We start from the raw sequence: 54,949 nt of genomic DNA on the forward strand, positions 1-54,949 counted from the left end.
CACGGTACCGGCCAGGACCGTGCACTGCTGCTCGACAAGGCCGATGGCGCCGCGGTACTCGTCGTACGGAACGTCGCGGGCGTCCCTGCCACGAAACAACACCTGCCCGCGATCCGGCTCGTAGAACCGCTCGATGACACTGAACACAGTGGACTTACCGGCTCCTGACGGCCCGATCAGCGACACGTGTCCACGCTCGGGCAGGCTCAGCGACAGTCCACGTAGGAGCGGTCGCGCGGGCTCGTAGCCGAACCACACGTCCCGCAGCTCCAGCAGATGCGGCGATCGGTTCTCCGGCACCGCCGCGGCCGCGCGGACGGTTACGGGTTCGCGCGGCAGTGCGAGCACCTCGTTGACCCGCTGCAGCGCGCCGGCACCCTGCTGCACGGCGGTGACCGCTTGAAAGATCGCCCCCACGGGCGTCGTCAGGTAGGTGAGGTACAGCATGAAGGCGACAAGTTCGCCGACCGTGCTGGCGCCACCGGCCACCCGCGCGCCACCTATCAGCAGGATGATCAGGTAGGACCCGGTGAGCGCCAGGTCGTTGACCGATCCGGCGCCGGCGTCCAGCCGCGCCATCCGCAGGCGGGCCGCACAGATCCGGCTCGCGTGCCTGAAGATCCGGCCGCTCTCCGCCGGCTCCGCACGGTTGGCGCGTACCGAACGGATGGCGGACAAGGCGCGCTCCAGGTCGGCCGTCAGTTCGCCATCCGCTCGCTGTGCGTCGGCGGACGCGAGCCGGATCCGCTCGACGACGGCCAGCAACACCGGCACCGCCACGCCGATCAGCACGGCGACCACGACAAAGAGCGTCCAGTCCAGCCACAGCATCACCGCTACGAGGCCGGCCAGCCCGATGGTGCCCGACGCCGCGTTGGTGACGCTCTCCGCGATGAGCATGCGGATCGCGGCGGGATCGGTGGTGATTCGTGAGATCAGGTCACCACCGCGGTACCGGTCGTAGACAGCGATCCGCAGCCGCAACACGTGATCGATCAGCGTCTGTCGCAGCTTGAGGGTCATGGCTTCGCTGGCCCGCGCCTGCGCGTACCGGGCCACCCCGAGCGCGACCGCCTGAAGGAGAAAAAGCACCACGAGCGCACCGACGGGACGGAAGGGAAAAGCGCCATCGGCGGTCGCGTCGACCGTGTGCCGTACCAGCAGCGGCTGCGCCAGCCCGGCGCCGGTCGCCGCGACGCCGAGCGCGACCGCCAGCGCGAGCCACCGGTAGTGGCCACTCAGCAGGCGCATCATGTCGCGCCAGCCGGCCCGGTCCAGCGCGCTGGTCACCGCTAGGCCACCGTGAAGAAGGTGCGAAAGTAGTCGGCCGGAAACTCCTCCCCGACCGGCTCCCCGTCGACCTCCACCCAGGCGTGCGCCGAGAAGGGCGGCAGCCGCCTCGTGCCGACGCACCACGCCGCCCACGTCCCCCGTGCCCGGCACAGCAGCACCACCGCGAGCGATCGGGGCAGGCAGCCCTCGCGTGCGGCGCAGACGAGGCTCACCGCCATCACCGCCTGCCGGGCGTCGAGCACCTGCTCGCGGGTGGCGGGGCGGGCGCCCCGACGCAAGCGGGTCAGAAGCCGCCGGATCTGTCGGGGTGGACGCCGTGCCAGTACCCGAGCCGCCGTCACCGCCGCGTGCGCCGCAAGCCGCGTGGGCAGCGGAACCGACCGGGGGTTGTGATAGATCGCTTCGGGCATGGACATGGCGGCGCCTACCGGTCCATCAGGCCGGCGGTGCACAGCTCCGTGACCAGATGGGTCACGTCCTGCTCCGCGCTGCCTCGATCGATGTCGTACTCCCGGCTGAGCGCCGTCGCGGCCGCGGCCGCGTCGCCGCCCTCCGCGATCGTGCGGACGACGACCGCACCCGTCTCGTTGAGGGTAAAGAAGGCGCCGCTGTCCTCGTCCAGCAGAGCCGCACCGTACTCCGTCTCGGTGATCAGTACGCCGTTGCGCAGCTTCAACCCCATGACTCCTCCTCAGGACGCGAGAGCCGTCCGGTCGGTGACGCGTTCGATCGAGCGCAGCCAGACCTCGGCCGCGATCGTCTGGTGCAGCACCCCGATCTGCAGGTGCTTCGGCAAAGGGCGCGCGCACAGCTCGCGTACCGCCCGCGCGTCGATGAGGCCGAGCCGGGCCAGGGCCGAGTCGTCCCACAGAGCGAAGAGCGCGTCGCGGTGCACCCGCAACCCCATCTCCTCCTCGACCATCGCGTTGGCCTTCGTGGCGCGCAGCCGGCTGCTCTCCGGTACCACGCCGAGCATCGCCTCGCTGATCAGCGGCTTGTACCGCCACGGCGTCACCCGCTGCTCGGGCCGCACCGACAGCGCCGCCGTCACGACGGCGTCGTCGTAGTACGGCGCCGCGTACCGCACTCCGCGCTCGGCGGCGAGCTGCTGAAGCTGGCGGGTCATCCGGGACAGCAACCCGATGGCGGCGAGTTCGCGGTGCTGGCCGCGATGTGGGCTGAGCGGTGCCGCCCCGCCGATCTCGGCCCGGAGCAGCGTGCGCACGGCGTCGACGGCGTCGCGGGTGGTCCATGGCGGAAGTCGTGGCTCGCTGCCCCAGTCGAGCATGGGTTCGGTGATTGGCGGCGGCGCCATCGTCAGGTGCGCGTCGACACCGCGCAACCAGTCGCCGTACGAGTTCGTGGACGCGAGTTGCCGCAGCACCTGGCCGGCCGGCCACCGATATTTGGCGACGAACCCGCGAATCATCCGGCGCGCGAGAAGCGGTCGCCGGCGCGCGAGCGTGTGCAGGTACGCGGTGGAGCCGTGCAGAAGCTCGTCGCCGCCGATACCCGTGAGGTGCGCGCTCGATCCCCGGTCGGCGGCGCGCGTGACCACCGCGAGCCAGCGGTTCCGGTCGACGGTGGTGAAGCAGGGCTCGTCCCACAGGTCGGCCATCTCGTCGACACCGGCGTAGCTGAGCGGCATCTCCTCGCCGGGCACGACATGGTGCTCGATGCCGAGAGCGGCAACCGTACGGGTGGCCCATTCGACGTCGTCGGCCATGGCGTCGCGCACGTCGACGGTGAAGGCGAGCACCTCGGCGTCGGCGAGCCGCGCCGCGATCGCACACACCGCTGTGGAGTCGACGCCGCCAAGGTCACACGAGACGAGCCGCTGGCCGCGGGTGCGAACGCCGACCGCCTCGGTGAGGGCGGTGGCCAACTCCCGCGCACCGTCGGCGAGTGGCACGGTCGGGTCCGGCGGAGACCACCACCGCGCCGAGCGGACCACGCGGTCCTCGCGGATCTCGACATCGTGTCCGCCCGGAATCTCGGTCACGCCGCGCCACAACGGCTGGCCGGTGACCGGCGGCATGGTCTGCGGGTCCAGCAGGTGCGCCGCCACCCGTGCCGGATCGAGATCGGCACCGGTCAGCGCGGCGACCACGTCGGCGCGGTCTGCGATGAGGGTCACCGGTCCCGCCGAACCGACGAAGACCCGGCGCAGTGCGCTCACCGTGCCCCGGACGTACAGCTTCCCCCCGACCGAGCCGACCAGGTGATAGCTGCCTGGCCATCGCGGGCGGCCCGTGCCGCGCAGGTGATCGAGCCCGCCGTCCAGAGCCAGGCGGGCGGCGACCCGCTCGACATCTTCGCTGCGAGTGATGTGCTCACCAATGACAGCGAGGGCGGCCGTGCCGGCGGTGGCGACGGCAATATCCCGGTCGGCCCATCGGCCAAGTATCCATGAACGCCCGGATGGGTGGCGGACACAACGAGTGGCGTACGGCTTGATTGATCTGGCGACGGGGTCCGCGTCCGCTTTATCGGGCAGGACAATGAACCAACTGGCAAGCAGGGAGAGATTCGCAATTGGCGGCATTGACTCTCCTCAGTATCGAGCGGGCGAATGGGGAACCGGGCGGGCAGCGACCTGCCCGCCCGGCTCACCGGCGCATCAGAGCAGCTGCTTGCCGCCCAGCAGGTCCTTCGGACCCCTGTTGCCGATCCCGGTCTCGGTGCGGAAGTCACCCTGCTTCGTGAGTGTGGGACGCTCGTACTTGCGCATTTTGTGCTCCTCCCAGCAGTGGTTGATGAGACGGAAACGAATGCGCCGGGGATCAACCATCCGGCACCGAATCCCCTGCGGCACCAATGGATGTGCGCGTTTAAAATCCGTCCCCTGGAGACGGTAGGTGGGATACCCACGAACAACAACCGCCATCAACCAGATTCACGGTTGTGGGTGAATTCGCCAACACCACTTGCGACATCGCTCAATCTATTGTTTTCGATTAGAGCATCGAGACGAGGACCACCGCCACAGCGGTCACGAAGGCGGCGGTGCCGTAGCAGGCAGCGGCGATCGCGGTGCCGTGCCGCTGAAGCTGGAGGCCGTCGCGAACCGTATGGCGCAGGCGGTGTGCGGCGTGCATGAGCCCGAGCCCACATAGGACGATCACGGCGAGCCGAGCCAGCGGGTTGCGCAGCAGCGTGTAGATCTCGGCACTGGACGGCGGATCGAGCCAACCCAGTGGAAACGCGATGCCGAAGAGGAACAGGAACACCGGCACCGCGAGCGCGGTCACCACTCCGCCGGCACTGAAGAGCAGCCAGAGGAAGGGCTCCGCGGAGGTGCGGTCGCGACTCATGAGAGCACCAGCAACAGGATCACCGCCGAGACCGCGAACCACGCCACGTACAGCGCTCCGGCGAGGACCAGGCCGGGCACCCGGTGGCCACGCACCTTCAGCACCATGGCCTGCGGCGTCACCATGAACCAGGTGATCGTGTGCAGGACCGCCAGGGCGAGCGCCAGCGCGTTGATCGCGACCATCCACGGCCGGGCCGACCAGTCGAGGAAGCGCTCGTACTCGCCGGGACCGGCGCCGACCGCCCGCACCAGCAGGAGCAGGTAGACCACGAACCACACGACGGCGACGCTCGTCAGCTCACGCAACACGAACAGCAGGTAGGTGCGGCGAGAGGTCCACCAGAGAAGCGGAACCCGCTGCCTGTGCAGCCGCTGCCAGAGCCCCGTGGTCATCGGACCCACCGGGGCAGCAGGAATGCCTTCACCGCCTCGTTCGCGGCGATGAGCTTGGCGCGCTGGATGGCGCCGGCCGGATCGACGCCCTTCGGACAGGCCCGGGTGCACTCCCCCACGAACGTGCATCCCCAGACGCCCTCGTCGTCCGACAGCACATCGAGGCGCTCCTCCTGGCCCTCGTCGCGAGAGTCCAGGTTGTACCGCTGGGCGAGGGCGATCGCGGCCGGGCCGATGAACTTCGAGTCCAGGCCGTAGACCGGGCACGCCGAATAGCACAGCATGCAGTTGATGCACATGCTGTATCGCTTGTAGTCGTCCATTTCGGACGGTGTCTGCAGCAGCTCCGTGTGCGGGTCGTCGTCGCTCTCGTCCCGGATGATCCATGGCTGCACGGCACCGAGCTTCTGCATGAAGTCGGTCATCTCGATGACCAGGTCGCGGATCACCGGGAAGTTGCGCAGCGGCTCGACGGTGATCGGTCCGGGCGCGTGGTCGACGAGGAACGTGCCGCAGCTCAGCTTCGGGTCGCCGTTCACCGTCATGCCGCAGCTGCCGCAGATACCCATCCGGCAGGACCAGCGGTACGACAGGGTCGGGTCGATCTCCTCCTTGACGTAGTTGAGCGCGTCGAGGACCGCCCAGTCGTCGCGCAGCGGCACGGCGTACTCCTGGAAGGTCGGCTCGGCCTCGGTCTCCGGCCGGTAGCGGAAGACGCGCAGCGTGATCTCCTTCAACGGCTTCACCTCCCGTACACCCGCTCACCGGGCGGCCAACGGGTGACGGTGACCGGCTGGTACTCGATCCGGCAGCCGCCGTCGGCCTCGCGGTATGCCATCGAGTGCGCCAGGAACCGCACGTCGTCACGCGCCGGGAAGTCGGTGCGCTGATGCGCGCCGCGCGACTCCTCGCGGCGCAGCGCGCTGTGCACAATGGACTCGGCTATGTCGAGCATCGCCGCCAATTCGAGTGCCCCGACGAGCTGTGTGTTGAACGTCCGGCTGCGGTCGCCGACGCCCGCCACCGCGGCACGCTCCTGAAGCTCACGTAGCGTGTCGACGGCTTTGGCGAGCGTGTCGCTGTCGCGGTAGATGCCGGCCGCGCCCTCCAGGGTGTGCTGCATCGCGGTCCGGATCGCCGCGACGGACTCGCTGCCGTCGCTGGCCAGCAGCCTTTCCAGCCGGCGGGTCTCGTCGGCGGCCTGCGCGGTCACCGCGGCGCCGATCGGTGGTGCTTCCATCGCATACGCCGCCGCGGCGGCACCGGCCCGGGCGCCGAAGACGAGGATCTCCGGCAGCGAGTTGGAGCCGAGCCGGTTGGCGCCGTTGATGCTGACGCAGGCGGTCTCACCGGCGGCGAAGAGCCCATCCAGCGGCGCCGCCGCGAGCACGTCGGTGTGGACCCCACCCATCATGTAATGCACCACTGGGCGCACGGGCACCAGGTCACGCACCGGGTCGATGCGCTCGTAGTCGCGGCACAGCTCGCGCACCATGGGCAGCTTGGCTTCGATCTTCTCGGCCCCGAGGTGGCGCAGGTCAAGGTGCACCACCGGCCCGTACTGGGTGTCGATGGTCCGCCCCTTGGCGGCCTCGTGGACGAACGCCTGGGAGAGGCGGTCGCGCGGTCCCAGTTCCATGCTGCGCAGTACCGGCTCGGGTGTGGGCGTGCCCAGGTCGTAGTCCTGCAGGTACCGGTAGCCGTCCTTGTTGAGCAACCAGCCGCCCTCGGCGCGCGCCGCCTCGGTGATGAGGATGCCGGTGAACGGCAGGCCGGTGGGGTGGTACTGGACGAACTCCATGTCCTTCAGCGGCGCGCCGGCCCGATAGGCGAGCGCCATCCCGTCTCCGGTGCAGATGTTGGCGTTCGTGGTGAACGGAAAGACCCGCCCACCCCCGCCGGTGGCGAGCACAACGGCCTTGGCGGCGATCGTCTCGATCCGACCGGTCATCAGCTCGATCGCCACCACCCCGCAGACCCGCCCGTCGTCGACGAGCAGCCGGGTGGCGTACCACTCGTCGTACCGGGTCACCGGGCGGTACTTCAGGGACGTCTGGAACAGCGTGTGCAGCAGGTGGAAACCGGTCTTGTCAGCGGCGAACCACGTGCGCATCTTCTTCATGCCGCCGAACGCCCGAACGGCGACATGCCCGTCCGGCGTCCGGCTCCACGGACAGCCCCAGTGCTCCAGGCGCAGCAGCTCGGCCCGGGCCTCGTGGACGAAAAGCTCCACCGCGTCCTGGTCGCACAGCCAGTCGCCGCCGGAGACCGTGTCGTACGCGTGCTCGTCGAAGCTGTCCTCGGCGGCGATGGCGGCCGCGGCCCCGCCCTCGGCGGACACGGTGTGGCTGCGCATCGGGTAGACCTTGCTGACCACGGCGACGGACAGCCTGGGGTCGGCCTCGGCCACCGCGATCGCGGCGCGCAGGCCGGCACCACCCCCGCCCACGATGACGACGTCGTGCGCTGAGGCAGCGTCAGGAGCCGTCATGGAGCGAGCCGCACTCGTCGAGGATGACCCTTCCATCGTGGCGGACCGAACGCGTCTGCACGCTGCCGTCGTGGAACTCGTGCTTGATCATGCGGCAGCCGCAGGCGTAGTACTCGTCGGTGAAGACGAGCCCGTAGTCGTCCGAGTCCCGATAGTGGTCTCCCTCGACCATCCGGCCGCAGGGTGCGAGTTCACTCGTGAAGTGGATACGTTGACCAACCATCGCCCACTCCCTCTTCTCGACGGAGGACGCAACCTTGACGGAGGACGATCCTGTCAATATCGTCCCACTGTCTGAGCGAGGCGGGAACCCTTTCATTCCAGATCTTGAAACTTCATTCCAGATCTTGATACGAAAAGTGTCAGATCGGCCGCAACTCCAGGTACGAGATCGACGGCATGGGCAGGTCGAGGGTCACCTCAACGCCGCCGCCACGTACGGTCACGTCGCGGTCCGGCTCCAGCAGCGGTATCTGATCGGCCTCGCCGAGGACCGCCCACTGATCGTCGTCCGGCCACTCTTCGCCGCCGAGCGCGCGCCAGGTCTCGGCCACGTTTCCGTGGGTCGCGTCGACGCGCAGGTGCCGCAGCGTGTACCGCTCGACGGGCAGACCGGTGATCGTCACCGTCACATCGCGGTCCAAAGTGGAGTCGCCACTGGCCTTGCCGTGGTCGAGCGTGCCGTTCCACAGCAGAACGCCCACCGTGCCATCGGCTCTTCGGGCGGCCCAGCACTCGACCAGGCCGTCCGCGCCGTCGCCGCGCGACACGGCGGGCAACTCGACGTCGCCGAGTCGTTCGGCGAGCGCGAGCGCCCAGTACTTGGGCTTGGCCAGGTTTCCCACGGTGAGCAGGCCGAACCCGCCATGCAGGAGGCGCTCCGGCCGGCCCAGCTCCTCGAAGTGGTCGGAGGCGACCCAGGGGGCCAGCCCGTCGACCCGCCCGGCCACCGACCGCATGCCGCGCAGCAGGAACGTGGCCGCGAACACGGTGTCGTTGATGGTGCTGCCGTGGCTGGCGGTGACGCCCCACTCCGTCCACAAGAGAGGGAGATCGGGCCGGCCGGCCGCGGCCGCCAGCGGGCGCAGGTCGAGCGGCGGACTGCCGTACGTGTGGGTGGAGAGGAAGTCCAGCGGAGCCGCCGTCGCGAGCTGGTCGTCGATCCAGCCGACAGCCGCCGACGCCGGACCACCCACCTGGATTCCACTGTCGACCAACTTGACCGCGCGCGCCGACACCTCGTACAGGCGCCAGAACTCGTCCGGCGTGCCGGACCAGAACACGGAAAGGTTCGCCTCGTTCCACACCTCGAACGGCCAGTGGTCGCGCACCTCGGCAAGCCCGTACCGCTCGACCAGGTGGGCGGTTAGCGCCCCGACCAGCTCGCCCCAGCGGTCCCAGTCGCTGGGCGGTGAGATGCACCCCCGGTAGGCGAAGACCGTCTTGTCCGGGTCTCGGGCCAGGTCGCGGGGCATGAAGGACAGCTCCACGACCGGTCGCATGCCCAGATCCATCACCGTGTCGTAGACCCGGTCGACGCCGCTGAAGTCGAACCGGGATACGCCGTCGACGTTGCGATAGACGCCCAGGTCGTCGCAGAGGATGCCGTGCGCCCGCACCGACTCGACGCCAAGCTCGTCGCGCACGCGGCGCAGCGCGGCTCGCAGATCCGCACCGATCGGCTGGCCGCCGGTCAGGTCGGCGCACAGCAGGTGGCTCAGGTGCTCGGAGCCGACGACCCGCCGCCACGGCCGGTGCAGCGGGCCCGCGTCTCCGCCGGCGTCGACCGTCACGTCGACCGTGGCCGGTCCGTCCACTGTGGGCCGCGCCGGCACCGGCGCGCTGAGCGGGCCCATCGCGTTGACCGTGGCCAGCGGGGCGACCGCGTACCAGTACTCCTTTCCCGGCTCGGCCGTCGTGTCGGCGTAGGCGCCGTGCGGTACCGCCAGCACGTCACCACCGCCGTGGTCGACCAGCTCGAAGGGCCCGTCCTCGGCGGGTGCCCGGTGTACGGCGTAGCCGATCGCGCCGGGCACCGGATCCCAGGTGAGCGTGACCTGGCCACGGCCGCTGGCAGCGGACAGGCAGGCCGGAACGGGAAGGTCAGCTGCGGCCACCGGCCCGCCGGCGCGGTCCTGGACCCCGCCGGCGCCCATCAGCTCCGCCCACCGCTGCCGAGCCCGGTCGATGTGTGTATCAGTCCCGCCAGCTAGCTCAGTCACAGGGAGAACTCCTCGACGGCGATCACCGGGCGCAGTAGCCGTTCTCCCCCACCGCGGGTGAACGCGTCGCGCAACACGTCACCGCCGAGCAGGTTGCCCAGAGAGGCCATCACCATGCCCTGGTCCAGTGCCAGGTACCGCTTGGCCACCGTGCCGCTGCGCACCGCCACCGAGTCGTAGTAGCCACCCGGCCCGTAGACGTCGAACTGTGCGCGCAGCCGGGTCAGCTCGGCCACCGCCTCGGCCGGCGCGTACCGGGCGGCCAGGAACACCGCGTGCGGGGTGACGACGCCGTCGCCGTACGAGGTGGGCTCGGGCTGGGGTGCCCGGCCGGGGCAGTCACCGAACCCGTAGTCCACAGTGGTGCGTTCGCGGTCACTGGTGTATCCCGGCCCGTCCAGGCCCATGGCGTCCACGCCGTACTCCCGGTACTCGGCGAACGGGTCAGCCGCTGGCGAGAACCCCCAGTGCCCGTACCCCGCCTCGTTCATGCCGTGCTCGATCTGGCCGCGCACGTACACCGGATGGTTGCGCCCCCAGCTCTTCGGTCCCCACCGCTCCTCGGGGACGAACAGGTTGGGCATCATCGCCTCGAACATGTCGCCGCCCCAGCTCGGCACGAACTGCAGCCCCCGGTACCGGTAGGCGCCCTCGAAGACGGGCACGCCGAAGTAGGTGCGCTCCTGCCCGACCGGCAGCATCTCCTGCCACGACCAGTCACAGGTCGCGGGGAACGTGCGCCAAGGCCCGAAGTAGTGCGCCTGCGGCACCTGGCCGAGCGCGATCGCGACGTACCCGATCATGCGGGTCTCGCTGTTGAAAGCGCCGTAGTGGTGGCACGTGTAGTACACGTCCGGACCCCGGCCGGGATAGTTGCCGGCGGTCGAGCAGCCTTCCGGCGGCTCCACCCAGAACCCGCCACGCATCAGACCGGCTGGGAAGTCGGCACCGCGGGCGGCGGGGTCGTAGTAGAAAGCGAAGTCCATGCCGGACAGCAGGGCGTTGGCTTGTGCCCGCAGCCGCGGGATCGCGTTGCGCGTCACCATCAGCGCGGCCGCCAGCCACGCATTGTCCACACTGGAGACGAAGGGCTGCACCGGCGCGCCAGAGGTGGGCCAGACGCGGATCAGCTCGTACGTCGCCGGGTCGTACCAGTTGTAGTACTGGCCGGAGTCGGTGTGGCGCGGCAGCCGGGCGAGACCGTCGAGCGCCCTGCGGACCCGCTCGGTCTGCTCGCGCTCGCCGATCACGTTGAGGCGGCGGGCGGCGATCGCGGACCAGATGTACGAGCCGATATTGGTGGGCGACGTGTATCGGGCACGGGTGGCCGGGTCGAGCTCGCCACCGATGTTGTCCGCCGGCAGCCCCGTACTGGGCACCACCATGGCCGCCATCGACCGCCAGGTGTCGGCGGACCAGGCTCGGACCGGCGCGCCGCTCAGCGGGTTCCGTTCGCCGGCCCGCGCGGCGGTGCCGGCAGCACCGGTACCGGTCAGCGTTAGTGTGATCACCGCCGCGAGGGCGATGCGTCGGGAGTACCTCATCTGCTTACCTCCGGGGCGGCCTCAATCACTTGAGGCCCGTGGTGGCGATGCCGCGGACAAAGTGCCGCTGCAGCACCGCGAAGATGACCAGGATGGGCAGGATGATCGTCACTGACCCGGCCAGCAAAAGGCCGTACTGGGTCTGGTTCTGCCCCACGCTGTAGAGCGCGAGGGCGACGGGCAGGGTGTACTTGTCTTCGGTGGTGGCCACCACCAGCGGCCACAGGAAGTTGTTCCAGGAACCCAGGAACGTCAGGATGCCGACCGTGGCGAGCGCCGGTCCGGTCAGCGGCAGCACGATACGCCAGTAGATGCGCCACTCGCCGGCTCCGTCGACGCGAGCGGATTCGAGCAGGTCGTCGGGGATGGACAGGATGAACTGGCGCATCAGGAAGACGTTGACCGCCAGGGCGAGGTTGGGCAGCACCAGACCGGCGAACGTGTTGACCAGACCGAGGTTGCTGACCAGTACGAACTGCGGCACGAAGGTCGCCATCGGCGGAACCATCAGGTTGCCCAGTACCAGCACGAACAGCGCTCGCCGGCCCAGAAAACGCAGCTTGGCCAGCGCGTATCCGGTGGCCGAGCAGATCAGCAGGTTTCCCACGGTCACCAGCACCGCGACGATGACCGAGTTGGTGAAGTACAACGGAAAGTCGAGCCGTTCGAACAGCTCGCGGTAGTTGGCCAGGGTCGGGTCGGCCGGCAGCCACGTCGGCGGCGTGCGGCGTACCTCGCCCTCACCCTTGAACGACGACAGCACCATCCACACGAACGGCGCGATCATGATCGCTAGGCCGGCGATCAGCACGGTGTGCAACACGATCGCGGCGTTTCGGTCCCGTCGACGCTTCATCGGCTCACCCGACCTCGTCCGAGCGCAGCAGCCGGAACCACAGGATCGACAGCAGTACGACGGCGAGGAACAGCACATAGCTCATCGCCGACGCGTAGCCGTAGTTGCCGAACGAGAACTGGCTGTAGACGCTGTACGCCACCGTCGTCGTGCTGCCGAGCGGCCCACCGCGGGTCATCACGAACGGCTCCTCGAAGACCTGGAGCAGCCCGATCGAGCCGATCACGGTGACGAACAGCAGGGTCGGGCGCAGCGATGGCACCGTCACGTGCCAGAACTGCGCCCACCTACTGGCGCCGTCGATGCGGGCGGCCTCGTACAGCTCGCCCGGTATCGCCTGGAGACCGGCCAGGAAAATCACCATCTGGAAGCCGATGCCACGCCAGACGATCATCATGATCACCGCCGGCAGTGCGGTGCTGGTATTGGCCAACCAGTTCGGTCCTTCGATGCCGACCAACCCGAGCACGCTGTTGAGCAGTCCGGTGTCGGGTTGCAGCAGAAACCGCCACACCACCGAGATCGCCACGATGCTGGTGACCACCGGCAGGTAGTACCCGACCCGGAAGATCGCCCGGAACCTCACCAGCCCCGAGTTGAGGCCGAGGGCCGCGGCCATGCCGAGCACCACGGTCAGCGGCAACCCGAGCAGCACCACGACGAGCGTGTTGCCGGCCGCCTTGACGAACTGCTCGTCCTGAAACAGCCGGACGTAGTTGTCGAATCCAAGGAAGGTCACGGCGAGCGGGCTGCGCACGTCCGCGCTGCGAATGTCGGTGAAGCTCATCGCCAGCGAGGCCAGCACCGGCCCGACGAGAAACACCGCGAACAGCGCCGCGAACGGTAGCGCGAAGCTCCATCCCACAGCGGACCGGCGCAGCCGCATGTCAGATCCCGGTGCCGATGGTGGCGGCCTTCTGCTGTATCGCCTTCGCCGCGTCGGCAGCTGTCTCGTCGGTCTTGACCAGCCGCTCGATCTCCGCGTCGAAGGCGGCCGCGACCTGGTCCCAGGTGCCGATCGCCGGCGGCGACTTGGCGTCGGACAGCTGATCGCCGAACGCGGCCAGCATCGGGTCACCGGTGAGCGCCGGGTCGTCCCAGCCCGCCTTCACCGCCGGCAGGTCGCTGGTCGCCTGGTACCACTTGACCTGTGTCTGCGGCTGGGACAGCCAGGAGACGAACTTCCAGGCACCGTCGCGGTTCTTGGCGTCCTTGAACACGGCCAGGTCGCCGCCGCCGACGAACGAGGTCGCCGCCTTCCTGCTCGGCATGTGCCAGACGTCGTACTTACCGGCACCGCCCTGGCCCTCGAGGATGCCGATGTGCCATGGCCCAGAGATGAAGGCGCCGATCGAGCCCTTGACGAAGTCCGGTTCCAGCTGGCCCTGCGGCAGGTCTTTCGGCGCCAGACCCGCGTCGAAGAACGACTCGTAGTAGCCAAGCGCATCGCTCACCTGCGGACTGTCGAAGGAGAACGCGTCCGCGTTGGTCACTTCGCCGCCGTTCTGCCAGACGAACGGCATCACGGTCTGCCAGGAGCCGGTGCCGCCCGGCTGGAGCGACACGCCCCACGTCGCGCCGCCCTTCTGCTTGAACGCGGAGATCGCGGCGGTGAGCTCCTCCCAGGTCTTCGGCGGGGCGGTGACACCGGCTTTGGCCGCGACATCCTTGTTCACATAGAACAGTCGCGTCTCGACATACCAGGGCACGCCGTACGCCTTGCCGTCGACAACCGCCGTATCCCAGGCGCCGGGGAAGAAGTCGCCTTCTTTCACCAGGTCGGTGGGGAGCTGGTCCAAGCCACCGGTGCGCGCGAACTCACCCATCCAGGTGGTGCCGATCAGGCTCAGGTCGGGCGTCTGCCCGCCGGCTATCGCGGTGGCTATCTTGTCGTGCGCGCCGTCCCACGGGATCGGCGTCACCTTCACTGTCGCGTCTGGATTTTCCTTCATGAAGTCCGCGGCGAACGCGGCTAGCTTCTCGCCCTCGGTGCCCATCGCCCACACGGTGATCTCACCGCTGGCCTTGCCCTCGCTGATCGGTTGTGCCGCGTCGTCCGTGCCGTTGTCGCCGGAGTCCCGGCCGCAGCCGCTGAGTGCCACGGCCGCCACGACGGCCAGTACCGCCGTCGGGCGTGCCCACGTCCTCATCGCGTCTCCTCAGGTTTTGTGATCGTGCACGCCGCAGCTCGATCGGACGATCAGTTGTGTCGCAAGGGTTTCCCGGCGTACCGGCCCCGCGTTACCCGCGATGCGTTCCTGCAACCATCGGGCAGCCGTGGCACCGAGCTCACGCATCGGCTGGCGGACCGTGGTCAATCCCGCGTACCGCGCGGCCATCACGTCGTCCCAGCCGGTAATCACGACGTCTTCCGGCACGGACAGATCCAGCTCCTTGGCCGCCTCCAGCGCACCTAGCGCCGTTTCGTCGTTGCCGCACACCAGTACCTCGGGCCGGGCCGGCCTGCGCAGCGCCCGGGCCGCCGCTCGCCGTCCCGATTCGACGTCGAAGTCGCAGCGCAGCGGGGCACGCGGTGAACGGCGGCCCGCGGCCCGGAGCGCGGCGCGGAACGCCTCGTATCGGGCGTGGACGTCGGGCGACCCGGCGGGATCACCCAGGAACCCGAATCTCTCGTACCCGTGCTCGACAAGGTGCCCGACGAGGTCGTGCGCACTGTCCACATTGTCGGCGTTCAACGTGTCGCAGGAGCCGACCGCCGGCCGCGCGAGCAGTACGACCGGGATGCCGATCTCCGTGACCTGCGCGATGACCGTATCGGCCACCGTACGGCTGATCACCACCATCCCGTCGACCCGCCGAGCCAGGTCCATGACCTTGCCCGCTGGGTCCGGCCGGCCGTGCGTCGACAGGATCAGCACGCTGCTGCCCAGCTCCGCCGCGACCTCTTCGTAGCCGAGGACCACCTCGGCGTAGTACGGGCCGGACAGGTCCGGGAAGACGATGCCGTTGGCGGCGTGCCGGCCCTCCGCCAGCGACTGACCCAACCTGCTGGGCCGGAACTTCAGCTCCTTGACGGCGATCAGCACTCGCTTGCGCGTCGACTCCGCCACCGTGTCCGAGCCGTTGAGGGCCCGCGACACCGTCGCGATCGACACTCCGGCCTGGGCGGCAACCTGATAGATCGTCGCGGGCTGCCGGTTGTTTGACACCGCCGCCTCCAGGGCTCTGACGGGTCCAGATCACTAAAAGCGCTTACATATGACGTAAGCGCTTACATGGTCTGGAAGCGCTTTCAATAGACAGCAGTCTGTTCCGGTCGCACCATCCTGTCAACCCCGTCGATGCCACGCCGAGTCCGGAGGACCCACGACCACAGTGCGACGTCTGTCCACAATGTATGACCAACCAGGGGCGCTGCCTTCCGGTGGAACGGCGTCGAGTTCGACGCCGACACATCCACACTCACGCACAGCGACGCCACCGCCACCGCATGGCTCGTCACGAGCCTCACTGCGGGCGCCGGCACCATCGATCCCGGCCCAAACCAGGCGATTGTCGCCCAAACAGGCGTTTAGTGTCTGTACACAGTGGACTCGATGCGTTCTCCCTGCTCAACGTTGCCGGGTTACAGATAGGCTTCGATGGGTATTCAAGGATGGAAGATTTGCTATAGGGTGGCCCCCCATTGGGTCGGCAACCACCTAGGAGATCAGTCAAAATGGGCATCGGCACGGCAATCCGGCACCGGATGGGGCGGTTCGAGGAGCCGGCGGCAGAGCTCTACCGTTCCTTCTTCATCGACCTGGAAGCGCTGGTCAAGCAGCTTTCGCACGTCGGCGAACCCAAGCGCATCCTGGAGATCGGTTGCGGTGACGGTGCACTCGGCCAGCGCCTGACCCAGACCTTCAAGCAAGCCGACTACCTCGGCATCGACCCCGCCGAGACCGCCGGACGGGGCTTCCGCGGCGACACCGCCCGCGCGGAGTTCCGCTCCATGACATCGTCGGACCTGCGAGCCGAGGCACCCGACGCGTTCGACCTCGTCGTGATCGTCGACGTGCTACACCACGTGCCGGCACACATGCGTCGTGACCTGCTAAACGACGCCGCAACGCTGACCGCGCCGGGCGGCCGGATCGTCGTCAAGGAGTGGCTCTGGGGTCGGCTCATCGCCGGCCGGCTCGGCTACTGGGCCGACCGGTACATCACCGGCGACAAAGACGTCGACTTCATGACCGAGCCGCAACTGCAGAAGACACTCGCCGACTCGCTGCCCGAGTTCACCGTCTGCGAGACGAGCTCGGTGCGTCCGTGGCGGGAAAACATCCTGCTCACCCTGCGCCGGAAGACCGACGACTAGAGAGCCTTCAGGATCGGGTTTTGAGCTACCGCGATGCCCGTCGCGGTCCATGCCCGTTGCTCCCGCGGCCTCACCCTCTGCGACTACACAACCAGTCCGCCGGCCCGGCACCGCCGCCGGCTGTGGATCGACGGACCCGCACCGCGATAGGTCTCTAGTCAGAGTTTGGTCGCGAGTTCGGCCATGCTGTCCATGAGCACGTCGGCCTTGGCTAGGCGCGTGCGCTTGCCGGGCTTGTTCGCGTACCCGATCGCCGCGACGCCGGCCGCCCGCGCGGCGTCGATGTCGCTGGTGGAGTCGCCGACCATGACGCACGCGTCCGGATCGGCGGCCAACTCGTCCAGGGCGGCGAGCACCGGCGCAGGGTTCGGCTTCATCCGCCCGGGGTCGGCAAACGCACGACCGACCACCGGATACACATAATCGTCGAGGCGCCGGGCCGCCAGGTAGGCGCGGACCGCAGCAGCCGAGTTGTTCGACACGATCGCGACCCGCCGGCCGGCCCGATGAGCGGCGACGATCACCTCCCGGGCGTACGGGGTCGGCTCCGCGCTGCCAATCGCGGTGAGTTCGGCAGCCGTCAACGCCTCCTCGATCCGGCGGGTGAGGCCGGGCCGCCGGACGGTGGCCGTGTAGCGGACGACTTCGAGCGGATCGGTCTCGGTCAGGAGCGCCTCGGGAATGCCAACGCCTTCGTCGACGAGCACGCGGCGCAGGTCAGCGGCGACGCCCGACGCGGCGTGGTTGGCGAACACGGAACAGACCGGCCCGTCGAAGTCGAGCAGGATGTATCGGGCGCGCGCCACGACGGCAGCAAGGTCAGCCATCATGTTCAGACGCCAAAGCCATTCTCGGTCAGTCGCTGATCGTTACGATGCGACGCCGCCGGAACAGCCTCACAGCCGCCATTAAGGCTCTCGATAAGCACTCGCCTTCAGCGGTCGGCCAAGAGTAGGCCGTTTGCTGGTCCATGGCAGGAGGTTGATCAGGTCTGTCCTGCTGCTATACAGGCCGTCATCGGCGGTGACCGTGGTGAGGACGGTGTACTTGCCGGGCCGCTTGTAACGGTGCGTGATCAGCGGCGAGGTTTGGGTGATTGTTTTGCCGTCGCCGAAGCTGAACGTGTAGGAGGTGATGGGCAGCCAGCCCGGCTGCGATGTGGAGGCGTCGACGGTGACCGTAGAAGTCGTGATGTTTGCGGTGACGATCGTCAACGCCGTCGGGGCTCGGACGGTCTCGATCGGTCCCCGGTCGGCATAGGTGACCGGACCCGCGCCGGTGTTCGGCACCGAGGGATCGTCGGCTCGGGCCTTGCCGCTCCGGTCGGTGGCCTGGTAACCCGGGGCTTCGGAGTTGGCCGAGTCCTGGTGGTCCTTGGAGAGTCCGGCCTCTTTGTCGTTTGCGGCCTGGCCGGATGCGGTGCGGAACGCCGCCAGGCCCATCGGCGTGCCGTTCCAGGAGTAGACACTGGGCGAGTTCGCCTGGGAGTGGTAGGCATCGTTGTAGTCCGCCACGGTGTCGCCGATGGCGTCGTCGTAGATACCGAGCTCGACGCCGTCGGTCGGGCCACCCTGGCAGTAGGTCTGGCCGAGGTGCCCGTTCGCGACCAGCACGTTGTTTTGCACCGACACTGTGGACGATGCTCCGTCGACGCGGATGCCGTCCAGGCATCGGCTGCGCACGAGGTTGTTCGTGATCGCGGTGCCGGCGGCGCCGTGGTTGTGGATGCCGTAGCCAGCGCCCATGTAAACCCAGTTGTTGGCCACCACGGTGCCGGCAGCGTCCGGACCGATCATGATTCCCGCGCCACCGTAGCCCTGGACGATGCTGTTGATGATCGTGTTGCCCGGGCCAGCGACCTCGATGCCGAAGCTGCCGTCGACGGCACGCGTCAGGCCGGGCGCCCTGGCGGTCACGGTATTGGCGACGACCCCGGTCGTGGCGACGTCCATGGACAAGCCGCCGCCACCCGGCCAACCGTTGATGAACGGAGCGTTGAGCCGTGATGCGGTGACGCCAACCAGGCGGATGGCTGGCGCGGTCGCGGTCTCATCCAGCCAGAAGGAGCCACCTTGGATGGTGATGGCCGACGAGTCACGGATGTCCAGAGCCGGGACGTCACCGGACCGGGTCACCTGCAACCGTTCCAGCCTGATGTCGTGCTGGCCGTCGATGACGAAGCCCGCCGTCGGTCCGGCCAGCTCACGACCGCCAGCCGGTGCCATGCGGAAGGTGATCGGCTGCTCTGACGTCCCGGAGCGCGGGACCGTGACCCGCTCGCGGTAGGTGCCGGTGCCGATCTCGACCGTCTGCCCGGCGGTGACGATGGCCGCGGCGGCGCCGATGGTGCAGAACGGCTGTGTGGCCGTGCCCGGTCCACCGTCCGAACAGGACGCTGATGTCGCCTGGACGTACAGGATCGTGGGATCGGCCGCGTGAGCCGCAGCGGCGATCCCGAAGAGTGCGCCGGATGTCACCGCGAGTGCGGTAATGCCGGCGCGGAAGGGCGTGCGCATGGATGTCCCCGTGGAAGGTGTCAAAGAAGTCGGCCCCATCAGATCACATACGTCGACCGGCGATCATTGACCGAACGGCTCGTCGCCCTCGCGTATCGCTTCGTAGGATGCAGGGCGTGTTGCAGGCCGCCGGCATTCTCACTGTGTTCGACCGGGCCGCCGAACAGCGACGGTTCCCGGAGCCAGCACATCCGTACAGCTACCTGATGGCAGCCCGACTGCACGCATTCGGCGACGCCGACCGCTGGGCGCTGGTCGTCGAGACCGTCGGCTACAACCCCCGCGCCGCCAACGTCGTGGACGTCATGCACGGTGTCGGCAACTGCCTTCTCGGCACCACAGAGCACTGGGGGACGCAGCACCTCCGCCGCGTCGACAACTTCCAAGACCTGTTCGACGACCGGCCATGGCCGCCTCGATACCGGCAACTGCCAATCACCGTCAGAGGGCACGAACTACACGTCGACGCCGCACCCACGATCGCTGCCCAGGATCTGTTCCGGCTACTCGTACCCGACCACAAAGATCTACTTCTGGGCGACGAGGTAGAGCTGCGGCACCTTGTTCCGGCTGACCTACCACGCCTGTTGAGCCTGGACGACTGGCACCACACCGCCCTGCGCGTCAAGCCACCAAGCGCCGAACGAGAACGCGCGCGCCTGCGGCATGACAGCCTCATGCGCCATGTGCCACCAGATCAGCGGGTGCCGTTCGAGGTCCGCCCCTCCGATATCGAGACCTACCGGCAGATCGCCGAGGTGCTCGCCACCGCCGACCCCAATAAGTACCAACCGACCCTGCCGCCGAACACCCACTGGACCAACTGGCCCATGTCCGGCGCACTCTAAAATGCATCGCGGATGCTTGGTATCGCTCAATCTCCGAGTAGGTCCCACCTGTTTCCGGCAATGTCAAGGAAGACTGCAACTCGACCGTAGGGCTCAGTACGCGGTGCACGAACGAAGGTGACGTCAGCCTTGGTCATTCTCTTGTACATGGCGTCGAAGTCATCGGTACGAAGAAAGAATCCAACGCGTCCGGCCGTTTGGTGGCCGACGGCCGTGCTCTGGTCTTCGCCGTCGGCGCGGGCAAGGAGAAGCCCGGTTTGCGCCCCGGGAGGGCGGACGACGACCCAACGCTTTGGCCGCCCGTCGTTCGTGAGCGACGGCGAGTCCTCGACGAGCTCGAACCCGAGTACACCGGTGAAGAAGGCGATGGCCGGGTCATACTCGTCCACGATCAGGGCGACCAAGTCGATCTGCATCCCGGCACGTTAGGTCCTTAGGCGAAGGTGGGTTCGCAGGGGGCGCCGTTGACGGTGAACGCTGTTGGCGGGTAGCCCCTGCCTTGGCCGGTGGCCTGAAAGCCGAACGTGAGGCTGGCGTTGGGCGCCAGGACGGCGGCCCAACCCGGGTTGCGGGCCGTCACGGTCGGTCCGATCTGGTACCAGACGCTGTTGAACAACGATGTGACGAGCTGGCCGTTGGTGAACCTCCAGCGCATCGTCCAGCCGTTCAGGGGCGCAGCGGTGGTGTTTCGGATGGTGATGTTGACGGAGAACGCGTTGGGATACTGGGCGCTGATGACGTAGGCGATCGACAGTGGGCACGGGCCGGACGGCTCGGTCGGGGTGGACTCCGGCAGTGCGTTGGTGACTCGGACGTCGTCGAAGGACGCGCTGGCGTAGCGGGCGATCATGCCGACTCGGTCGCCGAAGTAGGTGCCGCCTGGGTCGGCCGCGTCGACGGTCGCTGACGCGGCGCCCGGGCCGGTGACCGACGCGGTGACGGTGGTCGCGGTTGGGAAGCTGAGCGTCAGCTCGTACCACGAGCCGGGCGCCGCGGTGAACGGCGTACTGGCCAGCGTGGTCATCGTGCTGAACCAACGTTGGGTGAGTTCGAGCCGGCTACCGGTCAGCGTCACGAGGTAGTAGTTGATGTCGGCTCTGCCGAACAGGGAGACCGTGTTGTCCGCGCTGAGCGGGCTGGTCGGCTTTACCCGCACCGACACGGCGGTGCCGTCGCCGGACCCCCAACCGCCCTTGGCCTGCACGTTTACCAGGTCGGTGCGGGGGTTGCGCAGCACCTTCGAGCCGTCTTCTGTGACGGTCGTCCAGGCGCTGCCCGGCCCGACGTGGGACCAGACGTTGGCTGTTGGCTGCTCGAAGTCGTCGGAGAAAACCACGGCGGCTTCGGCCGGCGAGGTGGGGGCGAGGAGGATGCCGCCGGCCAGGGCGCCAGCGGCCAGGAACGTCAGGAGCCTTCGCGGGACCGCGTCCGACATACGCCCATCATATCGTGATCCATCGATGTATTTGGATGATGTGCCGCATGGCGCGAACAGAGCCGTCTCGGTTGCGGTTCGCACCGACAACTGGGGGCCCGCACCGACGGCAGATCCGGTATCTTCCTCAGTCACCCCAAACGCCATTCATCCCCGCGAGGACGCCCCGTGTCGCTGTTTCGCCGCATCTACGCCAAAAAGCAGCTCCGCCCGTTCCTGTTCATCCTTCTCATGGGGGTGGTCGTCGCCTTGGCCTACGGCGCGCAGTACCTCGTTGGTTCCGCCGATGTGGCCAAGGTCGGCCAGTGCATGAACGACGACCCGGCGCCCATCATGCGCACCACAGACTGCGACAACGAACGCGCCAAGTGGAAGATCGTCGGCAGGATCGAAGGCGACGACATCCCAGCCGACCAAGCGTGCGCCGCATACCCACAGACATCGACGTACCTGGAACGCACGGGTCGTGGCGAAGACTACGTACTCTGCCTCACCGAGAACCCCCGCTGATCCTGTGGATCTTGCCGACCCGGGCCCGAGAGCTTTTCGGGGTCAGGTTCAAGATCGGGCTCGCGCCAACCACAGATGGCACAACAGTCCAGCATGGACATGAAGAAGGCTCTGATCCTGGGAGTTTTTCCAGGTCAGAGCCTTGATCAATGGTGCGCCGCCAGGGACTCGAACCCCGAACCCGCGGATTAAGAGTCCGCTGCTCTGCCAGTTGAGCTAGCGGCGCTCGCTGACAACGGCGCCAACCCTAACACGCCCCCGCCGCCACGTTCCAACCGGTTCGATCAGCCACGCCGAGCCGACCGGCCGACGCGACACACGGGTTGATCTGGCAGGCTGCAGCACTGGCCACGAACGCTTCCCCGCATGGTGCACCATAAAGCGCAGGACGCCGTGCCACGTGACGCAACCTGAGGCGAGGCAGCCGCGTCTTATATACGGCAGCGGCAGAGTGAACGGGGATGGGATGAGCGGGCGCGTGCGTCGGGGTGCAGTGGCTGTCGCCGCTGTCGTGGTGGCGTCGCTGGCGCTCACCGCCTGTGGCGACGGTAGTTCGCCGAAGTTCGTCAGCGGCTCGGAGACGCCGGGTGTCACGCCCTCGGCGTCGGGGAGTGCCGCGCCTGACAACGCCTCCTCGGCCCTGAGCATCACCCCGGCGGCGAACACCAAGAACGTGCCGGTCAGCGCCGAGATCGGCGTCAAGCTGACCGGCAGCGGCCAGGTGGGCTCGGTCACACTCACCGAGGAGGGTGGCAAGGCGGTCAGCGGGAAGATGCGGGAAGACGGCACCTCGTGGGTGCCGGGCAGCCAGCTCAAGTGGGGCAAAACCTACACCGCGACCGTGACGGCCAACACCGGCGGCGGCGATACGACTCAGACGACGACGTTCACCACGATGGCGAAGCCGTCGAAGAAGACCGGCACCGGGCTGTACCTGTTCGACGACCGGACCTACGGCGTGGCCATGCCGGTGGTGGTCGAGTTCAACCCGGGCATCCCGGCGAAGAACCGGGCGGCCGTCGAGAAGCGGATGTTCGTGAGCAGCAGCCCTTCGCAGCCGGGCGTGTGGCACTGGGTGTCGAGCGGCACGCAGGCGTTCTACCGGTCGAAGGAGTACTGGCAGCCGGGTACGACGCTGACGGTTCGGATCGCCTTGGGTGGGCTCCCGACGGGCGGCGGTCGCTACGGTGACCAGGATCGCAAGGCGACCGGCAAGATCGGCGAGCGCGTCGAGATGACGGTCGACAACAAGACCAAGAAGATGACGGTGCTCAAGAACGGCAAGGCCATCAAGACCATCCCGGTGAGCCTCGGCAAGAAGAGCACCCCGTCGGCCAGCGGCATCATGGTCGTGATGGAGAAGAAGGCCAAGACCGTCTTCGACACGCGCGACGCTCCGGACCCGGAGAACCGGTACGTGGTGGACATCGAGTACGCGCAGCGGCTGACCTGGAGCGGCCAGTACATCCACGCCGCGCCGTGGTCGAATGCCGACCAGGGTCGGCGAAACGTGTCACACGGATGCCTGAACATGTCCACGGCCAGCGCTCAGTGGCTGTTCGGTCAGACCAAGATCGGCGACCCGGTCACCGTGACAGGCACGGAGGACAAGCTGTCCCCCGGTGACGGCTGGACCGCGTGGAACATGAGCTGGAAGCAGTTCATCAAGGGGAGCGCCCTGCCAGTCCCGGACAATCTGCAGTAATACGGACAGTCCCGGTAAAAGGCAGCAACCAGGATCACAGCCTCGGCACGAAACCGTGACGTGTGGTCTCGCGTCTCTAGGGCACGATTGATTGTCGGACCCTGGAGGTGAGAGGCGATCATGCGAACGAGACGAGCTTGGGCCGCGGCTGTGCTCGCTGGAGTTCTCGCGCTCGCCACAGCGTGTAGCGGCGATGACGACAAGGGCGCGTCCAATGGCGGCAGCGGTGACGGCGGCTCCAAGATCGCTGCGACGATCGCGAGCCCGGCTGCCGACGCCAAAGACGTGCCCGCCTCGACCGACATCACGTTCACCACGGAAAACGCCGACGACGCGACGGTCGAGCTGAAGGACGCCGCCGGCAAGGTGGTCGAGGGCACGCTCCAGCCCGACGGCAAGTCGTGGCTGCCCAGCGGCGCGCTCGACTACGGCACGACGTACACGGCCAGCGTGACCGCCACCGGTGCGGACGGCAAGAAGGCGACGGCGACCAACACCTTCACGACGATGGCCAAGCCATCGCAGCAGGTCCGGGTGACCAGCTTCCTCGCGGACGGCCAGGTCGTCGGGGTGGGTATGCCGCTGATTGTCCGGTTCGGCCGGGCGATTCCCGAGGACTACCGCGATGACGTGCAGCGTCGACTCACCGTGCAGTCGTCCGCCGGCCAGGAGGGCATCTGGCACTGGATCAGCGGCACCGAGGTCCACTACCGGCCCAAGGAGTTCTGGCAGGCCAACTCGACGGTGAAGTACAAGCTCCAGACCGGCGGGCTGCCGATGGGCGACGGCTGGTACGGGCGCACGGACATTACCGTCGACATCAAGATCGGCCCGTCGTTCATCATGACGGTCGACAACAAGACGAAGCGGATGACCGTCACCAAGGACGGCAAGGTCATCAAGACCATCCCCGTGAGCCTCGGCAAGAAGAGCACCCCGTCGTCCAGCGGCACGATGGTAGTGATCGAAAAGAAGCGCAAGACCGTCTTCGACACCCTGGAGGAGCTGGGGCCGGAAGAGGGTTACCGCACGGATATCGAGTACGCCCAGCGGCTCACCTGGGGCGGCGAGTTCATCCACGCCGCGCCCTGGTCAGAAGGCGTACAGGGCCGCGACAACGTGTCGCACGGCTGCGTCAACGTGTCGATGGCGATGGGCGCGTGGCTGTTCGGCCAGACCCGCATCGGTGACCCGATCACGGTCAAGGGCACCGAGCGCAAGCTCCAGAACGGCAACGGCTGGACCGACTGGAACATGAGCTGGGACGAGTACGTGAAGGGCAGCGCGATTCCCTACGAGGAGAGCGCGCCGGCGACGCCGAGCCCGAGCCCGGCCGGGTGAACGACTGAGCCCCGTCCTGGAAGGGACGGGGCTCATACCCAAAAGAGGGTGACTGAGGGGATTTGAACCCCCGACACCCGGGACCACAACCCGGTGCTCTGCCAACTGAGCTACAGCCACCACGGCAAGTGCGCCGACCAATGATAGCCATAAGGTCGGCGCCCTCGTCGACGGGGTTACAGCGTGGCGGCGATCGCCTTGGCCGACTCGACGTCCGGGCCCGGCAGGGGTACGAAGATCGTCCGTCGGTAGTACTCAAGCTCTCGCACGCTCTCCCGGATGTCCGCGAGAGCCCGATGCGCCAGCCCCTTGGTGGGCTGCCCGAAGTACACCCGCGGATACCAGCGCCGGCACAGCTCCTTGATCGACGAGACGTCGATCATGCGGTAGTGCAGGTGGGCGTCCAGCCTGGGCATGTCGCGCGAGACGAACCCGCGGTCGGTGGCGATCGAGTTGCCGCACAACGGAGCGCTGCGGGGATCGGGCACCCACGCCGTGACGTACTCCATGACCATGTCTTCGGCCTCGGCGAGGCTGACCGTCGAGCGTCGGACCTCCTCGGTGAGCCCCGACTTCTGGTGCATCTCGCGCACCACATCGGGCATGCCGTCCAGCGCGGCGTCGTCGGCGTGAATGACCACGTCGACGCCGTCACCGAGCACGTTCAGATCGGGGTCGGTCACCAGCGCCGCCACCTCGATCAACGCGTCCTTGCCGAGATCAAGCCCGGTCATCTCACAGTCGATCCAGACCAGAAGATCAGCCACGAGGGTCAGCCTACGCGCAGAACGGGCACAGATACCCTGGCCGACGTGTCGAACCCGCCCCGGAAGATAGTCCGCCTCGCCGCCGTGGTGGGCCTCGCCGCGGCCGTCGCGTGGTTTCTCCACTGGTACGGCAACCGGCACGACTACTTCGACCTGCGCATATACATGAAAGCCATGCGGTGGTGGGCGGATGGCAATCCGCTCTACGACTACGCTCAGCCCGACCGGGTCCAGGGCGAGCTGTACTTCACCTATCCCCCGTTTGCGGCGTTGCTGCTGCGGCCGTTCGTGGAGATCTCGCTGGGCACGACATTCGCGATCTTCACGATCGGATCGGCGGTCGCGGTGGCGGTTACCACCTGGTGGCTGGTCTCGCCGGTCGCCGAACGGCGTGGGCTCCCCCGCTGGTACGCCGCCGGTCTGGCCATCCCGTTCGTCTTCGCGATCGAGCCGACCCGCGAGACGATCGCGTTCGGCCAGATAAACATGCTGCTGATAGTGCTCATCCTGGGCGATCTGCTCATCGCGGTACCAAGGAACTCGCGCTGGGCCGGCGTCGGCATCGGGCTGGCGACGGCGCTCAAGCTCTTTCCCGGGATCTTCATCGTCTATCTGCTGGTGACGCGGCGCTGGCGCGCGGCGATCACCGCGAGCGCGGCGGCGGCCGTCGCGACGCTGCTCGCGGCCGCGGTGGCGCCGCGAGACTCGTGGCGGTTCTGGACCCACGAGCTGTGGGCGACCGACCGGGTCGGCCGCACGGACTACACGGGCAACCAGTCGCTGCTCGGCCTGCTCAGCCGGCTCACCGCACCGGAGGACCCGAGCCGGTTGCTGTGGCTCGCGCTGGTCGCGCTCGCCCTGGGGTACGGGATGTGGCGCGCCGCCCGCGCGGTGCGCGCCGGGGACGAGGTCGCGGGGCTCGCGCTGACGGGCCTGGTCGCCGCGCTGATCAGCCCGATCACGTGGCCGCATCACGTGTACTGGTTCGTGCCGGCCCTTGTCGTGCTGGTCGACGCGGGCCTGCCGTCGGAGGGCCGCCGGGTGCGCCCCGCGCTGCTCGCGTTGGCGGTGATCGGGTACGCCACGATCGTGTACGGCGTCGTGTCGTTCTTCGACTGGGGGGTGGCACCGGAACCCACCGACTCGGTCAGCGAATTCGTCCGGCGCAACGCGTATGTGCTGCTCACGGTGGTTTTGCTGGCCGTTTTGCCGGCTCGCACCGGAGTCCCCGATTATCCCAGAAGCGCCCCGAAAAGGACAGATCTAGCAAACGCCCGACCAGCCGCGTAATCTACACACAACGGACTAATTAGGGCACCGTTCCCCCGGTGAAAGCGGCCCCTCTGCCACGGCAGCAGAGGGGCCGCTTGCCGAACCGGGGGTGCGGTTCAGCGATTGCGGTGCGTGGCCATCTGGGCGAGGCCGTCGAGCTCAGCGGCCGGCCCCGGGGCGGAGCCGGCCGAGCTCAGATGGGCGAGCGCCTCCCGGAGCAGGTCGTCGGCCCGGCGCTCGGTCCACGCCCGCCCGCCGGCGGCGTCGACCAGTTCGGCCGCCCGGCGCAGCTCCGCGTCCGAGAGGGGCTGGTCACCGCGGTAGAGCGCGGCCAGTTCGGCGGCGGCGGGTGTACCGGACACGAGCGCCGCCACCACAGGCAGCGACTTCTTGCGGTGTTGAAGGTCGGCGTACACCGGTTTGCCCGTCGTCTCCGGGTCTCCCCAGATGCCGAGCAGATCGTCGACCATCTGAAACGCCAGCCCGAGCCGCTCCCCGAAGCCGCGCAGGTGGTCGACCTGCCCCCGGGTGCCGTGCCCGAACACGGCTCCCAGGGCACAGGCGCAGCCCAGCAGCGCCCCGGTCTTCCGTTCGGCCATGTCGACGCACTCGGGCAGGCCGACGTCCATGCGCTCCTCGAAAGCCAGGTCGGCGCTCTGCCCCTCGATCAGCTCTTGGACGGCGTGACTGAGGATCTTGGCCGCCTGGGCGGTGGCCAGGTGGTCGGCACTGGCCAGTACGTCGAAGGCCAGCGCCAGCAGCGCGTCACCGGCCAGGATCGCGGCCGAGGTGCCGAACCGGTGCCACACGGTCGGCCGGTGCCGGCGCGTCTGATCACCGTCCATCACGTCGTCATGCACCAGCGAGAAGTTGTGCACCAGTTCGACCGCCACCGCCGCCGGCACCGCCGCGGACGGCGTACCGCCAACAGCTCCCGCCGCGAGCAGCGTGAGCGCCGGGCGAAGCGCCTTGCCCCCGCCCGCCGTGGGCCGGCCGTCCGCGTCCCACCAGCCGAGGTGGTAGCCGGCGATGTGCCGCATCGTCTCCGGCAGCGTCTCGACCGCGTCGCGCAGCGCCGGCTCGACGAGGTCGCGGCTCCAGGCCAGTGTCTCGGGGACCGGACGTCCGGCGGTCGCCACGGTGCCCATCAGGACACCCGGCCGATCTCGACGTTTTCCAGCACGCCGAGCGCGTCGGGCACGAGCACGGCCACCGAGTAGTAGGCGCTGACGAGGTACGAGAGGATCGCCTGCTCGTCCACGCCCATGAACCGCACCGACAGACCCGGCTGGTACTCATCCGGGATGCCCGTCTGGCGCAGGCCCACCACTCCCGAGCTCTCCTCGCCGGTGCGCATGGCCAGGATCGATGTCGCGCCCCGCCGGCTGATCGGGATCTTGTCGCAGGGCAGGAGCGGCACGCCCCGCCACGCGGTCACGCTGGCACCATCGACCGTCGTGGTGCCCGGGTAGACGCCCCGCCGGGTGCACTCCCTCCCGAAGGCGGCGATCGCGCGCGGGTGGGCGAGCATGAACCGGGTCTTGCGGCGCCGGCAGAGCAGGTCGTCGAGGTCGTCGGGGGTGGGTGGACCGGTGCGCGTATGGATCCGCTGCTTCAAATCAGCGTTATGCAACAACCCAAACTCCCGGTTGTTGACCATCTCGTGCTCCTGACGCTCCCGCAACGCCTCCACCGTCAACCGCAACTGCTGCTCCACCTGATTCATCGGATGGTTAAACAAATCAGCCACCCGCGAATGCACCCGCAACACCGTCTGCGCCACCGACAACTCATACTCCCGAGGCGCCAACTCATAATCCACAAACGTCCCCGGCAACCGCACCTCACCCGCATGACCGGACGCCAACTCGATCTCGGCCTCGCCCTGCTTGTTGCGCGGCTGGTCGGAGCGGAGCAGCGCCCGCTCGACGTGCGCCCGCAGCGGCGCCGAGCGGCCGTTCATCTCCTGGAAGGCGCGGGAGCGCAGCGCCAGTACCGTGCAGGGCGTCTCGGCCCGGATGCTGTACGGCCAGCGGCCCGGCGAGCCGGTCAGCATCTGCTCGCCGAAGTACTCACCGTCGGCCAGGACGCCGAGCACGGTGTCGTCCCCGTACTTGCCGGTGCCGACCCGGCTCACCTTGCCGTGGGCGAGCAGGAACAGCGCGCTCACCGGCTGCCCCGCGGTCACGATGACGTCGCCGGGGGCGTACTCGCGGGGTACGAAGCGCTCGGCGAGCGCCGCCAGTGCCGCGTCGTCGTCGAAGTCCCGCAGGAGCGGCAGCTCGCGCAGCTCCTGCGGGACCACCGAGACCTTGCCGGCGGCGGTGACGAACGTCAGCCGTCCGTCACCGATCGCGTACGTCAGCCGCCGGTTGACCCGGTACGTGCCGCCGGCCACCTCCACCCAGGGCAGGACCCGCAGCAGCCACCGCGGCGTACGCGCGGCCATCTGCGGTACGGACTTGGTCGTCGTCGCCAGTGTCCGGGCGGCAGCGGTCGTGAGAGTCACGGTTCAGCCTTCCCGGCCGATCTCGACGTTCTCCAGCACGCCGAGCGCGTCGGGCACGAGCACGGCCACCGAGTAGTACGCGCTCACCAGATACGAGATGATCGCCTGCTCGTCCACACCCATGAACCGCACCGACAGACCCGGCCGGTACTCGTCCGGGATACCCGTCTGGTGCAGCCCGATGACGCCCTGCTTCTCCTCGCCGGTGCGCATGAGCAGGATCGAGGTGGTGCGGGTGTCGCTGATCGGGATCTTGTTGCAGGGCAGGAGCGGTACGCCTCGCCAGGCCGGCACCTTGTGGCCGCTCACGTCGACGCTTTCGGGGTAGACGCCGCGGCGCGTGCACTCGCTGCCGAACGCGGCGATGGTGCGGGGGTGTGCGAGCAGGAAAGCGGGCTCCTTCCACACCATCGACAGCAGCTCGTCGAGGTCGTCGGGGGTGGGTGGACCGGTGCGCGTATGGATCCGCTGCTTCAAATCAGCATTGTGCAACAACCCAAACTCCCGGTTGTTGACCATCTCGTGCTCCTGACGCTCCCGCAACGCCTCCACCGTCAACCGCAACTGCTGCTCCACCTGATTCATCGGATGGTTAAACAAATCAGCCACCCGCGAATGCACCCGCAACACCGTCTGCGCCACCGACAACTCATACTCCCGAGGCGCCAACTCATAATCCACAAACGTCCCCGGCAACCGCACCTCACCCGCATGACCGGAGGCGAGCTCGATCTCGGCTTCCCCGTGCGTGTTCTGCGGTCGGGGCGGACCGGCGGCCACCATTTCGAGATGCGCGCGCAGCGCCTCGGACCGGTCGGCCAGCTCGTCGAATTCCCGCCGGGACAGCGACAGCACGGTGCACGGCGTGACCGCCCGCACCGAGTGCTCCCAGATGCTCTCCGCTTCCAGAAGCGACCGTTCGCCGAAGTACTCGCCGTCGGCCAGTACGCCGAGCACCGTCTGGTCGCCGTACTTGCCCGCGCCCACCGTGTTCACCTTGCCGTGCGCGATGAGGAAGACGGCGTCGACCTGGTGTCCAAACTCGACGATCGTGTCGCCGGCGGCGTACTCCTGCTGGGTGAAGCGGTCCGCCAGGGCGGCGAGCACCTCGTTGTCGGCGAAGCCGCGCAGCACGGGCAACTCGCCCAGCTCCTGCGGGACCACCCGGACGTCGGCGCCGGTGTTGCTGAAGGTCAGCCGGCCGTCGCCGATGGCGTAGCTGAGCCGCCGGTTCACCCGGTACGCGCCACCGTTGGCCTGTACCCATGGCAGCATCCGCAGCAGCCAGCGCGAGGAGATGGCCTGCATCTGGGGTACGGACTTCGTGGTCGTAGCCAGGTTGCGAGCGGCTGCCGTAGCCAGGCTGAGCCGCTGCTCCCCTTCGCTGTCGAACCCCGCGTCCACCGAATCAACGACGGTCATCACCAACACCACCTAAATCGTCGGCTGGAAGTTGGTACGAGAATCGCAACCATTTCCATGGCTCGTACAGTCACCCGATAGGCAGTCATCCGAACAGAGGAATCTGCCCTGGTAAAAGCCGCCCAAGTCACCTAACGTCGCCAGGCATGGCCGACCGTGACATGGCGAGCGCCATCTTTTCCATGGTGGGCGTGCTCTACGCGATCCTGCTGGCGTTCGTCGTCATCGTGGTATGGGAGGCGTCCAGTGCCGTCGAGGACCACGCACAGGCCGAGGCCAACGACGTGTCGCAGATCTACTTCACCGCTCGCGCGCTGCCCGAGCCCCAGCGCGCCCGGCTGACCGCGCTCGCCCACGGGTACGTATCCACAGTGGTCAGTCAGGAGTGGCCGGCCATGCGCGAGGGGCGTACCAGCCCCGAGGCGCGCGCGCAGGTGGCACAGATGCGCGCCGAGATCACCCGGATGAAGCCGGCGGACGCGCGCGAGGAGATCCTCATGTCGCAGACGCTCGACGCGATCAACAAGCTCGTCGACGCGCGCCGGCAGCGCACCGCCGCCGTCGACTCGCCGGTGCCGGCGGTGCTGTGGATCGGCCTGGTGTCCGGCGCGGCCATCACCGTGGGCTTCACGTTCCTCTTCGGGGCCGGCCGCCTCGGGACGCAGGTCGTGATGGTCGGTGCGATGACCGCGCTGCTCGCGTTCACGCTCTGGCTTACCTACGAGATGAGTCACCCGTTCACCGGGCCGACCGGCATCGGGCCGGACGCGTTCCAGACCGTCCTCAACCGCTTCGAGGAGTTCTCATGAGTTCTCGCCGGACGCATCTGACCACGCTCGGCCTCGGTCTGCTCGCCGGAGCGGTGGCCGCGCCCGCACCGGCCCGTGCCGTGGCACCCACCGAGAGCGTGCCCGCCGGGATTCTGGCCAAGCGCAAGCAGATCACGCTGCCGGCCGTGCCCGCGCTCGGCCTGACGTACATCGCGACCTTCGACCTGACCGACCCGGCGGGCGCGCCGCTGGGCACCGCCGCAGCGAACACCGCGATCGTCGACCTGCGGCTCGAAGGGCCGGTGATCCTGAGCCAGGTGGTGCTCCAACTCGCCGGAGGCGAGTTGCACTATCAGCGCCTCATGAACCGCTTCGGCGAGTACCCGCGCAGCGGCACCGGCGTCATCGTCGGTGGCAGCGGCGAATACGCCGAGGCACAGGGCGTCATCGAGATCACCTGGCCCGACGCCGACACGATCCACCTCCGCCTCCCCCAACCCCCACCCCCTCCGCGTTCGTGATCAGGGTTGGTGGGAGTGGGGGTGGGGTGGTCGTTGGCCGGGTGGTCGGGGGCCAGGCCAGCACCGGGCGGGCCGGGGGCGCAAAGGCCGGGGGTGAAAAGGCGGGCGGCGCGGGCGCCGGCGGCGGCACGGGCACGGGTGGGGCGTCGGCCAGCGTCGTCGGCCGGTCCGGGGGCGGGGGCGGTGCGGTGACTCGGCGTACCGGCCAGGCCAGCGCCGCCATCCCGAGCACTATCAGCACGGCGCCCGCCACGAGCAGGCCCCATGTCGCCGAGGCGAGCCAGCCGGGCCGCACCTCCACTCGCAGGTCGACGGTCAACGCCGCCCGCGCGTCCGGATGCATGACGATCAGGCTGAGCCGCTGCCCGCGTACCGGAGAAGGCTCCCATTCGACGGCGCCGGCACCCTGGTGGATCCAGCGTGGTGGCGCCCCCGGCACCGTGCCACCTGGCGGTCGCTCCGCGCCCGCTGGCGTCCCCGCCACCGGGGTGACCCGCACCGGCAGCGGACCGCTGGTGAGGCTGACCCGGTCGACCTGTGCGTACGCCACGCCGGCCAGGTAGCGGGCGGCTTCGTCGGCGGGCGCGACGCCGATCATGGCCGGCCCGGTCTCGGTGCGCGCGGTGATCCGTAGCGTGGTGTCCCTCGCCCGGGTGAACGGTGCGGTGTCCCGCAGGAGCGCGTCGAGGTCGGCGACGACGACGGCGTGACCGGGGGTGGTGATCCGTTCGATCGCCCCGCTGAAGGCGCCGCCGGCGTCGCGATGCTGCATCGCCGTCCACAGTGCACCGCCCACGAGCAGGACGGGGAGCCCCAGGGTCAGCAGCAGCATCCCGACGGCTGTGCGCACGATCCGCATTTGCTTTCCCCCTCAAAAGCACCTTTCAGGGGGAAAACGAGCGGAGCTCGACTCAGGTTTCCGTGCGGCGGGACCGCACGAAGGCCAGGCCGCCCAGGACGAGGCCACCCAGCCCGGCGAGCAGACCGATGATCGCCAGCGTGATCGGCAGCACATCGGAGTCGGAGTCGGAGCCGGACGAGCCCGAGGCGGCAGCCGCAGACGGCGACGCGGAGGCAGCCGAGGCGGCGGTCAGGGTCAGGACCGGAGCGGGCTGCTCGGGCTCGGCCGCGCCCTCCACCGGCTCCTCGATCCAGCGGGAGACGTTGCCGTCCGAGTACGTCTGGAGCGTCTTGAAGACCATCTTCGCCACGTCGGGCAGCGGCCCCATCGACACCGGGAACTCCTGGAACTCGCCCGGCTTGACCCCACCGCCCGCCGCGGCGGTCCACGTGATCTTTGCCACGACCTCGCTGACCTGGCTGCCGTGGACCTCGACGGGCGGGTTGACGGTGCGCTTCTCGACCGCCACGGTCCACCCGGCCACCGGCATCGTCGACACCGAGGCGACCGGAGCGTCCTCCGGCAGTACCACCTCGAGCTTGGTGGTCGACGCGGTGTCGCTCTCGTTCGGCACGCGGAACGCGAGGCGGGCGTACCCGCCCTGGGTTGCCTCGGTCGGGTTCACCGTGACGTGCGCCGCCGCCGGAGCCGCGAAGCCGAGGACGGCGATCAGGACCGCGCCGGTGACGAGAGCGAGCCTTTTCATCGAGGACCCTTTCCAGGTGACGGATACGGTGATCTAGGTGACAGGTACGGTGGCGGTCACCGTGGCCTGGTCGATATCGGAGATGCGGACGGTGAAGCGGAGCTGCCAGTCGCCGGCCAGCGAAAACGTCAGCTCACCGGTCGCGTGGTTGTCGGTGAGCGCCAGCAGCGGGATCTCGATGGGCGCCACGTCGTTGGCCGGCAGCGCGGCGGTGCCCTTCCACTCGACGACCTTCAGCGGCTTGCCCGACAGGTCGTACGCGTACAGGTGGATGGAGTTGTTGCCGACCCCCGCCGGGTCGATGTCCACCTGGAGCTTGAAGAGGTTGCTGGCGACCTCTTTGGAGTAGTAGTCGGTGGTCACGCCCAGCGCCTCGTTGGCGGCCGCGGTGCGGGCGGGCGTGGTCTGCACGAGCACCGCCGACAGGGCCAGCACGATCGCCGTGATCCCGAGTTCCACCCAGACCGCACGACGGATCTTGTGTGGCTCGTCGGCGGCAATGCGCCGCCGGACAAGCCGTCGCGAGTACCACGCCACGGCGATGACCAGCGCGAGCAGCCCCACCTTGGCGAGGATCAGCCGGCCGTACGTCGTGGAGACCAGCGCGTCGGGAGTACTCACCTCGATCAGCGCCTGCACGGTGCCGGCGAGCACCAGCGAGCTGACCGCCAGCGCCGCCCAGCGCGACCACACCGGCAGTACCGCGCCCAGCTCGCGCTCGTTGGCCTGCCTGAGCAGGAAGCCGACGAGCATCACGAGCCCGCCCAGCCAGACCGCCATGCTCGCCAGGTGTACGGCGTCGACGACCACCGAGACCGCCGCCACCGGCGAGGCGGCGGGGTGGCCCGCGATCGGCCAGGTCAGCAGGGCTGCGCCGCCCAGGACGAGTAGCAGGATCTGGTCGGCTTTACCGGACTCGTTGGGGCCGCGCAGCAGCGGGCGGAGCAGCAGGGCGATGGCCAGGAGCAGGCCCAGCCGCACAAGATGAGCCGTGCCGAATGTGGTGGCCAACACATCCCGGATCTGCCCGCCGGAGATGTCGAAGATCCCTCCACCGGCGGTGTACGGCCCCTGGAGCAGGACCGCCGCCACGGTCGCCAACCCGACCAGCCCCATGCCGGTCCACACCACCGCGCCCACTCTGCGGCGGGATAGCCGCGCCGGCCAGAGCAGGCAGAGCACGAGTACCGGGCCGACCACCAGCACCAGCCCGGCGTACCCCAGGTACTTGGCGACCTTGATCGCGGTGGCCACCACCCGGTTGGTGTCTTCGTTCTGCGTCAGCGTGGGCGCTACGGACGGGGAGCCCACGGAGTACGTGTATCCACCGGCCACGGGATGGCTGTCGGCCGAGATCACCCGGTAGCTGACCAGGTACGTACCGTTGCCGCCCTGGTCGACGGGGATGGTGACCACCGAGCCCGCGAACGACGGCTCGCCCTTGTCGACGCGCTTCCCGTCCGGGCCCAGCACCAGGATCTTGCCGGGCACCTGCCGCACCGACTCGGTGAATGTGAGCACCACCTCAGCTGGCGCACTCGCCAGCACGGCTCCCTGGATCGGATTGCTGCTGCTGAGTACCGCATGGGCGCTGGCGGGCGCGGGCGGCGAGATCAGGATGGCGAGCGCTCCGGCGGCTAGGGCGGCCGCGATGCGAGGGGTCATGACGGCCATGATTGTGTAGCCACCGATACCCACGCCATGGTGGGGTAGTCGTTCGGCGAGGCTGAGAAGTTCCCGGCGGGTTCCTGAACGCGCGCACAGCCTGCCCGCGTACCCTGGGTTGCCGTGATTCCCGCCCAGCGTGACGGCCACACCGCCGCAGAACGCACCGCCGCCGAAGGTGGCGGTGCCGACGCGTGGGCTCTCGCCGCCCGCGCCGGTGACCCTGTCGCGCAGGCGGCGTTCGTGCGGGCCACGCAGGTCGAGGTCTGGCGGTTCGTGGCCGCGCTGGTCGACCCTGGCAACGCCGACGACCTCACCCAGGAGACCTACCTGCGGGCGTTCCGCGCGCTGCCGGCGTTCGAGGGCCGGTCGAGCGTCCGCACGTGGCTGCTGGGCATCGCTCGCCGGGCGTGTGCCGACCACATCCGCACCGCCGTCAGGCGCCGCCGGCTCGACGAGCGGCTGACCACGCAGGCCCACACCGCCGGGCCGCATCCCGATCCCGCGCAGCACGCCACCGCGGCTGACCTGCTGCGGCGGCTGCCCGACGAGCGGCGCGGCGCGTTCGTGCTCACCCAGGTGCTTGGCCTGTCGTACGCCGAGGCGGCCGAGGTCGAGGGCGTGCCCGTCGGCACCATCCGGTCCCGGGTCGCCCGCGCCCGCACCGAGCTTGTCGACGCGGTCGGCGAAGCGCTAGCCAGCTAGGAACTCTCCGACTCCGTAGGACGACTAATGAATGTGACCGCGCTCAGCTCGCCCGTTTCGACCCCATCTGTTAGCAAATGGCAGATGGTCCGGCCGTGGCTCGGCACCCTCGCCCGGCTCGGGCTGGCCGCCGTATGGCTGGTCGCCGGTGGCACCAAGGTCGGCGACCTCGCGGCCTCCGGTCGGGCCGTCAACGCGTACGACGTCATGCCGTACGACATCGCGAAGGTGGTCGGCGCCGCGCTGCCCTTCGTGGAGATCGCGCTCGGCCTGCTCCTGCTCGCGGGCGTGGCCACGCGCGTGGCCGCCGGCATCTCCACGGCGCTGCTGGTGGTGTTCATCGCGGGCATCGCGTCGGCTTGGGCGCGCGGCCTGCAGATCGACTGCGGGTGCTTCGGCAGCGGCGGGCAGCTCGCCGCCGGCCAGAGCCCCACGTACGGCCCCGAGATCGCTCGTGATCTCGGGTTCCTTGTGCTCGCCGGGTTCCTGCTCATATACCCCCTCACCCGGTGGTCAGTGGATTCATGGATGGAGAGGGAATGAGCACTCGGGTTGGGCAGAAGCAAGCAGCACGCATGGTGCGCGACCAGATCGCGCGGGAGAAGCGCCGGTCGCGCACGCTGTGGACCACGATCATCGCGATCGCCGCGGTCGTCATCGCCGGCATGATCGGCTGGGGCATCTATGCCAGCCAGGACTCCGGTACCTACGTGGCGCCGGCGGGCGCCACGGCGGACGGCTCCGGCATCTCGGTCGGCAGCGGTACGGTCAAGATCGAGGTGTACGAGGACTTCATCTGCCCTGCGTGCGGGCAGTTCGAGACGCAGACCGGTGCCACACTCGACCAGCTGGTCGAGGACGGCAAGGTGACGATCGTGTACCACCCGGTGGCGTACCTGGACCGGGCGTCCACAACGGACTACTCCACGCGGGCGTCCGCCGCCTCCGGTGCCGCCGCCGAGGGTGGCAAGTTCCGGGAGTACGCCAAGGCACTGTTCGCCAAGCAGCCGGCGGAGGGCAGCGCGGGGCTGAGCGACAATGAGCTCATCGAGATCGGCAGGTCGATCGGGCTCGGCGACGCGTTCGCCCAGGCAGTACGGGACGGGAAGTACAAGTCGTGGACGTCACACGTGACCGACGAGGCGAGCGAGGCCGGGGTCACCGGCACGCCCACCGTCAAGGTGAACGGAAAGGACGTCCAGCCGACCACCCAGGCCATTCTCGCGGCCGTCGGCTGACGCTCGCGGCGATCGCCAGCACCCTCGCGGTGCTGGCGATCCCCGTGCCCGCGTACGCGCACGGTGCCGACGCTCCCGACGGCACCAACTACCGCACGGCTGTCACATCGGCGCCTTCCCTGGCGGGCTTGCGGGTCCGCACCGTCGAGGCGGGCGCGCGTCTGGAACTCGTCAACCGCACCGGCCGCACGATCGAGGTGCTCGGATACGACGGCGAGCCCTACCTGGAGGTACGCCCCGACGGGGTGTACGAGAACACGAACTCCCCCGCCACCTACCTCAACGACTCCCTCGCCGGCGACGCGGAGGTGCCCTCGACCGCGAACCCGACGCTGCCGCCCGCGTGGCGCAAGGCCGCCGGTGAGCCGGTCTGGCGCTGGCACGACCACCGGACACATTGGATGAGCGCCACGCCACCGCCGGCCGTCCAGTCCGATCCGGGCCGGGTGCACCGGGTACGCGACTGGGTCGTACCGCTGCGTGACGGTGTGACCACAATGGACGTACGCGGCACGCTCGACTGGCTGCCCCCGCCCAGCCCTGGCCTGTGGTGGGCGATGTGCCTGCTCGCCGCCATCGGCGTGGGCGCGCTCGGGCTCTGGCGGCGCGCCCTGCCGATCATCGCCGCCGTCGCCATCGCGGTCGGGCCGCTCGCCATCGCGTACGCGGTCGCGCGCGAACTCGACGCCGGGGCGGACGGATTCGGAGGCGTGCTGCGGGGACTTCTCATCGGGCAGGTCTGGCCGATCCTGACCGCGCTCGCCGCCGTGGCCGCCGGGATTGCCGCGCTGGCCCGCCGGGCATCCGCCGACTTCGCGCTGGCGCTCGGTGGCACGTGCGTCGCGATCTTCGCGGGGGCGGCCAACGCGGCCGTGTTCGCGCGCGCGATCGCCCCGGTGCCGTGGTCGGCGACCTGGGCTCGCGTCGTGGTGGCCGCCGTCCTGGCGGGCGGCGCCGGAGTGGCGATCGCAGGGGTGATCCGCCTGCGGGCGGCGGCCACGTCGTGGCAGGGCGCTACTCCGGTACCGGAGTAGTGTTTCGCCCATGAGTGAGACCCCTCGCCTGGCCGCCGGCGACGCGGCGCCCGACTTCACGCTCCCCACCGACGAGGGCGAGACCCTCTCGCTGAAGGAGCTGCGCGGACGCAAGGTCGTCCTGTACGCGTACCCGGCCGCGATGACGCCCGGCTGCACCAAGCAGGCGTGCGACTTCCGGGACTCGCTCGCCTCACTCCAGGCCGCCGGCTACGAGGTGGTCGGCATCTCTCCCGACAAGCCGGCGAAGCTGGCCAAGTTCCGCGAGCACGACGCGCTGACGTTTCCGCTGGTCTCCGACCAGGACAAGGCCGTGCTGACGGCTTACGGGGCGTACGGCGAGAAGCAGCTCTACGGCAAGACGGTCACCGGCGTGATCCGCTCCACATTCGTCATCGACGAAGAGGGCCGGATCGAGCGGGCGCTCTACAACGTCAAAGCCACCGGGCATGTCGCGAAGCTCCGCAAAGACCTGGGCCTCGACTGACGCTCTACAATCTGCAAGGCCCGCGGGAGTGGCGTAATTGGCAGCCGCGCCAGGTTTAGGTCCTGGTGTCCGAGAGGACGTAGGGGTTCGAGTCCCCTCTCCCGCACCACCTCACCGTCGCTAAGCGACGATCACCGGCACCTCGTATCTGCGGATGTCGGCGTCTCTGGTCACCAGCATCAGATCGGCGCACCGCGCCTGCGCCACGAGCATGCGGTCGAACGGATCGCGGTGCAGCATCGGCAACCGCCCGGCGGCCACCGCATGCTCGGCTGTGACACCCAACTCCTTGAACCCGCTGTTGCGCAGGCGCTCGGCCAGGTCAGCCGGCTCCTTGATCTTGCCGGCGGCCTGCTTGATCGCGATCTCCCACACCGAAACCGGGCTGAGGTAGACATCCGGCTCGCCGTCCAGCACGGACTTGAGGGTGTCGGAGAGAGTCGGGTCGTCAGCAAGCCACCAGAGCACGACGTGCGTATCGAGCAGGAGCCTCACGAACTCGCCCCGAAGTCGCTCGCGATCTGCTCGTTGACCTCGGCGGCGTCCCAGTCTTCAGCCAGCACGAGACGCCCACGCAGCGAGCCACGACCGATCCGGTTGACCTTGCGATGCAGGGGGATCACCTTCGCGACAGGCGTGCCGGCGCGACTGATCACGATCTCCTCGCCGCGCTCGACGCGATCGATGATCCGGGACAGGTTGGTCTTGGCATCGTGGATGTTGAACTGTGCGGCGGCTTCGTTCGACATGACCGACCTCCTTAGCTAAGAGGTTAGCCCACTTGAGGGCTGAAGTCCCGTGGAGGATGGAGCGGTGGGCGTTGAATTCGTGCTGGATCCTGAGCTGACCGACGAGCTGCGCGACGAGATCGTGTCGCTGTGGACCGATGTGACGAACGCTGGCGGGGCGGTCGGGTTCGTGGCGCCAGTCACATCCGGCGAGGTGCGGCCGATGGCGCAAGCGGCCTTCGCGGCGATCGGTGAGGGGCCTGACCGGCTGCTGCTGGGATACGAGGACGGGCGCGTGGTCGCCATGCTGATCTTCGTGGACAACCGGTTCGCGCTGAAGGACCACTGGTGCACGCTCAAGCGGGTCATGGTGCACCCAAGCTGCCAGGGGCGCGGGTACGGCGTCGCGATCATGCGCGAGGCCGAACGCATCGCGCGGGAGAGCGGGTGGGACGCGCTGCACGTGACCGCGCGCGGCGGCCTGGGGTTGGAGCGGTTCTACACCGGCCTCGGATACAAGGAGGTCGGCCGCCTGCCGGGCGCGCTGCGCGTCGCACCCGGCGACGACCGCGACGAGGTCCTGATGTGGCTCCCCCTGCGCTAAAAGGACTTTCGAGCTACCGCGACGGACGTCGCGGCAGCTCAAAGCCCGCTGCGGGCGTCGATCAAGGGCATTCGCATGGATCAAGGGCGAATGCACGCGGAAATGAGATCCAACCGTGTGTATTCGCCCTTGATCAGCGTGCCGGGCATGGCGACACGCCGTCACGGGCGGGCGGGGGCGCTAGCAGGGTTGGTCGGCGGCTGCCAGGACGGCGTCTTTCTGCTGGGGTGCGGCCACTGAGGTGGCCTCGGGCGTTGGGGACGGCGGTGGGGAGGATTGGGTTGGGGATGGGGTTGGCTTGGTCGACGCCGTCTTCTTCGGGGTTGGTGACGCTGGGGCGACCTTGGGGGCGGAGCCGGCGCCGTACATGAAGACGCTGGTGCGCTGCGTCTGCTCCGGCGCCATCTTCACGCCGGTGGCGGTGGCCTGCTGGCCGTACACGTCGGTGACCCGGATGGTGTACGGGCCGGAGCCGAGCCCGCTCTCGTACAGCCAGTAGTTGTAGTCCTTGCGCGCGGTCTTCCGCCAGGTCGAGCCGCTCTTGACCTCGACGGAGCGCAGCGGGTTGCCGTGGTTGCCGACCAGTACGGCGAACCAGTACCGCGACGCGCCCTCCTTGATCCGGAACGTGAGAGGGCCGGGCAGCGACGGGTTGATCACCGCCTTGTAGGTGACCGAGACGATGCCCTGCACCGGGTCAGCGATCTTGGCGAACGCCTCCTTGCTCAGGTCGATGTGGCCAGCGGCGCACTCCGGGCACTGGTCCATGATCAGCACGCGTACCTTGCCCTTGGGCCCGGTCACGTCGAGGTACCCGCCGCAGGCGGCGGCGTCCGCGTACTCGGACGGGCTGAGCGCGACGTAGAGGCGGTTGCTGGGCGCGCTGACGTTGGAGCAGTTGCCCCCGCCGCCCTGCGAGTCGTAGAACGTCGCCTTGCCCTTGTGGGTGGCGCTTCCCGTCGGCGGGGCGGCACAGGCGGGCGCGGCACCGGACTGTACCGCCAGGGCGACACCGACCGCGGCGGCGACGAGGCCGAAGCAGCCACCGATGAGCCAGCGGACCGAAAGGCGTTTGATCACGCGGCATGATGTTGCCCGACCGCCGAGTGGCCGGGCAACGCTTCTAATCCAGATATAAGGAGACCCTCCCCCGGGAGGGTTACCAGGCCAGACCGATGCCGTCGCCGGGGAACCAGTGGTCGCGCGGTGTCTCGCGGTAGGCCAGGAACTTGCGGCCGGTGCGGGCGGCGTGCTCGGCCAGCACGTTGGTGACCATGACGTTGTCGGTCAACAGCATCGCGCCGGACGCCAGTTTCGGCTCGATGGCCTCGAACTCGCGGCGTTCGTGGGCGACGCTGTGGTCACTGTCGTGCAGGAACAGGTCGACCGGCCGGTCGAGCGCCTCGATCGAGGCGATGGAGTCGCCGACGACCAGGTCGACGACGTCTGACCAGGGCGCGACCTTCGCCAGGTATCCCGCCTCGGGGTTGATGTCGAGCGACGTGACCCGGCCAGGGGCGCCCTCGTCGGCGTTGCGCAGCAGTGCGGCCGCGAGCACGCAGGTGCCGAGCCCTTTGTCGACGCCGGTCTCCACGATGTGCGCGGGACGGCGGGACCGCACGATCGCGTACCAGCCGAGGCGTCGCGCGAACCGCACGCGCTTGTCCGCGAGGCCGCGCCGCGCGGACGCCGCGGTCGCCTCCTCGATGTGCCGGCGCAGCGCGTCGTCGCCCTCCAACTCGGAGAGGTATCCCTTGACCTGCTTGACCGGGGTGTCGCAGGTGACGCTGACGAACCATGCGAGGTGCTCGCGGCTCAGTCTGGTCAGGTCATATGTGTAGTTGTGATGTTCGCGGGAGGTGAAGAGCCAGCGGGCGGACGTGCGGAGCACCCGGGCGTCGTGACGCGCCACTCGCAGCAGCCGCTTGGGGAAGGCGGCGACGGGGGCGAGCGGGGTGCTGGCGATCCTGCGGCGGAGATTGACGGGGTCCATCGCGGTGAGTTCTACCACAGCTTGTGCCTGAATGAGTTCATGCATAGAGTCGGGCTGTGAATGACAACGGGGTCGCGGGGCTCTTTCGGGGCGTCCGGCTCACCCCGACGCAGCGGCGCATCGCGCACAGCCTGGTGCAGCACGCGGCATCGGCGGCATACCTGTCCGCGGCCGAGGTCGCCGACCTGGCCCGGGTCAGCCAGCCGTCGGTGACCCGGTTCGCGATGGCGCTGGGCTACGACGGATACCCGGGACTGCGCCAGCGGCTCCGCGAGCTGCTCGGCAGCGTTCCCGCGCCGGCCGAGGGCGACGAACTCCAGCAGGCCCTGCGGGCCGAGGCAGATCACCTCAACCGCCTCGCCGACCAGCTCGCCGACCGCGCGGCGCTCGCGGAAGCGGGCGCGCTGCTCGCCGGGAGCAGGCCCCTTCCGGTACTGGGACTGCGTGCCGCGGCACCGCTGGCCGGCTACTTCGCGTACTTCGCCGCGAAGGTGCTGCCCGACGTCCGGGTACTCGACGCCGGCGGCAGCCTGCTCACCGACCGGCTCGAGCAGGCCCGCGCCGCAGGTGCGACCGCCCTGCTCGCGATCGTGCTGCCGAGGTACCCGCGCGAGGCGCTCGACGTGCTGCGTGAGGCGCACGAGGCTGGGATGTCCGTCGTGGCGGTCACCGACTCGCCGGTCAGCCCGGTGGTCGAGTACGCCGACCTGGTGCTGCCCGCCGCGGTGGGCTCGCAACTGGTCTTCGATCTGCACACCGCCCCGATGGCGCTGTGCATGGCGGTGCTGCAGGCGATCTGCGACGCGGCGCCGGATGAAGTACAGCGGCGACTTGAGCAGTTCGAGCAGTCAGTCAGCCGCCGCCAGGTGTTCACTAACTGAAGGGGGGGTCCTCATGTCCGTCCGTGCCGCGCGAGGCGCCGAACGCTCCGCCCGTGGCTGGCCTCAAGAGGCCGCGCTACGGATGCTGATGAACAACCTCGACCCCGACGTGGCCGAGCGCCCCGACGACCTCGTCGTCTACGGCGGCACCGGCAAGGCCGCCCGGGACTGGCCGTCGTACCACGCGCTCGTGCGCACCCTCACGACCCTCGCGGACGACGAGACGATGCTCGTGCAGTCCGGCCGCCCCGTCGGTGTGTTCCGCACGCACGAGTGGGCCCCACGGGTGCTGATCGCCAACTCGAACCTGGTCGGCGACTGGTCGACCTGGACCGAGTTCCGCCGGCTGGAGCGGCTCGGCCTCACGATGTACGGCCAGATGACCGCCGGCTCCTGGATCTACATCGGCACCCAGGGCATCCTGCAGGGCACCTACGAGACGTTCGCGGCCGTCGCCGCCAAGCGGTTCGGCGGGTCGCTCGCCGGCACGCTCACGCTCACCGCCGGCTGTGGCGGGATGGGCGGCGCGCAGCCCCTGGCCGTCACCATGAACGGTGGCGCCTGCCTCGTCATCGACGTCGACCCGGCGCGACTCCAGCGGCGCGTGCAGACCCGGTACCTCGACACCGTGGCGTCCACTCTGGACGAGGCGCTCACCACGGTCGCGAACGCCCGCCGGGAGCGCCGCGCCCTGTCCGTCGGCGTGGTGGGCAACGCCGCCACCGTCTTCCCCGAGCTGCTCCGCCGCGGCGTCGAGATCGACATCGTCACCGACCAGACGAGCGCGCACGACCCGCTGGCGTACGTGCCGGAAGGGGTCGACCTCGCCGACGCGCCGGACTACGCCGCGAGCAAGCCCGACGAGTACACCGATCGGGCGCGCGCCTCGATGGCGAAGCACGTCGAGGCGATGGTCGGCTTCCTCGACGCGGGCGCCGAGGTCTTCGACTACGGCAACTCGATCCGCGGCGAGGCGCAACTCGGCGGGTACGCCCGCGCGTTCGCGTTCCCCGGCTTCGTGCCGGCGTACATCCGGCCGCTGTTCTGCGAGGGCAAGGGCCCGTTCCGGTGGGCGGCACTCTCCGGCGACCCGGCCGACATCGCGGCCACCGACCGCGCGGTGCTCGAACTCTTCCCGGAGAACGAGTCGCTGGCCCGCTGGATCAAGCTCGCCGGCGAGCGGGTGGCGTTCCAGGGACTGCCGGCCCGGATCTGCTGGCTCGGGTACGGCGAGCGCGACCGCGCCGGCACGCGCTTCAACGACATGGTGGGTTCCGGCGAGCTGAAGGCGCCCGTCGTGATCGGCCGCGACCATCTCGACTGCGGCTCGGTCGCTTCGCCGTACCGGGAGACCGAGGCGATGGCCGACGGCTCCGACGCGATCGCCGACTGGCCGCTGCTCAACGCGCTCGTCAACACCGCGTCGGGTGCGTCGTGGGTGTCGATCCACCACGGTGGCGGTGTCGGCATTGGACGGTCGATCCACGCCGGGCAGGTCTGCGTCGCCGACGGCACGCCGATCGCGCGGGAGAAAATCGAGCGGGTACTGACCAACGATCCCGGCATGGGCGTGATCCGGCACGTGGACGCCGGATACGAGTCAGCGGCGGACGTCGCCACTACGCGCGGAGTCCGCATCCCCATGGGCGAGTCATGACTCGCTTCCGGGAGTTGTGGGATCAGCTCGCCCCGATCGGGCGCGACCCGGACAGCGGCGGGTACCTGCGGTACGCGTGGACGCCGGCCGAGTTGGCGTGCCGCGAGTGGTTCCGGGCGCAGGCGGACGCGCGGGACATGCCCGTCGAGGAGGACGGCAACGGAAACCTGATCGCGTGGTACGGCTCGGGCAGCGGGCCGGCCGTGCTCACCGGATCGCACTTCGACTCGGTGCCGCACGGCGGGGCGTACGACGGTCCACTGGGGATCGTCAGCGCGTTCCTGGCCGTCGACCGGCTGCCGCGTCCCACCGACCGGCCGATCGGCGTCGTCGCCTTCGCCGAGGAGGAGGGCGCACGGTTCGGCGTGCCCTGTCTCGGGTCGCGGCTGCTCACCGGCGCCATCGAGCCGGCTCGGGCGGCCGCGCTGACCGATCGTGCCGGGGTGACCGTCGAGGCGGCTCTGGGCGCTCGGCCCACCGGCAACACCGGCCTGCTCGACCGGGTGAGCCGATACGTGGAACTGCACATCGAGCAGGGGCGGGCGCTGGAGGTACCGGTCGGCGTGGGCACCGCCATCTGGCCGCACGGCCGGTGGCGCCTGGACTTCGCCGGCGAGGCCAACCACGCCGGCACCACGCGCATGGCCGACCGGCGCGACCCGATGCTCACGTACGCGTACACGGTGCTCGCGGCCAACAAGGAGGCTCGGCTCCGAGGCGCGCACGCCACGGTGGGGCGCGTGTCGGTCGAGCCGAACGCCACGAACGCGGTACCGGCGCTCGTGCGGGGCTGGCTGGACGCCCGTGCCGCCGACGCGGAAACGTTGAGTGGGCTCGTCGAGGCGGTACACAAGCGGGCGGTCGAGCGGGCCGCACGCGACGGCACGACCGTCACGCTGACTGAAGAGTCGGTCAGCCCGGTCGTCGACTTCGACGGCGGGCTCGTCGACAGCTGCGCGAGGCTGCTCGACGCGCCGGTACTCCCGACGGCAGCCGGCCACGACGCCGGGGTGCTGTCAGCACACGTACCCACCGTGATGCTCTTCGTGCGCAATCCGACGGGCGTCTCGCACTCCCCCGTGGAGCACGCGACCGACGAAGACTGCGAGGCCGGCATCGAGGCGCTCGCGGCGGTGCTCGCATGACCACGTATCACGCCGAGTACGCGTGGGTGGACGGCTCACCAGCGCGCGACGTGCTGATCGACGTGGACGGTGGGCGGATCACGACGGTCACGGCGAACGCCGAGCCCCGCGGCACGCCGCTGCGAGGGCTCACGTTGCCGGGGCTCGCCAACGGGCATTCGCACGCGTTTCATCGGGCGCTGCGGGGACGGGCGAACGTGCGGGGCACCTTCTGGCACTGGCGCGAGCGGATGTACGACCTGGCCGCCCGGCTCACCCCGGACACGTACCGCGACCTGGCCCGCGCCACGTACGCCGAGATGGCGCTCGCCGGCATCACCTGCGTGGGCGAGTTCCACTACCTGCACCACGGTCCCGGCGGTACGCCCTACGCCGACCCGAACGAGATGTCGGCCGTACTGGTCGAAGCCGCCGCCGAAGCGGGCATCCGCATCACACTGCTGGACGCCTGTTATCTTTCCTCCACAGTAGACGGTCAACCACTGTCAGGCGTACAGGAGCGGTTCGGCGACGGCGACGCCGAGCGCTGGGCCGCCCGCGTCGACGCCCTCAAACCACCGCCCCACGCGCTTGTCGGCGCCGCCATCCACTCGGTACGCGCCGTGCCGGCCGCGCAAATCCCCACCGTCGCCGCGCGGGGCGGCCCGCTGCACGTCCACCTCTCCGAGCAGCGCGCCGAAAACGCGGCATGCCAGGCGTACCACCACCGCACGCCCACCGAGCTGCTCGCCGACGCGGGAGTGCTCGGCCCGCGTACCACCGCGGTGCACGCCACGCACCTCACCGACGGCGACCGCACCGAACTGGGCGACACCAACACCGGCGTGTGCCTGTGCCCCACCACCGAACGCGACCTCGCCGACGGGATCGGGCCGGCCCGCGCGCTCGCCGACGCGGGCAGCCCGCTCAGCCTCGGCAGCGACAGCCACGCCATCATCGACATTCTCGAAGAGGCCCGCGCGATGGAAATGGACGAGCGGCTGCACACCGAACGCCGCGGCCACTTCACCACCGCCGAGCTCGTGGCGGCCGCCACCGCGCACACGGCGCTCGGCTGGCAGGACGCCGGAGCCCTCCTCCCCGGCCACCGGGCCGACCTCGTGACGATCACATTGGACAGTCCACGCACCGCCGGCACGGGCCCCGATGGCGTCCTCTTCGCGGCCACCGCCGCCGACGTCACCGGCGTCGTCGTCGACGGCCGCGAGGTGGTGCGCGACGGGCGCCACCTGACGATCGACGTACCGGCCGCACTCCGCCACGCCATCAAGGCGGTCACATGAATCTTTTGATAGACAACATCGGCGAGCTGGTCACGAACGAGCCGCGCATGGGGAAGGGGCCGCTCGGGATCGTCCAGCGCGCCGCCATCCTCGTCGAGGACGGCACGGTCGCCTGGGTGGGCCGGTCCGCGTACGCCCAGCCGGCCGACCGGCGGCTCGACGCCGAGGGCGCCGCCGTGCTGCCGGGCTTTGTGGACAGTCACGCCCACCTCGTGTTCGCGGGCGACCGGGCCGCCGAGTTCGCCGCACGGATGGCCGGTGAGCGGTACAACGGCGGCGGCATCCGCACCACCGTCGCCGCCACGCGGGCGGCCAGCGACGATGACCTGCGCGACACCGCCGGACGGCTGTGCCGCGAAGCGCTGCGGCAGGGCACCACCACGATCGAGATCAAGAGTGGGTACGGCCTGAGCGTCACCGACGAGGAACGGTCCCTGCGGATCGGCCGCGAGTTCACGGACGAGACGACGTTCCTCGGCGCCCACGTCGTGCCGGCCGAGTACGCCGACCGCGTCGACGACTATGTCGGCCTGGTCTGCGGCCCGATGTTGCGCGCCGCCGCGCCGTACGCCCGCTGGATCGACGTGTTCTGCGAGCAGGGTGCCTTCGACGCCGACCACTCCCGGGCGATCCTGACGGTCGGGCAGGCCGCCGGGCTGGGTGTGCGGGTGCACGCCAACCAGCTCGGCGCCGGGCCGGGCGTGCGGCTGGCCGTCGAGCTGGGCGCCGCCAGCGCCGACCACTGCACACATCTGAGTGCCTCCGATGTGGACGCCCTCGCCAGCTCGTCCACTGTGGCCACACTCCTGCCGGGTGCCGAGTTCTCGACCCGCTCGCCGTACCCGGACGCCCGCCGGCTGCTCGACGCCCGGGTGACGGTCGCACTGGCCACCGACTGCAACCCCGGTTCCTCGTACACGTCCTCGATGCCCTTCTGCATCGCGCTCGCGGTGCGCGAGATGGGCATGACCCCGGCGGAGGCGGTCTGGTCCGCCACCGCGGGCGGCGCGAAGGCGCTGCGCCGCACGGACATCGGCGTCCTGCGACCCGGCGCCCGAGCCGACCTGACCGTGCTCGACGCACCGTCCCACCTGCACCTGGCCTACCGGCCGGGCGTTCCACTCATCCGCCACGTCATGCACAACGGGGTGCTGCTCGAATGACCATCACCGTACTTCCCACCGGGGTCTCCCCCGCCGACGTCCACACCGTCGCTCGCTCCACCGCGCGGGTGACGCTGGCACCGTCCACACTGGACGCCATGACCACGAGCCGCGACATCGTCGACCGCATCGAGCGCGACGGCCGGCCCGTCTACGGCGTCTCCACCGGCTTCGGCGCGCTGGCCAACACGTTCATCGAGCCGGAGCGGCGTGCCGAGCTCCAGCACGCGCTGATCCGGTCGCACGCGTCCGGCGTCGGCGCGCCCATGCCCCGCGAGGTCGTGCGGGCGATGATGCTACTGCGGGTGCGCTCGCTGGCGCTGGGGCGCTCCGGCGTACGCCCGCTCATCGCACAGTCGCTCGTCGACCTGCTCAACCACGACATCACACCGTGGGTTCCCGAGCACGGCTCGCTCGGCGCGTCCGGCGACCTCGCACCGCTCGCCCACTGCGCGCTGGTGCTGCTGGGCGAGGGCTGGGTACTGGACAAGTCTGGCGCGCGCCTCGACGGTGGCGAAGCGCTGCACCGTGCCGGGCTCCGCCCGATCGAGCTGTCCTCAAAGGAGGGTCTCGCGCTCATCAACGGCACCGACGGCATGCTCGGCATGCTGCTGCTGGCGATCGAGGACGCCGGGCACCTCTTCACGATGGCCGACGTGACCGCCGCGCTCGCCATCGAGGCGATGCTCGGCACCGATCGGCCGTTCCTGCCGGAGTTGCACGCGATCCGGCCACACCCCGGGCAGGCGGTGTCGGCGGCGAACATCCATCGCCTGCTCCAGAACTCGGGAGTGATGGACTCGCACCGCAACGACATGGTGCACGCCGTGCAGGACGCGTACTCGATGCGCTGCGCGCCCCAGGTGGCCGGCGCCGCTCGCGACACGCTCGGGTTCGCCGCCTCGGTGGCCGACCGCGAGTTGGCAAGCGTGGTCGACAACCCGGTCGTACTGCCCGACGGCCGCGTCGAGTCCACCGGCAACTTCCACGGTGCTCCCCTCGGCTTCGCGGCGGACTTCCTCGCGATCGCGGCGGCCGAGGTCGGTGCGATCGCGGAGCGCCGGGTCGATCGCCTGCTCGACGTGTGCCGCTCCCGCGAGCTGCCGGCGTTCCTCACCCCTGACCCGGGAGTCAACTCCGGCCTGATGATCGCCCAGTACACCGCCGCCGGCATCGTCGCCGAGAACCGGCGGCTCGCGTCACCGGCCTCAGTGGACTCCGTGCCCACGTCCGGCATGCAGGAGGATCACGTCTCGATGGGGTGGGCGGCGGCGGTCAAACTGCGCCGCGTGCTCGACAACCTGACCAGCCTGCTGGCCGTCGAGCTGCTCGCCGGCGTACGCGGTCTGCAGTTGCGCGCGCCGCTGACACCGTCGCCCGCTGGCCGGCTCGCGACGGCCGCGGTCGAGCGCTTCGCCGGCACGCCCGGACCCGACGTGTTCCTCGCCCCGGTCCTCGAACAGGCCCGGTCAGCGGTGGCCGGCCGCTCGTTGCGCGAGGCGATCGAGCGAGAACTGGGCCCCCTCCTCTAACCCCACCCGTGATCAGGGCGTCCCTCAAGTCGTTAGAGCGACTTGAGGGACGCCCTGATCACGCTGCTAGGAGGGTCTTCGCGATCACCTTGGCGAGGGCGCGGAACGCCTTGCCCCGATGGCTGATCGCGTCTTTCTCCTCGGGGGTCAGCTCGGCGTTCGTCCTGGTCTGGTCCTCCGCCACGAAGATCGGGTCGTAGCCGAACCCACCCTCGCCGCGCGGCCCCCGGATCAGCCGGCCGGCCTGCCGCCCGTCGACCAGGTGCTCCTTGCCGCCCGGCAGCACCAGCGCCGCCGCGCACACGAACGCCGCCCCGCGGTTCTCGTCCGGCAGGTCGGAGATCTGGGCGAGCACCAACTCCAGGTTGGCCTTGTCGTCACCGTGCCGCCCGGCCCAGCGGGCGCTGAACACTCCCGGCATGCCAGAGAGCGCGTCCACCGCCAGCCCGGAGTCGTCAGCGACCGTCGGCAGCCCCGTGTACTTGACGCCCTCGCGCGCCTTGAGCAGCGCGTTCTCGCCGAACGTCAGGCCGGTCTCCGGCGCCTCCGGGTATTCCGGCACGTCGCCGAGCCCGACGAGCTCGATCGCGTGCCGGCCGAGCGCGTGGTCGAGGATGCGCTGCAACTCGACGAGCTTCTTCGCGTTGCGGGTGGCGAGCAGCAGTTTCGTCATGCGTCACCGCCCGCAGCCGGCACCGCCGCGGTCATGCGAGTGCCGCCTGCTGGATCGCGGCCAGCTCGCGGCAGCCGGCCACACCCAGGTCGAGCAGCGCGTCGAGCTGTGCCCGGTCGAACACGCCGGACTCGCCCGTGCCCTGCACCTCGACGAAGTCACCCGCGCCGGTGCAGACGATGTTCATGTCGACCTCGGCGGTCACGTCTTCCTCGTAGCAGAGGTCGAGCCGCGCTTCACCCTTGATGACCCCGACGCTCACCGCCGCCACCGACCGGTGCACCGCGTCGCCGGGCTTTCCGGCGAGCAGCCCCCGCTTCGCCATCCAGGTGACCGCGTCGTGCAGCGCGACGTACGCCCCCGTGATCGCCGCGGTGCGGGTGCCGCCGTCGGCCTGGAGCACGTCACAGTCCAGCACGACGGAGTTTTCGCCGAACGCCTTCAGGTCGATGCACGCCCGCAGGCTGCGGCCGATCAGGCGGGAGATCTCGTGCGTGCGACCACCCACGCGCCCCTTGATGCTCTCCCGGTCAGATCGGGTCGTCGTGGCGCGTGGCAGCATGCTGTACTCGGCCGTCACCCAGCCGAGGCCGGAGCCCTTACGCCAGCGGGGCACGCCCTCGGTGACGCTCGCCGTGCACAGCACTCTGGTGGCGCCGAACTCCACCAGGACCGAGCCTTCGGGGTGCACGCTCCACTGCCGGGTCAGCGTCACCGGACGCAGTTGGTCGGGCTGCCGCCCATCAGGTCGTCCCATGCCGCCACCCTAGTGTTCGCGCTCGGGTCGGAGCTCGCGGCACCCCAATGTAGTACATCAGGTAGTACGATCGCGGGTATGGATCAGATCCCCATCAGGACGCTCAACCAGCAGACCGCTGAGGTGCTGGCGCGCGTCGAGCATGGCGAGATCGTCGAGGTGACCAACCGCGGTCGACCCATCGCGCGCATCGTGCCGATCGCTCCAGACGCCATGTTGGACCTGGTCGCGTCGGGGGTCGCGGTCCCGCCCACGGTTACCGGTCCGATTCCGATGCCCGCGACGCCGGCGAGCCCCGGCTCGGAGGCGGGCGCGCTGCTGACCGAACTGCGCGACGAGGAGCGCTGGTGATCTACCTTGACACCGCCGCGCTCGTGAAGCTGACACGCGTCGAGGCAGAGACCGCCGCGCTGACCACGTGGCTCAACGACCGCACAGCCGAGCCGCTCGTCGCGTCGGCGCTCGTCGAGGTGGAGCTGCCTCGGGCCCTGCGCCGATCGGAGCCGGGCGTGCTCGGCGCCGTCGCGGGGGTCGTCGCACGGCTGTACCGGATCGAGATCAACGCGGCGGTTCGAGCCACCGCCGGGGCGTACACCGACCCGAACCTCCGGTCACTCGACGCGATCCACCTGGCCACAGCGGAGTTGCTGGTCGCCTCCGGCAAGTCGCTGAGCGCGTTCGTCACCTACGACAAGCGGCTGGCGGTCGCCGCTGATCACGCCGGCTTGCCGGTGATCGCGCCGGGCTGAGCCGCTGCGCCGGGCTCCGAGGCGAGAGCGGCGGCGATTTCTTGTTGGAGGCGGTCGTCGAGGCGGTGGGCGGCGCCACGCAGGTCGTACCACCACTCGGCCACCGCCAGGCGGGCCAGCTGTGGCACCAGGTCGGTGGAGCGGCGGTACAGCCAGTGGACGCCCTCGGTCGCCAGCCAGCGGATCTGTGCGCGGGTGGTCGGCGGCGGGTTGGCCGGCTCGGCGTCCGGGCGGCGGTGCACCGGCACGCCGTGCGCGGCCAGCAGGTCGAAGTACGCGCCCGCCAGCAGGCGGTGACCACGCTCTCCCGGGTGCAGCCGGTCGACGCTCCACATGCGAGGGTCGTACACGTCTGGCAGCAGCGGAATGTGCAGGTGCAGCCCTGGCACCCGGTCGAACACCGCGTGGGTGACCGCGTTGACAGCGGCGATGCGGCGGGCCAGCGGCCGGGCCAGGGACGCCGGTAGGTGAAACATCCGGCCGGGCTCGGGCAGGCAGGCGGTCAGCACCAGCGCGCCGGCCCGGTGCAGGGCGCTGGCGGTGTGGTCGAGCGCGGCACCGATCGCCGCCACGTCGAACCCGCGCCGCAGCGTGTCGTTGACTCCCACGATCACGGCGGCCACGTCCGGCTCGTGGTCGAGTGCGGTGGGCAGTTGGGTGTACGCCACGTCAGCCGCGAGGGCGCCGCTGCACGCCAGGTTGTGGAACGCGACCTGCCCCGGCGGTGCCAGGCCATCGGCGAGCAGCGACGCCCAGCCGCGCCAGCCGCCGCCGGGCATCGGGTCGCCGTAGCCGGCCGTCGTCGAGTCGCCCAGCGCCACGAACGTCACCACGACGGCACCTCCGCTCGCACGCCATGCGCCCGGAGGAAGCCGTCGACCGCCGCCGGCCACGTGAAGAGCTCCGCGCGGGCCCGGGCCGCCGCGCGCCGCTCACCCTCCGGGCGGTCCAGCAGATCGCGTACGCCGCTGGCGAAGGCGGCCCCGGTGCCGGCTGCCGCAATCCCCGCCGGGCCGACCACCTCGGGCAGCGCGCTGGCGGAGTTGACCACGACCGGGGTGCCGCAGGCCAACGCCTCCAACCCTGCGAGGCCAAACGTCTCGACCGGCCCGGGCGCCAGTACCACGTCGGCGCTGGCCAGCAGCCCAGCGATCACCGAACGGTCCGGCACGAACCCGGCGAACCGCACAGGCAACCGGGCCGCCCGGTACGCGAGCGCGGCTCGCCGTGGACCATCGCCGATCACGACCAGCGCAGCCGGTACGCCGGCGTCGCGCAGCGCCCTCAACGCGTCGACCGATACCTCGGGGTGCTTCTCGCCGGAGAGGCGTCCACAGTGCACCAGCAGCACTTCCCCGTCGGGCGCCCACCGTGCCCGGACGGCGGGATCGCGCCGCCGCGGGTGGAACGTGTCGAGGTCGACGCCCAGCGGCACCTCGACGAGGTTCTCGACGCCGAGCCGGCGGAACTCCGCCGCCGCCCACGATGTCGTGCACACGATCCGGTCGTACGCGGCCGCGGTGCGCCGGTTCGCGACATCGGCCAGCCCGGACCGGATCGCCGCCGGTACGCCCCACACGGCGAGCAGGCCGTCGAGGCTCTCGTGCGAGACCATGATCGAGGGTACGCCACGCTCTCGCGCCCACCGCCCGGTCCAGCGCAGCGTCGACCGGTCGGAGACCTCGATGCGGTCCGGTGCCAGGCTGTCGAGCAACCGGGTGAGCCGCCGCCGCCCCGTGCCCAGTACCCGGTACCCGCCGCTGCCCGGCACCTCGGGGCCGGGCAGCGTGATCACCCTGCCGTGCGGGGTCTCCTCGTCGGAGGCCGTCGGGCCCGGCACGATCAGTACCGGTTCGTGGCCGGCGGCCAGGTACCCCTCGCCCAGGCAGCGCAGGGCGGTGCGGAGTCCACCGGAGCGCGGCATCACGAAGTTGGCGAGCCGCACGAGCCTCACGCTGCTACCGGTACCTGGGTCGGTACGCCCGGGCCGGCGAGCACCGCTCGGTAGTGGGCGATCAGCTCGTCACCGACCGCTGCCCAGGAGCGGGCGGCGACCTCGGCGCGCGCGGCGCTGCCGTACCGCTGGCGCAGTCCAGGGTCGGCGACCAGCTCGGCCACGGCCTCGGCCAGCGCGGCACCGTCACCGGGCGGCACCAGTGATCCGGTCAGCCCCGGCGTGACCAGGTCCATCGGTCCGCCGGCGGCCGGTGCGACCACCGGCAGTCCGCTGGCGAGCGCTTCCTGCACGGTCTGCCCGAACGTCTCGTACGGTCCCGTGTGCGCGAAGATGTCGAGGCTCGCGTAGAGCCGGGCGAGTTGCGCGCCGTGGCGAGCGCCGAGAAACACCGCACCGGGCAGCGCCTTCTCCACGTCGCGGCGGGCCGGCCCGTCCCCGATCACCACGACGCGTACCCCGGGCAGCTTGCAGGTCTCCGCGAGCAGGTCCACGCGCTTCTCGGCGGCCAGCCGGCCCACGTACCCGACCAGCACCTCGCCGTTCGGGGCCAGCGCCCGGCGTACCAGCTCATGGCGCCTTGCCGGCGCGAACCGCTCGGTGTCGACGCCTCGCCGCCAGAGCCACACGCGCTCGACACCGTGCTCGACCAGGTCGGCGGCCGCGCGGGTGGACGGTGCCAGGGTGCGGTCGGCGGCGTTGTGGATCGTGCGCAGCCACCGCCACGCGGTGGCCGAGCCGCGGCCGACGTAGGTGCGCGCGTAGCTCGCGACGTCCGTCTGGTAGACGGCCACGGACGGCAGTTGGTGCTGGCCGGCGAGGGCCACGCCCCGCGCGCCGAGCAGGAACGGGCTGGCCAGGTGGACGATGTCCGGCGCGTACGAGATCAGCGCGTCGGAGAGCCGAGGGCTGGGCAGCCCGAGCCGCAGACCGCGGTAGCGGGGCATCGGCACGCTCGGCACCCGGACGACGGGGTACGGCTGTGCTCCGGTGACGCCGCGCGTCGACGACGCCGGTGCGGGAGCGATGACCATCGGTGCGT

At 69.7% G+C, this 54,949-nt stretch carries 58 protein-coding genes and 3 tRNA genes (2 of these 61 only partly in view); 23 read left to right on the forward strand and 38 right to left on the reverse strand.

Annotated features, from left to right (window positions below):
- From QMG73_RS05115 to QMG73_RS05190, 16 genes are all read right to left on the reverse strand, one after another.
- Positions 1–1,290, reverse strand: partial view of an ABC transporter ATP-binding protein gene (locus QMG73_RS05115; protein ID WP_281892765.1) — the 5' portion only. Its footprint begins 450 nt before the window's first position; the window shows 1,290 of its 1,740 coding nt (coding positions 1–1,290); it begins with the start codon at positions 1,288–1,290; its stop codon lies beyond the left edge, outside the window.
- A 2-nt stretch (positions 1,291–1,292) separates the two neighbouring features.
- On the reverse strand, positions 1,293–1,709 hold the full coding sequence (locus QMG73_RS05120; RefSeq protein ID WP_281892766.1) for a lasso peptide biosynthesis B2 protein: 417 nt from the start codon (positions 1,707–1,709) through the stop codon (positions 1,293–1,295).
- Positions 1,710–1,717: 8 nt separating this feature from the next.
- Positions 1,718–1,975 carry a lasso peptide biosynthesis PqqD family chaperone gene (locus tag QMG73_RS05125; protein ID WP_281892767.1) on the reverse strand — a complete coding sequence of 86 codons (258 nt, stop codon included), beginning with the start codon at positions 1,973–1,975 and terminating at the stop codon, positions 1,718–1,720.
- A gap of 9 nt (positions 1,976–1,984) precedes the next feature.
- Complete coding sequence (locus QMG73_RS05130) at positions 1,985–3,838, reverse strand: asparagine synthase-related protein (RefSeq protein WP_281892768.1); 1,854 nt, start codon at positions 3,836–3,838, stop codon at positions 1,985–1,987.
- A 75-nt stretch (positions 3,839–3,913) separates the two neighbouring features.
- Positions 3,914–4,024: a keywimysin-related RiPP gene (locus QMG73_RS05135; protein WP_281892770.1), complete on the reverse strand. Its 111-nt coding sequence runs from the start codon at positions 4,022–4,024 to the stop codon at positions 3,914–3,916.
- Positions 4,025–4,250: 226 nt separating this feature from the next.
- On the reverse strand, positions 4,251–4,607 hold the full coding sequence (gene frdD / locus QMG73_RS05140; RefSeq protein WP_281892771.1) for a fumarate reductase subunit FrdD: 357 nt from the start codon (positions 4,605–4,607) through the stop codon (positions 4,251–4,253).
- The gene (locus QMG73_RS05145; protein ID WP_281892772.1) at positions 4,604–5,002 is read right to left on the reverse strand and encodes a hypothetical protein; all 399 of its coding nucleotides are present in this window, start codon (positions 5,000–5,002) and stop codon (positions 4,604–4,606) included. The genes frdD and QMG73_RS05145 overlap by 4 nt, the downstream gene beginning before the upstream one ends.
- A complete protein-coding gene (locus QMG73_RS05150) occupies positions 4,999–5,739 on the reverse strand; it encodes a succinate dehydrogenase/fumarate reductase iron-sulfur subunit (RefSeq protein ID WP_322791082.1) in 741 nt (246 codons plus the stop codon). The genes QMG73_RS05145 and QMG73_RS05150 overlap by 4 nt, the downstream gene beginning before the upstream one ends.
- 5 nt (positions 5,740–5,744) lie before the next feature.
- Positions 5,745–7,493, reverse strand: a complete 1,749-nt coding sequence (frdA, locus tag QMG73_RS05155) for a fumarate reductase (quinol) flavoprotein subunit (RefSeq protein WP_281892774.1) — start codon at positions 7,491–7,493, stop codon at positions 5,745–5,747.
- Positions 7,480–7,716 (reverse strand): hypothetical protein, encoded by a 237-nt coding sequence (locus QMG73_RS05160; protein WP_281892775.1) that lies wholly within the window; start codon positions 7,714–7,716, stop codon positions 7,480–7,482. Before QMG73_RS05160 ends, frdA begins: the two co-directional genes overlap by 14 nt.
- Before the next feature lie 139 nt (positions 7,717–7,855).
- Positions 7,856–9,715: a GH39 family glycosyl hydrolase gene (locus QMG73_RS05165; protein WP_281892776.1), complete on the reverse strand. Its 1,860-nt coding sequence runs from the start codon at positions 9,713–9,715 to the stop codon at positions 7,856–7,858.
- Positions 9,712–11,259 (reverse strand): glucoamylase family protein, encoded by a 1,548-nt coding sequence (locus tag QMG73_RS05170; RefSeq protein WP_281892777.1) that lies wholly within the window; start codon positions 11,257–11,259, stop codon positions 9,712–9,714. Before QMG73_RS05170 ends, QMG73_RS05165 begins: the two co-directional genes overlap by 4 nt.
- 25 nt (positions 11,260–11,284) lie before the next feature.
- On the reverse strand, positions 11,285–12,115 hold the full coding sequence (locus QMG73_RS05175) for a carbohydrate ABC transporter permease (protein ID WP_281892778.1): 831 nt from the start codon (positions 12,113–12,115) through the stop codon (positions 11,285–11,287).
- A gap of 4 nt (positions 12,116–12,119) precedes the next feature.
- Positions 12,120–13,001 (reverse strand): carbohydrate ABC transporter permease, encoded by an 882-nt coding sequence (locus QMG73_RS05180; RefSeq protein WP_281892779.1) that lies wholly within the window; start codon positions 12,999–13,001, stop codon positions 12,120–12,122.
- Between the two features lies 1 nt (position 13,002).
- Positions 13,003–14,265 (reverse strand): sugar ABC transporter substrate-binding protein, encoded by a 1,263-nt coding sequence (locus QMG73_RS05185; RefSeq protein WP_281892780.1) that lies wholly within the window; start codon positions 14,263–14,265, stop codon positions 13,003–13,005.
- A gap of 9 nt (positions 14,266–14,274) precedes the next feature.
- Positions 14,275–15,285 (reverse strand): LacI family DNA-binding transcriptional regulator, encoded by a 1,011-nt coding sequence (locus QMG73_RS05190; protein WP_281892781.1) that lies wholly within the window; start codon positions 15,283–15,285, stop codon positions 14,275–14,277.
- A 509-nt stretch (positions 15,286–15,794) separates the two neighbouring features.
- Here QMG73_RS05190 and QMG73_RS05195 point away from each other — a divergent pair.
- Positions 15,795–16,436 (forward strand): class I SAM-dependent methyltransferase, encoded by a 642-nt coding sequence (locus QMG73_RS05195; RefSeq protein ID WP_281892782.1) that lies wholly within the window; start codon positions 15,795–15,797, stop codon positions 16,434–16,436.
- 158 nt (positions 16,437–16,594) lie between these two features.
- On the opposite strand, the gene QMG73_RS05200 is transcribed toward QMG73_RS05195, so the two are convergent.
- Both QMG73_RS05200 and QMG73_RS05205 read right to left on the reverse strand, forming a co-directional pair.
- Positions 16,595–17,266 (reverse strand): HAD family hydrolase, encoded by a 672-nt coding sequence (locus tag QMG73_RS05200; protein ID WP_281892784.1) that lies wholly within the window; start codon positions 17,264–17,266, stop codon positions 16,595–16,597.
- A 78-nt stretch (positions 17,267–17,344) separates the two neighbouring features.
- Positions 17,345–18,952 carry a PKD domain-containing protein gene (locus tag QMG73_RS05205; RefSeq protein ID WP_281892786.1) on the reverse strand — a complete coding sequence of 536 codons (1,608 nt, stop codon included), beginning with the start codon at positions 18,950–18,952 and terminating at the stop codon, positions 17,345–17,347.
- 116 nt (positions 18,953–19,068) lie between these two features.
- Here QMG73_RS05205 and QMG73_RS05210 point away from each other — a divergent pair, with 116 nt between their 5' ends.
- Positions 19,069–19,800, forward strand: a complete 732-nt coding sequence (locus QMG73_RS05210; RefSeq protein ID WP_281892787.1) for a DUF7003 family protein — start codon at positions 19,069–19,071, stop codon at positions 19,798–19,800.
- A 26-nt stretch (positions 19,801–19,826) separates the two neighbouring features.
- Here the strand turns inward: QMG73_RS05210 and QMG73_RS05215 are convergent, their stop codons facing one another.
- A complete protein-coding gene (locus QMG73_RS05215) occupies positions 19,827–20,216 on the reverse strand; it encodes a VOC family protein (protein ID WP_281892788.1) in 390 nt (129 codons plus the stop codon).
- Between the two features lie 17 nt (positions 20,217–20,233).
- The gene (locus tag QMG73_RS05220; protein WP_281892789.1) at positions 20,234–21,235 is read right to left on the reverse strand and encodes a cellulose binding domain-containing protein; all 1,002 of its coding nucleotides are present in this window, start codon (positions 21,233–21,235) and stop codon (positions 20,234–20,236) included.
- A gap of 168 nt (positions 21,236–21,403) precedes the next feature.
- Here QMG73_RS05220 and QMG73_RS05225 point away from each other — a divergent pair, with 168 nt between their 5' ends.
- Positions 21,404–21,745 carry an LppU/SCO3897 family protein gene (locus QMG73_RS05225; protein ID WP_281892791.1) on the forward strand — a complete coding sequence of 114 codons (342 nt, stop codon included), beginning with the start codon at positions 21,404–21,406 and terminating at the stop codon, positions 21,743–21,745.
- 150 nt (positions 21,746–21,895) lie between these two features.
- On the opposite strand, the gene QMG73_RS05230 is transcribed toward QMG73_RS05225, so the two are convergent.
- Positions 21,896–21,971, reverse strand: a tRNA-Lys gene (locus tag QMG73_RS05230).
- Between the two features lie 240 nt (positions 21,972–22,211).
- On the opposite strand from QMG73_RS05230, the gene QMG73_RS05235 reads away from it, so the two are divergent.
- Positions 22,212–23,450, forward strand: a complete 1,239-nt coding sequence (locus QMG73_RS05235; protein WP_281892792.1) for a L,D-transpeptidase — start codon at positions 22,212–22,214, stop codon at positions 23,448–23,450.
- A 120-nt stretch (positions 23,451–23,570) separates the two neighbouring features.
- Complete coding sequence (locus QMG73_RS05240; RefSeq protein WP_281892793.1) at positions 23,571–24,791, forward strand: L,D-transpeptidase; 1,221 nt, start codon at positions 23,571–23,573, stop codon at positions 24,789–24,791.
- 47 nt (positions 24,792–24,838) lie between these two features.
- On the opposite strand, the gene QMG73_RS05245 is transcribed toward QMG73_RS05240, so the two are convergent.
- Positions 24,839–24,911: transfer RNA gene (locus tag QMG73_RS05245), tRNA-His, on the reverse strand.
- Between the two features lie 56 nt (positions 24,912–24,967).
- Complete coding sequence (gene orn / locus QMG73_RS05250; protein WP_281892794.1) at positions 24,968–25,558, reverse strand: oligoribonuclease; 591 nt, start codon at positions 25,556–25,558, stop codon at positions 24,968–24,970.
- A 45-nt stretch (positions 25,559–25,603) separates the two neighbouring features.
- Here orn and QMG73_RS05255 point away from each other — a divergent pair, with 45 nt between their 5' ends.
- Positions 25,604–26,848 (forward strand): glycosyltransferase family 87 protein, encoded by a 1,245-nt coding sequence (locus QMG73_RS05255; RefSeq protein WP_281892795.1) that lies wholly within the window; start codon positions 25,604–25,606, stop codon positions 26,846–26,848.
- Between the two features lie 98 nt (positions 26,849–26,946).
- Here the strand turns inward: QMG73_RS05255 and QMG73_RS05260 are convergent, their stop codons facing one another.
- Genes QMG73_RS05260 through QMG73_RS05270 form a run of 3 tightly spaced genes read right to left on the reverse strand, consistent with a single transcriptional unit; the run spans position 26,947 to position 30,761 of the window.
- A complete protein-coding gene (locus QMG73_RS05260; RefSeq protein ID WP_281892796.1) occupies positions 26,947–27,978 on the reverse strand; it encodes a family 2 encapsulin nanocompartment cargo protein polyprenyl transferase in 1,032 nt (343 codons plus the stop codon).
- Entirely contained in the window at positions 27,978–29,339 is a 1,362-nt protein-coding gene (locus QMG73_RS05265; RefSeq protein WP_281892797.1) for a family 2B encapsulin nanocompartment shell protein, read from the reverse strand. The genes QMG73_RS05260 and QMG73_RS05265 overlap by 1 nt, the downstream gene beginning before the upstream one ends.
- Before the next feature lie 3 nt (positions 29,340–29,342).
- Positions 29,343–30,761 carry a family 2B encapsulin nanocompartment shell protein gene (locus tag QMG73_RS05270; protein ID WP_281892798.1) on the reverse strand — a complete coding sequence of 473 codons (1,419 nt, stop codon included), beginning with the start codon at positions 30,759–30,761 and terminating at the stop codon, positions 29,343–29,345.
- Positions 30,762–30,907: 146 nt separating this feature from the next.
- On the opposite strand from QMG73_RS05270, the gene QMG73_RS05275 reads away from it, so the two are divergent.
- Both QMG73_RS05275 and QMG73_RS05280 read left to right on the forward strand, forming a co-directional pair.
- A complete protein-coding gene (locus QMG73_RS05275) occupies positions 30,908–31,570 on the forward strand; it encodes a bestrophin-like domain (protein ID WP_281892799.1) in 663 nt (220 codons plus the stop codon).
- Positions 31,567–32,052 carry a hypothetical protein gene (locus QMG73_RS05280; protein ID WP_281892800.1) on the forward strand — a complete coding sequence of 162 codons (486 nt, stop codon included), beginning with the start codon at positions 31,567–31,569 and terminating at the stop codon, positions 32,050–32,052. The genes QMG73_RS05275 and QMG73_RS05280 overlap by 4 nt, the downstream gene beginning before the upstream one ends.
- Here QMG73_RS05280 and QMG73_RS05285 read toward each other — a convergent pair.
- Genes QMG73_RS05285 through QMG73_RS05295 form a run of 3 tightly spaced genes read right to left on the reverse strand, consistent with a single transcriptional unit; the run spans position 31,985 to position 35,333 of the window.
- Positions 31,985–32,911 (reverse strand): hypothetical protein, encoded by a 927-nt coding sequence (locus tag QMG73_RS05285; RefSeq protein ID WP_281892801.1) that lies wholly within the window; start codon positions 32,909–32,911, stop codon positions 31,985–31,987. The two genes, QMG73_RS05280 and QMG73_RS05285, sit on opposite strands and share 68 nt — an antisense overlap.
- A 52-nt stretch (positions 32,912–32,963) precedes the next feature.
- Positions 32,964–33,659, reverse strand: a complete 696-nt coding sequence (locus QMG73_RS05290; protein WP_281892802.1) for a YcnI family copper-binding membrane protein — start codon at positions 33,657–33,659, stop codon at positions 32,964–32,966.
- Positions 33,660–33,692: 33 nt separating this feature from the next.
- Positions 33,693–35,333 carry a copper resistance CopC/CopD family protein gene (locus QMG73_RS05295; protein ID WP_281892803.1) on the reverse strand — a complete coding sequence of 547 codons (1,641 nt, stop codon included), beginning with the start codon at positions 35,331–35,333 and terminating at the stop codon, positions 33,693–33,695.
- A gap of 114 nt (positions 35,334–35,447) precedes the next feature.
- On the opposite strand from QMG73_RS05295, the gene QMG73_RS05300 reads away from it, so the two are divergent.
- The 6 genes from QMG73_RS05300 to QMG73_RS05325 all read left to right on the forward strand — a co-directional run bounded on the left by QMG73_RS05300 (position 35,448) and on the right by QMG73_RS05325 (position 38,897).
- Positions 35,448–36,029, forward strand: a complete 582-nt coding sequence (locus QMG73_RS05300) for a sigma-70 family RNA polymerase sigma factor (protein ID WP_281892805.1) — start codon at positions 35,448–35,450, stop codon at positions 36,027–36,029.
- 27 nt (positions 36,030–36,056) lie between these two features.
- Positions 36,057–36,572 carry a MauE/DoxX family redox-associated membrane protein gene (locus tag QMG73_RS05305; RefSeq protein ID WP_281892806.1) on the forward strand — a complete coding sequence of 172 codons (516 nt, stop codon included), beginning with the start codon at positions 36,057–36,059 and terminating at the stop codon, positions 36,570–36,572.
- Positions 36,569–37,267, forward strand: coding sequence for a DsbA family protein (locus QMG73_RS05310; protein WP_281892808.1), 699 nt, complete (start codon positions 36,569–36,571; stop codon positions 37,265–37,267). The genes QMG73_RS05305 and QMG73_RS05310 overlap by 4 nt, the downstream gene beginning before the upstream one ends.
- A 29-nt stretch (positions 37,268–37,296) precedes the next feature.
- Entirely contained in the window at positions 37,297–38,301 is a 1,005-nt protein-coding gene (locus tag QMG73_RS05315) for a hypothetical protein (RefSeq protein WP_281892809.1), read from the forward strand.
- Positions 38,302–38,311: 10 nt separating this feature from the next.
- Positions 38,312–38,788, forward strand: a complete 477-nt coding sequence (gene bcp / locus QMG73_RS05320; protein ID WP_281892811.1) for a thioredoxin-dependent thiol peroxidase — start codon at positions 38,312–38,314, stop codon at positions 38,786–38,788.
- Positions 38,789–38,810: 22 nt separating this feature from the next.
- Positions 38,811–38,897, forward strand: a tRNA-Leu gene (locus QMG73_RS05325).
- An 11-nt stretch (positions 38,898–38,908) separates the two neighbouring features.
- Here QMG73_RS05325 and QMG73_RS05330 read toward each other — a convergent pair.
- Positions 38,909–39,283, reverse strand: a complete 375-nt coding sequence (locus QMG73_RS05330) for a type II toxin-antitoxin system VapC family toxin (RefSeq protein ID WP_281892812.1) — start codon at positions 39,281–39,283, stop codon at positions 38,909–38,911.
- Positions 39,280–39,537: a type II toxin-antitoxin system Phd/YefM family antitoxin gene (locus QMG73_RS05335; protein WP_281892813.1), complete on the reverse strand. Its 258-nt coding sequence runs from the start codon at positions 39,535–39,537 to the stop codon at positions 39,280–39,282. The genes QMG73_RS05330 and QMG73_RS05335 overlap by 4 nt, the downstream gene beginning before the upstream one ends.
- A 64-nt stretch (positions 39,538–39,601) precedes the next feature.
- Here QMG73_RS05335 and QMG73_RS05340 point away from each other — a divergent pair, with 64 nt between their 5' ends.
- The gene (locus QMG73_RS05340; RefSeq protein ID WP_281892815.1) at positions 39,602–40,120 is read left to right on the forward strand and encodes a GNAT family N-acetyltransferase; all 519 of its coding nucleotides are present in this window, start codon (positions 39,602–39,604) and stop codon (positions 40,118–40,120) included.
- Positions 40,121–40,300: 180 nt separating this feature from the next.
- Here QMG73_RS05340 and QMG73_RS05345 read toward each other — a convergent pair whose 3' ends face one another.
- Complete coding sequence (locus QMG73_RS05345) at positions 40,301–41,200, reverse strand: expansin EXLX1 family cellulose-binding protein (protein ID WP_281892816.1); 900 nt, start codon at positions 41,198–41,200, stop codon at positions 40,301–40,303.
- 79 nt (positions 41,201–41,279) lie between these two features.
- Positions 41,280–42,113 carry a class I SAM-dependent methyltransferase gene (locus tag QMG73_RS05350; RefSeq protein WP_281892817.1) on the reverse strand — a complete coding sequence of 278 codons (834 nt, stop codon included), beginning with the start codon at positions 42,111–42,113 and terminating at the stop codon, positions 41,280–41,282.
- Between the two features lie 56 nt (positions 42,114–42,169).
- Here QMG73_RS05350 and QMG73_RS05355 point away from each other — a divergent pair, with 56 nt between their 5' ends.
- The 6 genes from QMG73_RS05355 to hutH are packed head-to-tail and all read left to right on the forward strand — an operon-like array spanning position 42,170 to position 49,774.
- A complete protein-coding gene (locus tag QMG73_RS05355; protein ID WP_281892818.1) occupies positions 42,170–42,994 on the forward strand; it encodes a MurR/RpiR family transcriptional regulator in 825 nt (274 codons plus the stop codon).
- A 13-nt stretch (positions 42,995–43,007) separates the two neighbouring features.
- Positions 43,008–44,651 carry a urocanate hydratase gene (gene hutU / locus QMG73_RS05360; RefSeq protein ID WP_281892819.1) on the forward strand — a complete coding sequence of 548 codons (1,644 nt, stop codon included), beginning with the start codon at positions 43,008–43,010 and terminating at the stop codon, positions 44,649–44,651.
- Entirely contained in the window at positions 44,648–45,796 is a 1,149-nt protein-coding gene (locus QMG73_RS05365; protein ID WP_281892821.1) for an allantoate amidohydrolase, read from the forward strand. Before hutU ends, QMG73_RS05365 begins: the two co-directional genes overlap by 4 nt.
- On the forward strand, positions 45,793–47,079 hold the full coding sequence (locus QMG73_RS05370; protein WP_281892822.1) for a formimidoylglutamate deiminase: 1,287 nt from the start codon (positions 45,793–45,795) through the stop codon (positions 47,077–47,079). Before QMG73_RS05365 ends, QMG73_RS05370 begins: the two co-directional genes overlap by 4 nt.
- The gene (gene hutI, locus QMG73_RS05375) at positions 47,076–48,242 is read left to right on the forward strand and encodes an imidazolonepropionase (protein WP_281892823.1); all 1,167 of its coding nucleotides are present in this window, start codon (positions 47,076–47,078) and stop codon (positions 48,240–48,242) included. The genes QMG73_RS05370 and hutI overlap by 4 nt, the downstream gene beginning before the upstream one ends.
- A complete protein-coding gene (gene hutH / locus QMG73_RS05380) occupies positions 48,239–49,774 on the forward strand; it encodes a histidine ammonia-lyase (protein ID WP_281892824.1) in 1,536 nt (511 codons plus the stop codon). The genes hutI and hutH overlap by 4 nt, the downstream gene beginning before the upstream one ends.
- Before the next feature lie 58 nt (positions 49,775–49,832).
- Here the strand turns inward: hutH and rdgB are convergent, their stop codons facing one another.
- The gene (gene rdgB / locus QMG73_RS05385; protein WP_281892825.1) at positions 49,833–50,447 is read right to left on the reverse strand and encodes an RdgB/HAM1 family non-canonical purine NTP pyrophosphatase; all 615 of its coding nucleotides are present in this window, start codon (positions 50,445–50,447) and stop codon (positions 49,833–49,835) included.
- A gap of 31 nt (positions 50,448–50,478) precedes the next feature.
- Positions 50,479–51,204: a ribonuclease PH gene (gene rph, locus QMG73_RS05390; RefSeq protein WP_281892826.1), complete on the reverse strand. Its 726-nt coding sequence runs from the start codon at positions 51,202–51,204 to the stop codon at positions 50,479–50,481.
- Positions 51,205–51,282: 78 nt separating this feature from the next.
- On the opposite strand from rph, the gene QMG73_RS05395 reads away from it, so the two are divergent.
- Both QMG73_RS05395 and QMG73_RS05400 read left to right on the forward strand, forming a co-directional pair.
- On the forward strand, positions 51,283–51,555 hold the full coding sequence (locus tag QMG73_RS05395) for a type II toxin-antitoxin system Phd/YefM family antitoxin (RefSeq protein WP_281892828.1): 273 nt from the start codon (positions 51,283–51,285) through the stop codon (positions 51,553–51,555).
- Complete coding sequence (locus QMG73_RS05400) at positions 51,552–51,953, forward strand: type II toxin-antitoxin system VapC family toxin (RefSeq protein ID WP_281892829.1); 402 nt, start codon at positions 51,552–51,554, stop codon at positions 51,951–51,953. Before QMG73_RS05395 ends, QMG73_RS05400 begins: the two co-directional genes overlap by 4 nt.
- Here the strand turns inward: QMG73_RS05400 and QMG73_RS05405 are convergent.
- The 3 genes in view from QMG73_RS05405 to QMG73_RS05415 are tightly spaced (each overlapping or abutting the next) and all read right to left on the reverse strand, a layout consistent with a single transcriptional unit that may run on beyond the window.
- A complete protein-coding gene (locus tag QMG73_RS05405; protein WP_281892830.1) occupies positions 51,920–52,786 on the reverse strand; it encodes an SGNH/GDSL hydrolase family protein in 867 nt (288 codons plus the stop codon). The genes QMG73_RS05400 and QMG73_RS05405 overlap by 34 nt on opposite strands.
- The gene (locus QMG73_RS05410) at positions 52,780–53,907 is read right to left on the reverse strand and encodes a glycosyltransferase (RefSeq protein WP_281892832.1); all 1,128 of its coding nucleotides are present in this window, start codon (positions 53,905–53,907) and stop codon (positions 52,780–52,782) included. Before QMG73_RS05410 ends, QMG73_RS05405 begins: the two co-directional genes overlap by 7 nt.
- Positions 53,904–54,949, reverse strand: the 3' portion of a protein-coding gene (locus tag QMG73_RS05415) for a glycosyltransferase family 4 protein (RefSeq protein WP_281892834.1). It continues 97 nt past the right edge of the window; 1,046 of the gene's 1,143 nt are visible here — the last part of the coding sequence; the start codon falls outside the window, past its right edge — the gene reads right to left on this strand; it ends in the stop codon at positions 53,904–53,906. The genes QMG73_RS05410 and QMG73_RS05415 overlap by 4 nt, the downstream gene beginning before the upstream one ends.

It is taken from the genome of Phytohabitans aurantiacus (genome assembly GCF_027923225.1).
Lineage (GTDB): Bacteria > Actinomycetota > Actinomycetes > Mycobacteriales > Micromonosporaceae > Phytohabitans > Phytohabitans aurantiacus.

Excerpts from the sequence above, each read along its gene's own strand:
- QMG73_RS05240 (WP_281892793.1), top strand. The coding sequence starts at position 23,571 with ATGCGAACGAGACGAGCTTGGGCCGCGGCTGTGCTCGCTGGAGTTCTC.
- QMG73_RS05395 (WP_281892828.1), top strand. The coding sequence starts at position 51,283 with ATGGATCAGATCCCCATCAGGACGCTCAACCAGCAGACCGCTGAGGTG.
- QMG73_RS05335 (WP_281892813.1), bottom strand. The coding sequence starts at position 39,537 with ATGTCGAACGAAGCCGCCGCACAGTTCAACATCCACGATGCCAAGACC.
- QMG73_RS05220 (WP_281892789.1), bottom strand. The coding sequence starts at position 21,235 with ATGTCGGACGCGGTCCCGCGAAGGCTCCTGACGTTCCTGGCCGCTGGC.
- rdgB (WP_281892825.1), bottom strand. The coding sequence starts at position 50,447 with ATGACGAAACTGCTGCTCGCCACCCGCAACGCGAAGAAGCTCGTCGAG.
- QMG73_RS05160 (WP_281892775.1), bottom strand. The coding sequence starts at position 7,716 with ATGGTTGGTCAACGTATCCACTTCACGAGTGAACTCGCACCCTGCGGC.
- QMG73_RS05260 (WP_281892796.1), bottom strand. The coding sequence starts at position 27,978 with ATGGGCACCGTGGCGACCGCCGGACGTCCGGTCCCCGAGACACTGGCC.
- QMG73_RS05350 (WP_281892817.1), bottom strand. The coding sequence starts at position 42,113 with ATGGACCCCGTCAATCTCCGCCGCAGGATCGCCAGCACCCCGCTCGCC.
- QMG73_RS05215 (WP_281892788.1), bottom strand. The coding sequence starts at position 20,216 with ATGCAGATCGACTTGGTCGCCCTGATCGTGGACGAGTATGACCCGGCC.
- bcp (WP_281892811.1), top strand. The coding sequence starts at position 38,312 with ATGAGTGAGACCCCTCGCCTGGCCGCCGGCGACGCGGCGCCCGACTTC.
- QMG73_RS05170 (WP_281892777.1), bottom strand. The coding sequence starts at position 11,259 with ATGAGGTACTCCCGACGCATCGCCCTCGCGGCGGTGATCACACTAACG.
- hutU (WP_281892819.1), top strand. The coding sequence starts at position 43,008 with ATGTCCGTCCGTGCCGCGCGAGGCGCCGAACGCTCCGCCCGTGGCTGG.
- QMG73_RS05175 (WP_281892778.1), bottom strand. The coding sequence starts at position 12,115 with ATGAAGCGTCGACGGGACCGAAACGCCGCGATCGTGTTGCACACCGTG.
- frdD (WP_281892771.1), bottom strand. The coding sequence starts at position 4,607 with ATGAGTCGCGACCGCACCTCCGCGGAGCCCTTCCTCTGGCTGCTCTTC.
- QMG73_RS05200 (WP_281892784.1), bottom strand. The coding sequence starts at position 17,266 with ATGATGGCTGACCTTGCTGCCGTCGTGGCGCGCGCCCGATACATCCTG.
- QMG73_RS05290 (WP_281892802.1), bottom strand. The coding sequence starts at position 33,659 with ATGAAAAGGCTCGCTCTCGTCACCGGCGCGGTCCTGATCGCCGTCCTC.
- QMG73_RS05195 (WP_281892782.1), top strand. The coding sequence starts at position 15,795 with ATGGGCATCGGCACGGCAATCCGGCACCGGATGGGGCGGTTCGAGGAG.
- QMG73_RS05125 (WP_281892767.1), bottom strand. The coding sequence starts at position 1,975 with ATGGGGTTGAAGCTGCGCAACGGCGTACTGATCACCGAGACGGAGTAC.
- QMG73_RS05295 (WP_281892803.1), bottom strand. The coding sequence starts at position 35,333 with ATGGCCGTCATGACCCCTCGCATCGCGGCCGCCCTAGCCGCCGGAGCG.
- QMG73_RS05310 (WP_281892808.1), top strand. The coding sequence starts at position 36,569 with ATGAGCACTCGGGTTGGGCAGAAGCAAGCAGCACGCATGGTGCGCGAC.
- QMG73_RS05205 (WP_281892786.1), bottom strand. The coding sequence starts at position 18,952 with ATGCGCACGCCCTTCCGCGCCGGCATTACCGCACTCGCGGTGACATCC.
- QMG73_RS05285 (WP_281892801.1), bottom strand. The coding sequence starts at position 32,911 with ATGCGGATCGTGCGCACAGCCGTCGGGATGCTGCTGCTGACCCTGGGG.
- QMG73_RS05120 (WP_281892766.1), bottom strand. The coding sequence starts at position 1,709 with ATGTCCATGCCCGAAGCGATCTATCACAACCCCCGGTCGGTTCCGCTG.
- QMG73_RS05305 (WP_281892806.1), top strand. The coding sequence starts at position 36,057 with ATGAATGTGACCGCGCTCAGCTCGCCCGTTTCGACCCCATCTGTTAGC.
- QMG73_RS05180 (WP_281892779.1), bottom strand. The coding sequence starts at position 13,001 with ATGCGGCTGCGCCGGTCCGCTGTGGGATGGAGCTTCGCGCTACCGTTC.
- QMG73_RS05280 (WP_281892800.1), top strand. The coding sequence starts at position 31,567 with ATGAGTTCTCGCCGGACGCATCTGACCACGCTCGGCCTCGGTCTGCTC.
- frdA (WP_281892774.1), bottom strand. The coding sequence starts at position 7,493 with ATGACGGCTCCTGACGCTGCCTCAGCGCACGACGTCGTCATCGTGGGC.
- hutI (WP_281892823.1), top strand. The coding sequence starts at position 47,076 with ATGAATCTTTTGATAGACAACATCGGCGAGCTGGTCACGAACGAGCCG.
- QMG73_RS05145 (WP_281892772.1), bottom strand. The coding sequence starts at position 5,002 with ATGACCACGGGGCTCTGGCAGCGGCTGCACAGGCAGCGGGTTCCGCTT.
- QMG73_RS05135 (WP_281892770.1), bottom strand. The coding sequence starts at position 4,024 with ATGCGCAAGTACGAGCGTCCCACACTCACGAAGCAGGGTGACTTCCGC.
- QMG73_RS05370 (WP_281892822.1), top strand. The coding sequence starts at position 45,793 with ATGACCACGTATCACGCCGAGTACGCGTGGGTGGACGGCTCACCAGCG.
- QMG73_RS05130 (WP_281892768.1), bottom strand. The coding sequence starts at position 3,838 with ATGCCGCCAATTGCGAATCTCTCCCTGCTTGCCAGTTGGTTCATTGTC.
- hutH (WP_281892824.1), top strand. The coding sequence starts at position 48,239 with ATGACCATCACCGTACTTCCCACCGGGGTCTCCCCCGCCGACGTCCAC.
- QMG73_RS05185 (WP_281892780.1), bottom strand. The coding sequence starts at position 14,265 with ATGAGGACGTGGGCACGCCCGACGGCGGTACTGGCCGTCGTGGCGGCC.
- QMG73_RS05270 (WP_281892798.1), bottom strand. The coding sequence starts at position 30,761 with ATGACCGTCGTTGATTCGGTGGACGCGGGGTTCGACAGCGAAGGGGAG.
- rph (WP_281892826.1), bottom strand. The coding sequence starts at position 51,204 with ATGGGACGACCTGATGGGCGGCAGCCCGACCAACTGCGTCCGGTGACG.
- QMG73_RS05275 (WP_281892799.1), top strand. The coding sequence starts at position 30,908 with ATGGCCGACCGTGACATGGCGAGCGCCATCTTTTCCATGGTGGGCGTG.
- QMG73_RS05365 (WP_281892821.1), top strand. The coding sequence starts at position 44,648 with ATGACTCGCTTCCGGGAGTTGTGGGATCAGCTCGCCCCGATCGGGCGC.
- QMG73_RS05235 (WP_281892792.1), top strand. The coding sequence starts at position 22,212 with ATGAGCGGGCGCGTGCGTCGGGGTGCAGTGGCTGTCGCCGCTGTCGTG.